Genomic DNA, 56,770 nt, shown 5'->3' on the forward strand with positions numbered 1-56,770 from the left:
CGCGCGAGCGTCAGCGCGTCCTGCGCGCCCGCGACGTCTCCTGGCTGGGGCGGCGTCCCGGGCTCGGCTGCGGGGTCCGTCGTCCCGTCCTGTGCGGCGGCCAGGTTCCTCTCGGCCCCCCGCACGGCGTTGTCCGCCTCGAGCTTCTCGACCTCGGTCGCGCCTCCCCTCGATGTCGAGAGGTCTGCGCGAGCTGAGGTGAGCGCGTCCTCGGCGTCCTTGACCCCCTGGGTCGCGGCCTCCACACCGTCCTTCGCCTCGTCGCCGCTCGACGGCGAGGGATACCCGACGTTCGCGTAGAGCTTGTCGACCGCGGCCGCCGTCGCGGCGTCGTAGACGTTGCTGTCGGCCTTGCCCGGGTCGATCCCGACCGCGGTGAGGGCCGCCTTGAGCTGGACGACGTCCGGGCCCGAGACCCCCACGCGCAGCGTCCGGTAGGCGGGGAGCTCGCCGGGCAGGACGATGACCGGGCGCCCCGAGACCTCCAGGGCGATCGACGTCTGGCCGAGTTCGGCACCGAGCGCCGGGACCTGCCCGGTCACGACCGCGGGGCCGCCGAGGTCCGCGGTCTCGACCTTCACCTGGACGGCGTCGTCGTACTTGACGTCCCCCCGCAGCGTCACGTCGTTCGCGATGACCTTCTTCTCGACCGGGACGGTGATGAGCCCGGCGTCGGGGGCCTGGGCATCTGCGGCAGCCTGCGCGGGGGAGACGATCAGGCGGCTCACGACGATGCCTGCCAGCAGGCTCAGGACGGCGATCCCAGCGACGAGCCAGATGAGGCGGTGGCCCCGCAGCCCGGTCCCCGGCGTTGCCGCGAGGGTCGCCTCACCGACCGCCTGCCCCTCGATCTCGGTCGCCTGCGCGCCGGTGCCGCGACCACGGGAGCGCGAGAGCTTCACTTGGCGAACTCCTCGTAGGCGGCGGTGATGCGGTCCAGCAGGTCCTTGTTCTCCTCGACGAACGTCTTCTCGAGCTCGAACTGGACGGTGCGCCGGACGTCCCCGTACCCGACCTCTTCCTGGCAGTCGTAGTCAGCCACCGCCGTGCTCCTCTCCTCGTCCTGCAGCGTGGCGAGCCGCTCTTCGGTCTCGGCCTGCTCCGCCTCGCTGGGCCCGTCGGGGGTCTGGTTGTCGTACAGCGAGTTGGACGCCTCCATGAAGTAGTCCGTGGCCGCCTGGGGGCTCGCGTGGTCGAACCCGGCGTCCGCCATGCAGTCGGACCACTTCGCGTTGGCCTCGGACAGCTTCGGGGACTTCTCGACGTCCTTGTAGAGCTTGGTGCTGGCTTCGTTGAACGCGGTCATGTCCTCGGACTCCCACAGCTCCTGCTCGCCGCCGCTCGCCTCGTTCTGAGCCGCTCCCCAGCAGCCCATCTGTGACGTCTCCAGGGGCGGCATCTCACCGTTCTCGTCCGGTTCCACGGCGAACATGTCGCCGTGCAGTGCGGTGTAGTAGGCATTCATCTCGGTCTCGGACATCGACGCGAGATACTCCTGGTTGGGGTCGACGTACGAGTCCATCTCGGCCTGCTCCTCCTCGGTCGGCTCCTGGTAGATGGTCATGCCGTAGCCGTACTCGGCGGCGTACTTCTCCGGGTCGTGCTCCTCGTCGAAGGTGACGACGTTGGCGCTCTGGTCGACCGGGATGTACTCGAAGCCCTGCTCGACCATGCATGCGGCGACGAGCTCCTCGGCCTTGCGGTTCTGCTCCTCGTACTTCTTCTGCTGGGCCTCGCTGTCGAGGTCGCCGCTGATGGACTCGTAGAACGCGGTCAGCGGACTGTCCTCGTCGGCTGCGGGCGCGTCAGCGCCTCCGCAGGCCGCGAGGAGAAGCACCCCGGTGAGGCCGAGTGCCGTGATCGCGGCGGGCCGTGTCGAGGGTCGACGCATGCTGCTTTCCTTCGTTCGGTGGGAAGTGGTGGGTTGACGTGCGGGGAGGGACGCCTCGTCGGACGAGCTCATGGTGTGTCCCAGCCGGAGACCTTCTCGAACTGGGCGACCGCCTGCTCGACGAGCTCCCGGTTCTCCACGAGGAAGTCCGCCTCGAGGTCGTGGCGGACCTGCTGCTGCTGCGCGTCGTAGTCGATCTCGGTGCGGCACGCGAAGTCTGCCGTCGCGGTCGCCAGCTCTCGCTGCTGCAGCGCGGCGTATGCGGGGTTCTCCAGCGTTGCGCTCTCGACGGTCGGGAAGTCCGTGCTGAGCTCCGTGACGATCGACTGCATGGCGTCGTCGGGGTGGCTGAAGCCGAAGATCCCGGCGTCGGACATGCAGTCGGCCCACTGCTCGTGGGTGGCCGCGAGCCGCGGGTCGTCGGCGACCCGGACGTCGATCTGCGCCATGGAGGCCTGCAGGGCCTCGAGCTCCGGGGTGAACAGGAACGAGGCGGGGTCGGGTCCGACCTCGTCCTCGGCGATCGCCCGGCACCCCCGGTCCTCGGGGTCGACGCTCTTCCGGACGTCCTCGGTGCCGGTCGCGGGGTCGCCGCCCCACAGGGCCGAGTCGTACGCCGCCTTCTCTGCGGAGGACATCGCATCGACGAGATCCTGCTGCGGGTCTCCCTGCTCCTCGAGCAACCGTTCGCCCTCAGTGATCTCCTCGGCTCGACCGGGGGAGTCAGTCACGCCATAGCCGTACTCGGCGACGTACTCGGGAGTGCCTTGCTGCGGGGCTCCGTCGACGTCGGCGACGGTGACGACCGGTAGGTCGGGTACGTAGTCGAACCCCTGGGCCTTCATGCAGTCCGCGATGGCGTCCTCGTGCCTCGTCACCCAGGCGATCTGGGAGTTCTCCTCGAGGAAGGTGTCGAACCTCGCGAACAGCGTGAGGTCGAGAGGCGATTTCTCGCTCTCCTGTGCCGTGCACGCGGCGAGCGACAGTCCGGCGAGGAGCGCGAGGACCAGGGCCCTCGCGGGGGCTCGACGGGCGCGCCCGGGCGCGGACGGCTGGGTGGATGACGGTACGTTCATGCGGTGTCCCCCCTAGGACATTCGTGTCGACACTGCGCGCGGCCTCGACCGCGGTGGTTCGTCGGGCTCCCGGGTGGGCGTGCGCAGCTCTGCGGCACGCCCACCCAGGAGCGTCGGGTCAGTAGCGGATGGCGTCGATCACCTTGACCCGGACCGCGACGAGCGCGGGGATCAGCCCGGCGAGCGCACCGACGCTCACCGCGGCGACCATGCCCGTGACGGCGGCCGAGACCGGGAAGCCGGGACGGTCCTGGACCGTCGAGCCCATGAGCGTGTCGAGCGGGACGTTGTGCAGGATCACGACCGCGAGCGAGACGCCCACGACCCCGGCCACGACCGTGGCGACGACGCTCTCCATGAGCACCGAGAAGAAGACCCGGCCGGACGAGGCGCCGAAGCTGCGTCGGATGCCGATCTCACGGATCCGGTACCGGACGGTCACGAGCGCGATGTTGACGAGCCCCAGCCCGCCGAGCAGCAGGGCGATCGCACTGACCCCGAGGATGACCCACTTGGTCGCGCCGTCGATCATGCTCATGTCGGGGCTGTCCATGCGGCTGACGTCGACCTGCGTCCCGGGGATCGCGCCCGTCAGGTCGCGGCGGACGGCCTCGGTGAGCACGTCGACCGTGTCCGGGGGGACCCAGAGCTCGAGCGACGGCACGCCGGAGCTCATGAGCGCCTCGGGGGAGGCCCACCGCAGGTGGGACTCCACGAGCATGTAGGCGGACGGGCCTTCGCCGGGCCAGCTGTCCGGGTAGGAGCCGACGACCGTCGCCAGGACCGGGTTCTCGCCCCCGATCACGATGGTCGGGTGGTCCTCGATGCGCTGGCCGAGGGTATCGAGGAACGACTGGTTGACCACGAGGGCGGGGGACAGGTTCTCCTCGTCGGCCTCGGTGAACCACCGGCCGCCGTCTACCACGAACCGGTGCATGGTCGCCCAGTCGGCGCTGACGGCGTTGGTCTGGGCCTGGAGGGTCCCGCCGGGGAAACGGAACGGGGTCTGGGTCCACATGACCATGGACGAGTACTCGACCTCGTACCGGGCCACGATGTCGTCGTACGCCGCGACGTACTCCTCGATCCCCGGCATCTCCTGTCCCGTCGGGTACGCACTGACGTTGAGCGTCGCGGGGCGCCCGCTCCATCGCTCGTTGGACTCGGCCGAGACCTGGCGCAGCATGTCGCCGGCCGCGGTGATGGTCGTGATGGCACAGACCGCCACGGCCACGCCGATCAGGGCCAGCAGCACGCGGAGCTTGTGGACCCGCAGCTCGTCCCAGGCTTCCGCCAGGGCTCCGAAGAATCCGGTCACGAGGCCACCACCGAGTCGCCGAAGAGGTCGTCGAGCGAGTCGCCCGCGCCGGAGGGCGTGCGGCCCCCGGCAACGTCGGCGAGGGGCGCGGCCGACGCCACCGTGCCCAGCGGGACGGCGACGTGCTCGGCCTGGTGGTCCTCGCCGTCGGGCACGTGCTCCATGGCCGTGCCCAGCCCGTCGAGCGAACCCGCGCTGCGGGCGCCGATCGCGATGGGCGCGAGGACGCCCTCCGCGAGGCGGAAGTGGCGCTTGGCGCGCGAGGCGACCGCGAGGTCGTGGGTGATGGCGATGAGAGCGGACCCGTTCTCCTGGGCGATCGTGTCGAGCAGGTCCATGACCTCGCCGCCCGTGTCGACGTCGAGCGCGCCCGTGGGCTCGTCGGCGAGGATCACGCGGGGGCCGCGGACGAGCGCGCGGGCGATGGCCACGCGCTGCTGCTCGCCGCCCGAGAGCTTCTCGGGCATGGTGTCGAGACGGTCGCCCAGGCCCACGCGCTCGAGCATCTCGGCGGCGAGCGTCTTGCGGTTCCAGAACTGCTTGCCCTGCGCGTAGAGCAGGGGCGCGGCGACGTTCTCCAGCGCGGTGCGCGCCTGGAGCAGGTTGAACTGCTGGAACACGAAACCGAAGTCCGCCCCGCGCCGGCGCGCGCGGACCCGGCCGGACAGGCGGCCGATCGGGACGCCGTCGAGCAGGAACTCGCCGGCCGTGGGCGTGTCCAGCAAGCCCAGGATGTTCAGGAGGGTCGACTTGCCGGTCCCCGAACGCCCGACGATCGAGACGTGCTCGCCCGCGTCGACCGTGAGGTCGATCCCGCGCAGGATCTCCAGGATCCGGTCGTCGGGCAGGCGGACCGACCGGGTCACGCCGTGCAGCTCGAGCAGGCTCATCCGGCCGAGCCCCCGTACATCATGCCCTCGTCGACCGGCGCGACGTCCTGGCCGGGCACGAACTCGAGGACCAGGTCGCCCTCGGCGAGCCCCTCGACGATCTGCACCTGCGTGCCGTCGGTGATGCCGAGCTTCACGGCCTTCTCGGTGTTCGTGCCGTCCTCGGCCACGACCCACACGTTGCCCGTCTCGACCGAGCCCTGGACCGCGGTGATGGGGACCAGCAGGGCGTCCTCGGCCGAGCCCGCGGTCACCTCGAGCTTGGCGGCCAGTCCCGCGAACACGACCGTGCCTGCCGGGACGGCGCACGTGATCGACGCCGAGGGCGTCGCGCCGGGCTCGGTGCCCGGCTCCTCGGTGCCCGCCGCCGGGGCGGCTGCCGCCGTGCCCATGCGCAGCGCGGTGCAGGTGAACGGGGCGGGGCCCCCCGTGACCGTGACCGTCGCCTCGGTGGGGATCGTCAGGAGACGGAACTGCTGCTCGGGGAGCATGGACGCGGTCACCGACAAGGTCCCGGGGGACACCGAGGCGAACGTCTCGCCGACGCTCACCTCCTGGTCCTTGATCGCGGTGAACGTCGCGACGGTCCCGGCCGAGCTGGCCTTCATGGTGGTCCGGGTGACCTTGGGCTTGCGCTCGGTCACCTTCTCCTCGCCCGTCTCCTTGTTCGTGGTGACGAGAGGGTCCTGAGGTGTCTCGAGCGTGACCTCGAGGAGCGGGGCACCGGCCTCGACGACGTCACCGACCTTGGCGTGCACGGCGGTGACCTTGCCGACCTGGGTCACCTTCTCCTGGCCGGCAGGGTCCGCGACGACCGAGCCCGTGAGGGTCACGGTGTTGGTGATGGGGCCCTTGGCGACCTCCACCTGCGGAAGGGTCACGACGGCCGACGGGAACTCGGCGTCGCCCGCCGCCTGGGGGGCCGACTTGAACGCGATCACCACCAGGGTCACCGCGATCACCGCCCAGATCACGAGACGAAGGGTAGGAAAGATGATCCGGCGTGTGACGCCCACGGCAGGTCTCCAGGTGAAATCCGATGAGCCGACAGCTCAAGGTCCAGGCATGCTCTGGGAAGACTAGGGGGTGGGCGAGCGCCCACGTATCCACCTCAGGTATGAGATGGATGCGCGAAAGATCACGATCAGGTCAGGTTCCTGCCGTGATGTCTGCCTGCGTCCCCCTGGACAACCCTCATTGGTCGCACTTCTGACAAACGATCTGCGCACCATACACCGGTCGAGACGAGGGGTGTCCAGACGTCCGGTCGCCGTTTCGCGGAGCGTGCCGCGAGGGCAGCCGTCCCGTGTCGCGGGACGGCCGTCCGGCAGCCGGAGCGCGCGGTCGGCCGGAGGTCCGACGACGACGGGCCCGGTCCGTGCGGACCGGGCCCGTGCGCGCAGGGTGTGCTCTCGGGTGCGCTGCGACCTAGACGGGCGAGAGCCCGAGGCGGCGGCCCGCGAGCCCCCGGCTGCGCGTCGCGAGGTGCGTCGCGACCTGGCGCAGCGCGACCGCGGCCGGCGACGAGGGGTTCGTCAGCACGACAGGCGTACCGGCGTCACCGGCCTCGCGCAGGGTCACGTCGAGCGGGACCTGCCCGAGGAGCTCGACGGGGCTGCCCGTCGCCTTCGACAGGTTCTCGGCGACCCTCGCCCCGCCGCCGGACCCGAACAGCTCGAGCCGGGACCCGTCCGGCTGCTCGAGCCACGACATGTTCTCGACGACGCCGAGCACGCCCTGCTGCGTCTGCGTCGCGATCGACCCCGCGCGCTCGGCGACCTCCGCGGCAGCGACCTGCGGCGTGGTGACCACCACGATCTCGCTCGACGGCAGGAGCTGGGCGACCGAGATCGCGATGTCGCCCGTGCCCGGCGGCAGGTCGAGCAGGAGCACGTCCAGGTCGCCCCAGTAGACGTCCGCGAGGAACTGCTGGAGCGCACGGTGCAGCATGGGACCGCGCCAGATCACGGGCTGACCCTGAGGCACGAACATGCCGATCGAGACGACCTTGACCCCGTGCGCGACGGGCGGCAGCAGCATGTTGTCCACGCGCGTCGGAGCCCGGTCCACGCCCAGCATGCGCGGGATCGAGAAACCGTAGATGTCGGCGTCGACCACGCCCACGTTGAGGCCGTCCGCGGCGAGCGCGACCGCGAGGTTGGCTGTCACCGACGACTTGCCCACGCCGCCCTTGCCCGAGGCGATCGCGTAGACCTTGGTCAACGAGTCCGGTTTGGCGAAGGGGATCTCGGGCTCGCCGACGCCCCCGCGCAGCATGGTGCGCAGCGCCGTCCGCTGCTCGGCGCTCATGACGCCCAGGTCGACGTCGACCTTCCCGACGCCCGCCACGGTCTGCGCGGCGGCCGTGACGTCCTTGACCAGGGTCGACTTCATGGGGCAGCCCGCGACCGTCAGGTCGATGCCGACCACGACGTGCGCACCCCCCGCGGTAGCCGCGTCGATGCTCACGTCGACCGAGCGCACCATCCCCAGCTCGGTCACGGGGCGCCGGATCTCCGGGTCCATGACCTGGGTCAGAGCCGTCCGGACGAGGTCCTCGAGTGCATCGGTCGTGGGTGTTGCGGAGCCGCCAGCCATGGCCCCATCCTAAGCGGGCGTCTAGCGTTCGAGGATGGACGCCCTCGCCTCGATCGCCCGTGACTCGGCACTCTTCCTCGACGCCGTCCGCGCGGCACGGCCGGACGCCCGCGTACCGGCCTGTCCCGAGTGGGGCGCGGCGGACCTGACGTACCACCTGGCCGAGGTGCAGGACTTCTGGAGCGCCGTCGTCGGGCCCGCGGAAGGGCGCGGGCTCGACGGCGACGACGTGCGCACGCTCCCGCGGCCCGACGACGACGCGGCCCTGCCGACGCTCGCCGCCGAGGCCACCGCCAGGCTGCTCGCCGCGCTCGCGGGCCGTGACCCCGCCGAGCCGTGCTGGTCGTGGCACGACGCGGGCCGCACCGTCGGGTGGGTCGCTCGCCGACAGGCGCACGAGGCGCTCGTCCACCGGGTGGACGCCGAGCAGACCGCCGGCCGGGACGTCACGAGCGCCGACCCCGAGGTGGCCGCGGACGGGGTCGACGAGATCCTGCGCGTGCTGGTCGACGGCATCCCCGAGTGGGCGACCTTCACCCCCGACGGGAGCACGGTCGCTGTCGCGGTCGACGGTCCCGGCGAGACGCCCCGCTCGTGGGAGCTCGCGTTCGGGCGCCTCACGGGCACCGGGCCCGAGTCGGGCACCGCGTACGACCTCGACTCGGCGCAGCTCGTGGACCTGCCGGGATCGACGACCACGCAGGTCTCGGGCGCCGCGTGGGACCTCGACCTGTGGCTCTGGGGACGCGGAGAGCGGGACGGTCTGGTCGTCCGCGGGGACGCGGCGCTCGCGGACCGCCTGCGCGCGGTCGCGGGGCAGGAGACGCAGTAGACGCCCGTCCGCTCGCGTCGGGGCGGACCTGACCTGCAGGCGGCGGGATCACCGCACGACCGGTCGCGTCAGCGCGGCTCGGGCGGGGCGTCCGCGCGACGGGCTCCCCCCGAGGTCCGGCGTGCGTCGCGCGTCCCGCTCCGCGGTGGCTGCGCGGTCCGGGGGAGCGGCGAGTCGAGCCCCGGGCGCTCCGCCCCGTCGGCGCGGGCGGCCTCCGCGCGCTCGGTCTCCTTCTCGTCGAGCTCCTCGAGCAGGTTGCGGATCTCGGAGCGGACGAAGTCGCGCGTCGCGACCTCGCTCAGCGCGATACGCAGGGCCGCCATCTCCCGTGCGAGGTACTCGGTGTCCGCGAGGTTGCGCTCGCCGCGCTGGCGGTCCTGCTCGGCGCTCACGCGGTCGCGGTCCGTCTGGCGGTTCTGCGCGAGCAGGATGAGCGGTGCCGAGTAGGACGCCTGGAGCGAGAGCATCAGGGTCAGCGCCGTGAAGCCCAGCGCGGCGGAGTCGAACCGCAGGGACTCGGGTCCCCACGTGTTGAACCCGAGCCACAGGAGGCAGAAGACCGTCATGTAGAGCAGGAACCGCGGGGTGCCCATGAAGCGGGCGATGCCCTCGGAGATCTTGCCGAACGCGTCCTGCTCGACCCGCACGCGGGGCAGCAGGGTGCGGCGCGCGGCCTTGGGGGTGTCGAGGCGCTCAGCCACGGTGACCTCCTCGGCGGACGGGGAACGCGGACGACGCGGGGGTCTGGGTGCCCAGGCTCGTCTCCTCGGACTCGTCGTCGGTCTCGCGCCAGTCGTCCGGGAGCATGTGGTCGAGCACGTCGTCGACGCTGATGGCGCCCAGCAGGCGCTTCTCGTCGTCGAGCACGGGCAGTGCCAGCAGGTCGTAGGCCGCGAGCAGACGCGTGACGCGCCCGAGCGGCGCGTCGGGGCGCACCCACTCGATGTCCGAGTCGAGCACCGACCCGACCGAGACGTGCGGTGGTTCTCGCAGGAGCTTCTGGAAGTGGACGATGCCGAGGAAGCGGCCCGTGGGGGTCTCGAGCGGCGGGCGCACGACGAACACCATCGCGGCGAGCGCCGGGGGCACGTCCTTGCGGCGGATCTGGGCGAGCGCCGTGGCGATCGTGGTCTCGGGGCCCAGGATCACGGGCTCGGTCGTCATGAGACCGCCCGCGGTGTCCTCGCCGTAGGCGAGCAGGCGGCGCACGTCGCGCGCCTCCTCGGGCTCCATGAGCTCGAGGAGCTCGGCGGCCTGCTCCTGCGGGAGCTCGTGGAGGAGGTCGGCGGCGTCGTCGGGCTGCATGGCCTCCAGGACGTCGGCGGCGCGGTCGGTGTCGAGGCCGGAGAGGATCGCGACCTGGTCGTCCTCGGGGAGCTCCTCCAGGACGTCGGCGAGACGCTCGTTGTCGAGGGCCGTGGCGACCTCGAGGCGGCGCGTGTCGCCCAGGTCGTGCAGGACGTCGGCGAGGTCGGCGGGCTTGAGGTCGTCGTAGGCCGCGAGCAGGCGGGCGGCACCCTGGGTCTCGGGCGTGCCGGCGAGCCCCGTGACGGCGCCGATCTCGACGACGAACGCGTCGCCCCGCCGCCGGATGCCGAGCGCGTTGGGGGTCGTGTGACGGCGCACGAAGAGCTGGTTGACGAGCCAGTCGCCCGTGCGCTGCTTCTCGATCGAGAGGTCCTCGACGGTCGCGGAACCCGACCCGTCGACGAACTGCACGGTGCGGTCGAGGAGCTCGCTGACCGCGAGGGTCTCCATGGCGCGCTGCTCGAAGCGGCGCATGTTGACGAGACCGGTGCTGATGACCTGCCCGGCGTCGATGCTCGTGACGCGGGTCAGGGGCAGGAACACGCGCCGTCGCCCGGGGACCTCGACCACGAGGCCCACCGCGCGGGGAGCCCCCTTGGGGCGGAGGAGGACGACGACGTCGCGCACGCGTCCGACCTGGTCACCGAGGGGATCGAACACCGCCGTACCGGCCAGGCGCGCGACGAAGACGCGGGTAGTTGCACTCACGTCGCAAGACTACGCACCGCCCGTCGGGGTGGCGCCCCGACGGGCCGGACGGCGCGGGCGGGCCGGGGAACCCGCGGACCGTGGCCAAGTCGTGACCTGATTTCTCGCGGAGACCACTGGACTAGACGAGTGCAACCTGCTTGAATCTGGAACCAACGAGGCGCAATCGATCATGATCTGTCATCCTTGGTGACGGAACGTGACGGAGCCCTCATCGCGGCAGAGCACCCTGCCGCGACACAGCTCGAGCAACACCTCAATGCAATGAAGCGGAGGAAGTACTCATGAAGAACCCGATCCGGCTCGTCAGCATGACGATCGTCGCGGGCCTCGCCCTCTCGGCGTGCGGCTTCGGCGGCGACAGCGGCAGCGACAGCACGGCGGCCGACGGCGCCACGACCCTGAACCTCCTGGTTCCCACCTACTCCGACCAGACGAAGTCGCTCTGGGAGGACGTGATCAAGGGCTTCGAGGCAGAGAACACGGACATCGACGTCAAGCTCGAGGTCCAGTCCTGGGACAACATCAACGACGTGGTCCGGACCAAGGTCCAGTCGAACCAGGCCCCCGACATCCTCAACATCGACGCCTTCGCCGGGTTCGTCGAGGACGACCTGCTCTACTCGGCCGACGAGGTCCTCTCGCCCGACACCGTCGCGGACTTCCAGGAGTCCTTCGTCGAGAACGCCTCGATCGACGGCACGCAGTACGGCCTGCCGCTCATCGCCTCGGCCCGCACCATGTTCTACAACAAGGACATCTTCGAGAAGGCGGGCGTCACGGCGCCTCCCACCACGTGGGACGAGCTCGAGGCCGCCGCGACCAAGATCTCGGCGCTGGGCGACGTGTACGGCTACGGCCTGCCGCTCGGCTCGGAAGAGGCCCAGGCCGAGGCCGGCATCTGGTTCTTCGGCGGCGGTGGCGGCTACGGCGACGCGTCGGAGATCACGGTCGACACCCCCGAGAACCTCGAGGCGACCCAGTTCTTCCAGAAGCTCGCCACGAGCGGCCTCACGCAGCCCGACGCCGGTGCGTCCGACCGCACGCCCCTCATCGACACGTTCATCCAGGGCAAGATCGGCATGATCGTCGGCCTGCCGCCCACGATCGGTCAGATCGCCGAGAAGAACCCCGACCTGAACTACGGCACCGCGCCGATCGCCACCAAGGACGGCTCGCCCGTGACGCTTGGCGTCGCCGACCACCTGATGGCCTTCAAGAACGACGGCAAGAAGCAGGACGCGATCAAGAAGTTCCTCGACTACTACTACACGCCCGACGTGTACGTGCCGTGGGTCGACGCCGAGGGCTTCATCCCCGTGACGAAGTCCGGCTCGGAGGAGCTCGCGACCAAGGAGTCCATCGCGCCGTTCCTCGCTCTCCTGCCCGACGCGCAGTTCTACCCGTCGACGAATCCGAAGTGGTCGGCCACCCAGGGCGCGATCCAGTCGCTCATCGGCCAGGTCGCGCAGGGCAAGGACGCAGCGGCGGTCCTCCAGGAGATCCAGGCCAAGGGCGACTCCTGACCCCGGACCGGTAACTGCCCGTCCAGCAGTCCCTGGTCCCCGCGGCACGGCCAGCGCGACCGGCCCGTGCCGCGGGGACCAGGGACCCGGCACCGAAGGACCTCGATGAGCTCGACCACCACCACCGCCCCGGCGCCCGCCGCCGGTTCACCCGAGCGGCCGCGCCGCTCGTTCCGGGAGCTGCTCTCCGCGCTTCCCTGGATCGGCCCCAGCCTCGCGCTGATCATCCTGATCGTCCTGTTCCCTGCGGGGTACATGGTCTTCAGCTCGACCCGTGACATCTCGCAGTCGGGCATCGACCGGGGGAGCGCCGGGTTCCAGAACTACCTGGACGTCTTCGCGATCCCCGCGCTGCCTCGCGTGCTCGCGAACACCGCGGTGTGGGTCGTCGCCGTCGTCGCCCTCACGGTCGTCCTGTCGCTCGCGCTGTCCAACTTCCTCAACAAGCAGTTCCCCGGCCGGCAGATCGTCCGTCTCGCGGTCATCGTGCCGTGGGCCGCGAGCGTCGTGATGACCACGACCGTCGTCTACTACGGGCTCCAGCCCAACTACGGCATCATCAACCAGTTCCTGGCGGACGTGGGCATCCTCGACAGCCCGGACTTCGGCTTCACCAAGAACGCGACGTCCGCGTTCGTCGTCGCGATCGTCGTCGCGGTGTTCGTCTCGCTGCCCTTCACCACGTACACGCTCCTCGCGGGGCTCCAGTCGATCCCGAGCGACGTGGTCGAGGCGGCACGCATGGACGGCGCCTCGCACCGGCAGGTCTACTTCTCGATCATCCTGCCGCAGCTCAAGCCCGCTCTCGCGGTCGCCGCGATCATCAACATCATCAACGTCTTCAACTCGCTGCCGATCCTGCGCCTCATGACGGGATCGATCCCGGGATACGACGCGGACACCACGACCACGCTCATCTTCAAGCTCATCCAGTCCGACCGCGCGGTCGACCAGGCGAGCGCGCTGTCGGTCGTGAACTTCGTGATCGTGATCGCGGTCATCGCGCTCTACATGCGCATCGTCAAGCCGATGAAGGGAGTGGACGAGTGAGCAACGGAGTCCTGACGCGCGAGCCGGACGCTCGCCCCGCGCAGCTCCTCAAGAAGCCGTCGAGGTATGCGACCGGGGGCCCCGGCTCGGGCGGGTCGATCCCCGGACGGGTCGTCGCGGGCATCCTCGTGACGCTGCTCTTCCTGCTGCCCTACGGCATCATGCTGTTCGGCTCGCTCAAGAGCCGGGCGGAGATCCTGCGGATCCCGCCGACGTACTTCCCCGAGCAGTGGCACCCCGACAACTACGTCACCATGTGGTCCACCCCGGAGACGCCGCTCCCGCAGAACCTCGTCTCCACGATCGTCATCTCGGTCGCGGCGACGGTCCTGGTCCTGATCGTGGCCCTGCCGGCCGCGTACTTCACGGCACGCTTCCGGTTCCCGGGGCGCATGGCCTTCCTGTTCCTCGTGCTGGTCACGCAGATGCTCCAGCCCGCAGTGCTCGTCGCGGGCCTCTTCCGGCAGTTCCTCGCGTTCGGGATCGTCGACACCTGGCTCGCGATGATCCTGGTCAACGCGGCCTTCAACCTGGCGTTCGCGGTGTGGATCATGCACAGCTTCTTCGCGAGCGTCCCGCAGGAGATCGACGAGGCCGCGCAGATCGACGGGGCGGGGCGGTGGGCGACGCTGTTCCGCATCAACCTGCCGTTGGTCTGGCCCGGTATCGTGACGGCGATCATCTTCACCTTCGTCGCTGCGTGGAACGAGTTCGCCGCCAGCCTCGTCATTCTCTCGACGGCCGGCAACCAGCCGCTGTCCGTGGCGCTGACGAAGTTCGTGGGTCAGTACGACTCGGCGTGGCAGTACGTGTTCGGCGTCTCGATCGTCGCCATCGTGCCTGTCATCATCCTCTTCGCGATCATCGAGAAGCGTCTCGTCGGAGGTCTGACCGCAGGGAGCATCAAGTGACACGCATCGAGGACGCGACCCACGAGCTCGGCGCCGCCGAGCCGTCGGGCGGACTCAGCAAGTCGGTCCGCTGGGAGCGCATGCTCGCGCTCCTGGCGGACCGCCGCCGGCTCTCCGTCACCGAGGTGGCAGAGCTGTTCGGCACCTCGGAGTCGACCGTGCGCCGGGACTTCGACCAGATGGCGGACCGGCAGCTCGCGCACCGCACCCACGGGGGGATCGTGGCGGCCTCGGTCGCCTACGGGCTTCCCGGCCGGTACGGCAAGCAGCTCGACGACCGTCAGCGCCTCGCGGAGGCGGCGGCCCACCTGGTCACGCAACGCCACGCTGACCAGGCCGTCATCGGGTTCAACGGCGGGCGCACCACGACCCTGGTCGCCAAGGCGCTCGGCGAGCTCTCCGACCAGGGGTCCGAGCACGCGGCCCGCAACGGCGAGCACGTCTACACGATCGTGACGAGCGCGCTCAACATCGCCGCCGAGCTGGTCCTGCGCCCGCAGCTGCGCACGGTCTGCCTGGGCGGCACGGCGCGCGCCCAGTCCTACGAGCTGACGGGCCCCTTGGCCGTGAGCATGGCGCGCACCCTGTGGCTCGACGTGCTCGTGCTCGGCATGGTCGGCATCGACGCCCAGGCGGGCCTCACGTGCGGCGACCCCGACGAGGCCGGGGTCACGTCCGCGCTCGTCGAGCACTCGCGCCACGTGATCGCCGTCGGGACCTCCGACAAGGTCGGCGAGCGCTCGTTCGCGCAGATCTGCGACATCTCCCGGATCACCACGCTCGTGACCGACTCGGGAGCGACCGAGGAACAGCTCGCCCCCCTGCGGGACGCAGGCGTCGAGGTCATCGTCGTCTAGGACGAGCCTCCGCCGCTCCCGCCACACACGTCCGCACCACGACGGACGCCGGACCGCGCCGACCGCGCGACCCGGTGGCCACACCAGAAGGGTTTGACATCACCATGAGCACCTCCCACGTCAGCGTCGAGATCGCGAGCCAGCCCCAGGTCTGGCGCGAGGCGGCCCGCCTCGCGGCCGAGAGCGCCGCTGTCCTCCCGCAGCCCGGCGAGCGCGTCGCGATCGTCGGCTGCGGCACGTCCTGGTTCATCGCCCAGGCCTACGCGGCCCGCCGCGAGGAGCTGGGTCAGGGGGTCACGGACGCGTTCGCCGGCAGCGAGTACCCGGTGGGCCGTGAGTACGACCGCGTGGTGGCGATCACCCGTTCCGGGACGACCACCGAGATCCTGCACCTCCTCGAGGTGCTCGACGGCAAGCAGCGGACCCTCGCGATCGTCGGTGACCCGACCTCGCCCGGTGCGGGCGCCGCGGACGACGTGGTCGTGATGCCCTTCGCCGACGAGCAGTCCGTGGTCCAGACCCGGTTCGCGACGGCCGCGCTCACGCTCCTGCGTGCCGGACTCGGCGACGACATCGAGGCGCTCGCGACCGCAGCCGAGGAGGTCGTGGGCTGGGAGGTCCCCGAGGCAGTCCTGGCTCGCACCCAGTTCACGTTCCTGGGGCGCGGCATGGCCGTGGGGCTCGCGAACGAGGCGGGGCTCAAGATGCGCGAGGCGTCGCTCGCCTGGGCCGAGGCGTATCCGGCCATGGACTACCGCCACGGTCCCATCAGCATCTCCGACGAGACGAGCGCCGTGATCCTGCTCGGCGCCGAGGTCCCGGGCCTGGTCGACGACATCGAGCGCACGGGGGCCCTCGTGGTGCGCTTCGACGAGGACGCGCAGCTCACGCTCGTGCGCTGCCAGCTCCTGTCTGTCGCGAACGCCGAGCGCAAGGGCCTGGACCCCGACGCCCCGCGTCACCTGACGCGCTCGATCATCCTGGAGGACTCCGCATCATGATGGTCGGGGAAGAGCAGCTCGCCTTCCCCGTCGTCCCGGACCTCTCGCCGTCGTCCCGTGGAGGGGCGGCGGCGGGAGCGACGGGGGCAGGCCTGCGCCCGGCGGTGATCGCGCTCGACGTCGGCGGGACCGACATCAAGTCCGTGCTCGTCGCGCGCGGCACCGACCCGGACGGGCTCGACGAGATCCTCGTCGAGCGGGTCACCCCCACCCGGGCGGCCGAGGGCCCCGAGGCCTCGCTCGCCGCGGTCCTGGCGGCCGTCGAGGCCTTGCGCGCCGAGGTCCCTGCGGGCTACCAGGTCCGGGGCGTGGGGCTCGCGGTGCCGGGCACGGTCGACGAGGGGGCGGGCCTCGTGGTGAGCGCCGAGAACCTCGACTGGGTCGACCTGCCGCTGCGGCAGGTCGTCACGGACGCGACGGGCCTGCCCGTCGGGTTCGGCCACGACGTGCGCGCGGGCGGGCTCGCGGAGGCCCGCCTGGGCGCGGGTCGCGGGGCGCCCGACCACGCCTACGTGTCGATCGGCACGGGCATCGCCGCGGCGGTCGTGCTGCGCGGCGAGGTGTACGTGGGGCGCGGGTATGCGGGCGAGATCGGGCACGGTGGCGCGCACGGCGGGGCGCCGTGCCCGTGCGGCGGCACCGGGTGCGCGGAGACGTTCGCGTCGGCCGCGGGCATGGCGCGCAGCTATCGCGAGCTCACGGGCGCGACGACCGACGAGGTGCCCGGCTCCGCCGAGGTCCTGGCGCGCGCCCACGCGGGCGACGCCGTGGCCCGCGAGGTCTGGGACCGCGCGGTCGACCGCCTCGGCGAGCTCGTCGCCGAGATGGTCCGTGTCCTGGCGCTGCCCGTCGTGGTGATCGGTGGAGGGCTCGTGCGCGCGGGCGACGACCTCATGGTCCCGCTCGACGCCGCGGTGCGCTCGTACCTCACGATCCACCCGGCGCCCCGGCTCGTCCCGGCCACGCTGGGACCGGCGGCCGGCACGTACGGTGCGACGGTCCTCGCGTGGGACGCCGTGAGCGCGGCCGCGCTGGAGTCGCTGTGACGGGCCCCGGGCAGGTCCGCGTCCTGTGCCTCACGCCCAACCCGGCGTGGGACGTCACGTACGGGGTCGACCGCCTGGACCCGGGCGAGGCGCTGCGCGTCCGGTCGGTCGCCGCCCGCGCGGGCGGCAAGGGGGTCAACGTCGCGCGCGTCGTGCGCGCGCTGGGCGGGGACTCGGTCGCGGTCGCCCCCGTGGGTGGCCTCCTCGCACCGGCGTTCGCGGCGGACCTCGAGGCCGCGGGCCAGCCCGCGTCTCTCGTGCCGGTCGCGGGCGCGCTGCGGCAGGCGGTCGCGGTCGTCCCCGAGCACGCGGGGCCCGACGACGGAGGTCACCCCACGGTCCTCAACGAGCCGGGGGCCGTGCTCAGCGAGGAGGAGTGGGGGCTGCTCGTCCGCACCGCGGTCGGCCTCACGGCGGACCGCCCGGTCGTGACGATCTCCGGCTCGCTCCCACCGGGCACGACGCAGGCCCGGTTCACCGACCTGGTGCGCTCGCTGCGCGAGGCCGGCTGCCCGGTCCACGCCGACGTCTCGGGGCCGGGCCTGCTCTGGGCCGCCGAGGCGGGCGCCGACCTGATCAAGCCCAACCGGGCCGAGCTCGCCGAGGCGACCGGGACGCACGACCTGACCCAGGGCGTGGCCGCGCTGCAGGCGCTGGGCGCGCGGGACGTCGTCGTGACCGACGGCGAGAAGGGGCTCGCGGCGTTCGCGCCGGGCTCCACGGCCCCTGCGGCGCGGGCCCGGCTCGACGCCCCCGTGCACGGCAACCCGACGGGCGCCGGTGACGCGGCCATGGCGGCGCTCGCGGTGAGCGTCGGCCGGCCCTGGGCCGAGCGCCTGGCCCTGACCGTCGCCACGTCGGCCGCAGCGGTGCTGCAGCCGGTCGCGGGCGAGGTCGACCCCGAGGACGTGCGGCTGCTCGCCGCCCGCGTCCTGACCGAGAACGTGAACGACACCCCGAGAACCACGGAGGACTGAATGCCGCTCGTCACCGCCAGCCAGCTGATCGACCGAGCCCGCGCCGAGCGCCGGGGGGTCGGCGCCTTCAACGTGATCCAGGTCGAGCACGCCGAGGCCTTCGTGGCCGCGGCCGCACGCGCCGGCACGGGCGTCGTCCTGCAGATCAGCCAGAACGCCGCGAAGTACCACGGCGGGCTCGAGCCGATCGCGCTCGCGACGCTCGCGATCGCCCGTGCGTCGAGCGCACCCGTCGTGGTGCACCTGGACCACGCCGAGGACCGCGCCCTCGTGAGCGAGGCCATCGAGCTGGGCATGGGCTCGGTCATGTACGACGGTTCGGCCCTCGACTACGAGGCGAACGTCGAGGCGACCGCCGACGTCGTGCGCGAGGCCCACGCCCGCGGGGTCTTCGTCGAGGCCGAGCTCGGCAAGGTCGGGGGCAAGGACGGGGTGCACGCCCCGGGCGTGCGCACCGACCCGACCGAGGCCGTCGCGTTCGTCGCCGCGACCGGCGTCGACGCGCTCGCGGTCGCGGTCGGCTCGTCGCACGCCATGACCGATCGCACGGCCTCGCTCGACTTCGAACGGATCGCCGAGCTGCGGGCGGTCGTGCCGGTGCCCCTCGTGCTGCACGGGTCCTCGGGCGTCGCCGACGCCGACCTCACGCGTGCCGTCGAGGAGGGGATGACCAAGATCAACATCTCGACCCACCTCAACAACACCCTGACGCGGGCGCTGCGCACCTATCTCGAGCAGAACCCGACCGTCGTCGACCCGCGCAAGTACCTCGGTGCGGGCCGCGACGCGATGCGCGACGAGGTCGTGCGGCTGCTGGGTGTCCTGAACGCGGCCTGACGGGGTTCTCCCGGGAGGCCGAGGGGCGTCGTCGGGGGAGAGGGTGCCGGCCCTCTCCCCCGACGTCCGCCCTCTGCCCCGGTGATACCCCCTGAGTGAACGCCCTCGCCTCCTGCCGACTTGTACGGGAGACTGGGCAGATGAGCATGACTCGTCCCAATTCCGCGCCCAAGGTCCCGACGCCGCCGAGCGGGGAGCAGATCGCGTCCTACGCGACCTACCTCGAGGCGCAGAAGGCCGTCGACTACCTCTCCGACAACAAGTTCGCCGTCGAGTACGTGACCATCGTCGGCACCGACCTGCGCATGGTCGAGCGCGTCATGGGCCGCCTCACGTACGGTCGGGTGGCGCTCGCGGGCCTCGCGTCCGGTGCGTGGTTCGGCCTGTTCGTGGGCCTGCTGCTCTACATGTTCAACAGCGGCGGCGGCCTGATGCTCGCGGCGATCGGACTGGGTGCGGGCTTCGGCCTGCTGTTCTCGGTGCTGTCGTACTCGCTCACGGGCGGCAAGCGTGACTTCACCTCGTCGAGCCAGATCGTCGCCTCGTCGTACTCGCTGCTGTGCCTCGCGGAGCGCGCGGGCGACGCACGCCGCCTCCTGTCCCAGATGCCCGACGGCGCCGCGGCCATCGCGCGCCAGGTCCCGCCGGTCGCGGGTCCGCCCGCGCAGCCGGGCCAGTGGGGCCAGGCTCCCGGCCAGCAGCCGGGGCAGACGTGGGGGACACAGCAGCCGACGGCCCCGCACACTCCGGCTCCCGTCGCGACGCCGGTCCAGCCGGCCGACGCGCCGGCCCAGCCGGCACCTCCGGTCAGGACGCCCGACCCGCGCTGGACCACGCCCTCGGGCGCGCCGCGCTACGGGGCCATGCGCAGCGACCTCACGCCGCCCGCTCCTGCCGACGGCGCGCCCGCCGAGGGGCACCCCGCCCCGGCGACCGAAGCCCAGGCTGCCGCCGACGGCGCGACCGACGAGACGTCGTCGGGCACGCGGTAGGTCCCCGGGCTCGCCCGGAGGCGTGGCTATCCGATCCAGGCGGGCGAGACCGGCTCGCCGGGGCCGTCCGGTGAGGTCGGGGTAGCCAGCCCGCCGGCGAGGCCGGTGACGACGAACTCGGCGCCCGACCCGGTGCCGACCTGACGGGGCACGTCGGCGCGCAGGACCACGGTGTCGCCGACCGACAGGTCGACGGTCTCGTCGTCGACGACGACCGTCGCCGTACCGTCGAGCAGGTGCCACGCCTGCTCGACGTCGAACGTGTGGCGGGGCCCGCGCTGGCCGGCGCGCATGGAGACGCGCCACAGGCTCACCGTCGTGGTGCCACCCTGCGTGGGGGAGGCCAGCGTCGTCATCGAGGCGTTGGGCGTCTCGGTGACGCGGGTGTCCGTGCGGGCGATCTTGATGTCAGGCATGTCGACTCCCTAGATGGACAACGTTGTTGTCCTTCAAAGGAACCATGCCCGTGCGATATCGTCAACCATGTTGTCTAGATGGAGGTGTGTCGGTGAGCGAACCCGGATGGCGCGTCGTCCTGCTCCTCGCCGGTGCGTTCCGCGGCAGCATCGATGCGCTCCACAGCGAGCTCGCCGAGCAGGGGCATCCCGAGGCGCGGCCGCTGCACGGGTTCGCGCTCCAGGCGATCGGGCCCGACGGCTGCACGATCAACGAGCTGGGCCAGCGCCTCGGCGTCTCGAAGCAGGCGGCGGCCAAGACCGCGGTGGGCCTCGAGAAGGTCGGCTACGTCGTCCGGGACTCCGTGCCGGGGGACCGCCGAGCGGTGCTGCTCCGCCGGACGTCCCGCGCCGAGGAGTTCCTGGCGGCCAGCGCGGCAGGCTTCGAACGCGTCATGGACGGGTGGCGGCGCACGCTCGGTGACGCCCGCTTCGACGCGCTGGTCGAGGCCCTCGCCGACGTGGCCGACGAACGACCTGTCGGGGACCTGCCCGGCTGGCTCTCGCAGCGCTCCTCGACCCCGGACGAGCGGCCGAGGGCCTGACGGACAGCACCGACGGGCCAGCTGTCAGAAGGTGGCCGGGGCATACCCCGGCCACCTTCTGACAACTCAGCGGGGCTCAGTCGCGGGCTGCCCGCTCGGCCGCGGCCTTCGCGGCGTCCCGCTCGCGCTTGCGTGCCTCCTTGAGGCGCTTCTCGGCCTCGCGCACGGCCTTCTCGGCCTCGCGACGAGCCTTGGACGCCTCCTTGACCCTGGCGTCGCGCGCATAGAGCTCGGCGGCCTCGCGCTCCTCGTGCGGGGGGAGCGGGGACTCGGCGCGCTCGGCGGGCGTCCGCTCGACGTAGACCCCGATCCCGTCGAGGACCCGCTCGAGGCCGAACACGACGTCGTCGACCCCGTCGTCCTCGCTCAGGTAGGCGCCCGAGGCGACCACGGGGTGCAGGTACGGGAAGCGCTCGGGCGTCACCAGCTCGGAGAAGACCTCGGCGTACGCGGCCCCGCTCACGTCGCGCCCTCCCGGGTCCTGCCGGGCCCCGCGCAGCTCGCGCTGGATCCGGGCGGCGCTCTGCGCGTAGCTCGTGACGAGCATGATCATCGCGAGCTTGTCGGCGTCGGACAGCGAGGTGTCGTGCATCGCGCGCAGGCCCAGGTCGACGAACCGGAGGTTGTTGGGCGTGAGCGGGACCCCCTGGACCGCGACGTCGAGGAACCACGGGTGGGCCTCGTAGACCGCGAGCGACGCGAGCGCGAACTCGCGCAGCCCGCGCCGCCACGTGGGCCCGTCGCCTGCGGGGATCCGCCCCTCCAGGACCGCGGTGAGCTCGGGGTGCGCGCCCGAGGGAAGGTCGATGTCCATCGCCTGCTCCTGCATGAGGAGCAGCAGGTCGTCCTTGCTCGTGACATAGCGGTACAGCGACATGGTCGTGTACCCCAGGGCCGCCGCGAGCTTGCTCATCGAGAGCGCCCCGAGCCCCTCGGCGTCGGCGATCTCGATGGCCTGCTCGACGATCCGCTCGATGCTCAGCTCGCGACGAGGGCCGCGCTGCGGGTTCTCGGCCACGCCCCACGCCAGGGCGATGGCGTGGGGCAGGCCGGGATCGGTGGTGTCCGTCATGGGTACATCATCGCTGCTCCGGTCGTGATCGCCGCCCGGGCGGAGACGGGCGGAAACGCGTCGGCCGCACGGGTCGAGCGCCCTCAGTGCGCCGTCCGGCGCCGGTAGAGGATCGACGCCGCGGCGCACGAGACCGCGAACATGCCCACGAGCCACGCGAGCGCCGGCCCGAGCTGCCCCGCGGTCGATGTCCCCGAGAGCAGCGCGCGCAACGTCTCGATGATGGGTGTGAACGGCTGGTGCATCGCGAAGCCGTGCAGCCACGTCGGCATGGTCTCGACCGGCACGAACCCGCTCGACAGGTACGGCACGAACAGGAAGAACATGTTGAAGCTCGCCGCGGCGTCGACGCTCAGGACCAGGCCGGCGAGGCAGCTCAGCCACGTGAACGCGAGGACCATGAGGGCGAGGTAGCCCGCGACGCCCACCCAGCCGCCCAGGTCGGCCCCGGGACTGAAACCGAGCGCGACGGCCACGAGCAGGACGAGCGTGGCCGACACGAGGTTGCGGACCGTGCTGGCCAGGACGTGCGCCCACAGGACCGAGGGGCCGAAGATCGGCAGGGTCTTGAAGCGGTTGATCGTGCCGCTCGTCATGTCCTGGGCCACCGAGAGCGCGGCCGTCGCCGAGCCGAAGCCCAGGCACAGGACCAGGATCCCGGGCACGACGTAGTCGACGTAGCTCCCGTCGTCCTCGATCGCCCCGCCGAACACGATGACGAACACGAGCATGATGAGGACGGGCAGCATGAGGGCCGTGACCAGCCCGTCGACGCTGCGCAGCGTGCGCCGCAGCTCGCGGCCCGTCATGGCCGAGACGTCGCGCAGCGCGGTCGCGGGGGACTGGCCGACGCGGGCCGGGGCCGTGTGAGAGGGGCGTCCCGGTGCGGGGCGCCGCGTGGTGGTCGGTGCCGTGGTGCTCATCGCAGGCCTGCCTTCGTCGTCGCGGGGGAGACCGCGGGGTGGGTGGGGGCGGCCGGGGTGGTCGAGGTGCCCTGTGCCGGGATCGTGGCCCGCGCGGCGCGTGATCCCGTGAGGGCGAGGAACACGTCGTCGAGCGAGGGCTTGACCACGGACACGCCCGTCACGGGGATGCCGCGCTCGTCGGCCCGCGCCAGGACGTCGCGGACCGTGCGGAGCGGGTCCGTCGTCGGGACCAGCGCCGCGAGGTCCTTCTCGTCGACCTCGGAGATCTCGAGGCCGATCTGCTGGACGGACGCGAGCGCGTGGGAGTCCTCGACGTCGACCCGTACGTGCTGGCCGGGGACGAGGGCCTTGAGCTCGCTCGCGGTCCCGCGGGCGACGATCCGTCCGCCGTCGAGCACCGCGATGGTGTCGGCGAGCCGGTCCGCCTCCTCGAGGTACTGGGTCGTGAGCAGGACCGTGATGCCGTCGGCCGCGAGCTCGCGGACCACGTCCCAGAGCTCGGAACGAGACTGCGGGTCCAGACCGGTGGTCGGCTCGTCGAGGATCAGGACCTGGGGGCTCGCGACCAGGCTGATCGCGAGGTCGAGACGCCGGCGCATGCCGCCCGAGTACGTCTCGACGCGGCGCCGGGCGGCGTCCGTGAGGTCGAAGCGGTCGAGGAGCTCGGCCGTGCGGGCCCTGACGGCTGCTCGCGGCAGGTGCGCGAGCGTGGCCATCATCGCGAGGTTCTCCTCGCCCGTCTGGAACTCGTCGACCGAGGCGTACTGGCCCGTGAGCGCGATGACCTCGCGGACCCGCGCGGCCTGGCGGACGACGTCGTGCCCCGCGATGGTCGCGGTCCCGGCGTCGGGGCGGACGAGGGTCGTGAGGATGTTGACGGCGGTCGTCTTGCCCGCGCCGTTGGGTCCGAGGAGGGCGAAGATCTCGCCTCGTCGGACGGACAGGTCCACGCCCTGCAGGACGGCGTGGGATCCGTAGGACCTCGTGAGTCCCCGGACGTCGATCATCGGGTCGGGCATCGCTACCTCCGTGTGCATCGCAGACTGTTGTGTACCTCCTACACTGTGTAGACCATACGCACTGTGTGTGACGTACACAAGAGGTGGATTTCTGGTGACCCGCGCACGGACGGCCGGGTACCGTGACGGCATGCAGCCCGCCACTCATCAGGCCGAGTTCCGAGACGCCCGCCTCGTCGAGGTCTACGACGCCCAGAACACCTGGGGTCCGGACGACGACTACTTCCTCGCCCGCGCGGCCGAGGGCCCGGGCGGGCGGGTGCTCGACCTCGGGTGCGGCACGGGTCGGCTGACCGTGGCGCTCGCGGACGCCGGGCACGAGGTGACGGGCATCGACCCCGCGGGCGCCTCTCTCGACGCGGCCCGGCGACGTCCCGGTGGTGAGGCCGTGACCTGGGTCCACGGGACGTCCGCCGACGCGCCCGCGGACGCGTTCGACGTCGCCCTCATGACGAGCCACGTGGCCCAGTTCTTCGTCGCCGACGACGAGTGGGCGGTCGTCCTTGCCGACCTCCGGAAGGCCCTCGTGCCGGGCGGTCTCCTCGTCTTCGACACCCGCGACCCCCGTGCCCGTGGCTGGGAGGCGTGGCACGCCCCCGACGACCGTGACCCGGTGACGCTGAGCGACGGGCGCGTCGTGCAGACCTGGAGCGAGGTCACGGGCGAGCGTGACGGCGTCGTCGACTTCACGCTCGGCTACGAGATGCCCGAGGGGGACGAGCTCACGAGCACCGCGACACTGCGGTTCCGTGCCGAGGACGTGGTGCGCCGGAGCGTCGAGGCGGTGGGCTTCGCCGTCGAGCAGGTCGACGGCGGGTGGGGGCGCGAGGCCGTCGGAGAGGGGGCCGGCGAGCTGCTCGTCGTCGCGCGCGCCGTCTGAGCCGCGGGGCGTCGACGCCGTACCGGGGTCGGACGCGTGCGGCCCGCGACGCTGGGGCGTCAGAAGGGGGCCGGGGTGTACCCCGGCCCCCTTCCGACAGCCTGGCCGTGCTCAGTCGCGCAGCGAGGCCATCCATGCCTCGATGTCCTCGGGGCGGCGGGGGAGCGCCGCCGAGAGGTTCTCGTTGCCGTCCTGCGTGATCAGGACGTCGTCCTCGATGCGGATGCCGATCCCGCGGTACTCCTCGGGGACCGTCAGGTCGTCGCTCTTGAAGTACAGGCCCGGCTCGATCGTGAAGACCATGCCGGGCTCCAGGACGCCGTCGACGTACAGGTCGCGGCGTGCCTGCGCGCAGTCGTGCACGTCGAGGCCCAGGTGGTGGCTCGTGCCGTGCACCATCCAGCGGCGGTGGAACTGGCCCTCGGGGGCGAGGGACTCCTCGGCGGTCGCGGGCAGCAGGCCCCACTCGGCGAGGCGCTCGGCGATGACCTCCATCGCGGCCGCGTGGATGTCGCGGAAGCGGGCCCCGGGGACGGCGACCGCGAAGGCCGCGTCGGCGGCGTCGAGCACCGCGGTGTAGATGCGGCGCTGGACGTCGGTGTAGGTGCCGTCGACGGGCAGCGTGCGCGTGACGTCGGCCGTGTAGAGCGAGTCGACCTCGACGCCGGCGTCGAGCAGCACGAGCTCGCCCGTGCGGACCTGGCCGTCGTTGCGGATCCAGTGGAGCGTCGTGGCGTGCTCGCCCGCGGCGGCGATGGTCTCGTAGCCGACCGTGTTGCCCTCGAGGCGGGCGTGCGCGTCGAACGTCGTCTCGATGACGCGCTCGCCGCGGCGGTGCCCGGTCGCGCGCGGCAGGTTGCGCACGACCTCCGCGAAGCCCGCGATCGTCGCGTCGACGGCCTCGCGCATGTGCGCGACCTCGAGCGCGTCCTTGACCAGGCGCAGCTCGGAGGCGGCCTCGACGAGCGTGGCGTCCGCGGCGGCGTCGTCGGCCTGGCCGTTCTCGAGGCGGATGGCCTCGACGAGGGCCTCGATGGTCTCGTCCGCCCCGGTCACGACGAGCAGCACGACGTGCTCGCCGACGTCCTTGGCGAGCGCGTCGCGCAGCTCGTCGACGTGCGCGGCCTCGATCCCGGTGAGGGTCGTGACGTCCTCGAGGCTGGGGCGGGCCCCGACCCAGAACTCGCCGTAGCGCGAGTCGGCGTAGAACTCGTCGGTGTCGCGCGCCGCGAGGGGGCGCACGTAGAGGACGGCGTGGTGGTTCGAGCCGTCGTCGCCCGTGCCGGGCTCGACGGGGTGCAGGACCAGGACCGCGTCGGGCTCCTGGTCGGTGCCGAGTCCCGTGAGGTGCGCGAACGCCGAGTGCGGGCGGAACCGGTAGTCGGTGTCGTTCGAGCGGACCTTGAGCGGGCCGGCGGGGATCACGAGGCGCGCACCCGCGAAGCCTGCGGACAGCTCGGCGCGGCGGGCGGCGGTGTACGGGGCGGCGGCGCCGGCCTCGACGTCGCTGCTCGCGCGCGGCGCCCAGCCGCTCGTGATGAACGCCTTGAAGGCCTCGGAGTCGGGCCGGTGCGACCGGTTGTCGTTCCGGGCGGCGATCTCCTGCTCGGACTCCGCGGCCGGGGCGCTGACGGGGGTGGTGTCGTTGCTCATGGCCACCAGTCTCCCATCGGTCGCTGGGAGGGCGCGTGCGGCCCGACGGCGGAGCATCCCTCGGGCGCAGAGGTGCCGTGGCGTGCGGAGCGCCCGGGCGGCGCTCGGGTGTGCTCCGGATGCTCTCGGGGAGCGCGTGCGGCCCGACGGCGGAGCATCCGTCGGGCGCAGAGGTGGCGTGACGCGTGGCGCACCCCGGACGGCGCTCGGGTGTGCTCCGGATGCTCTCGGGGAGCGCGTGCGGCCGTCGAGCAGCCCTGCCGCAGCAAAAGATGACTGCGCTGTCATTCTTAATTGACAGCGCAGTCATTCGCGGGAATGCTGGGCCGCGGACGCTCGTCGTCCGGCACCGGTGCCAGCCGCTCTCGCGACCCCACGTCGTCGTCGGACGGGCGCCGGACCGCGCACCGGTGCGCGCCGGACGAGGCCTGAGCGTCGTGGGCATCGCTGCCCGCTCGGACGTCGAAGAGGACGAACACACATGAGACGATCACGACTCGCCACGCTCTCCGCGGGGCTCGCGCTGCTGATCGGGGCGGGTATCGCCTCCCCGGTCGCCGCAGTTCCGCAGGACCGGTCTGAACCGCGCCCGCCCGTGGACCACTCCCTCGAGGTGAACCCCTTCGTCGGGACGGAGAGCGAGGGCAACGCCTACCCCGGCGCCACGGTCCCGTTCGGCATGGTCCAGCTCAGCCCGGACAACTCCAACTCCTACGCCTCGACCTCCTACAGCAAGAACGCCGGGCGGGTCTGGGGCTTCAGCCACCGGCACGTCAACAGCGCAGGCTGCCCCGCGGCGGGCGAGCTGCTCGTGACCCCGGACACCACCGCGGCCCCGCGCACGGCCCGGACCCCCATCGCGATCAAGGACCAGGCGAGCACCGAGAAGGCGGTCGCCGGCTTCTACGAGGTCACGCTCGCCAACGACGTGCACGCAGAGCTCACCGCGACCACCCGCGTGGGTGCGCACCGGTACACGTTCCCGGCCTCGAGCACGTCGCACCTGTCGTTCAACGTCGGGCAGACGCTGCGCGACGCGGGCGCCAGCTCGGTCACGTGGGTCGACGACCACACGCTCGAGGGCTGGGTCGACAACGGCGGCTTCTGCGGCGGCACGCCCGCCAAGCAGCGCTACTTCTTCAGCGCCACGTTCGACCGCCCCGTGTCCTCGTCGGGCACGTGGGGCACCACCGGCGCCTACACCGCGGGCTCGACCACGAGCCAGGTCACGACGGGCCGCAACGGCGCCGTCGCGGTGTTCGACACGACCACGGACCGCGACGTCGAGGTGAGCGTGGGCGTGTCCTTCGTGAGCGTCGACGGCGCTCGCGGCAACCGTGAGGCCGAGGCCGTGCGCGACGGCGTCCAGGTCGGGTTCGACGAGATCCGCGAGGAGGCGCGCGACGCCTGGAACACCGAGCTGGGCCGCGTCGACATCGAGGCCTCGCCCGAGAAGCGCACGATCTTCTACACCCAGCTCTACAAGACGCTGCTGTCCCCGACGATCGGCAACGACGTCGACGGCCGGTACCGCGGCATGGACCTCGAGGAGCACCAGGCCGACGGCTGGGACTACTACCAGAACTTCTCGCTCTGGGACACGTACCGCACCCAGGCGACGCTGCACGCCCTGCTGCTCCCCGAGCGCGCCGAGGACATCGTCCGCTCGATGTATCAGCACCGCGTCGAGGGCGGCTGGCTGCCCCGCTGGTCGCTGGGCGCGCTCGAGACCAACATCATGGCCGGCGACCCGGTCACGCCGTGGCTCGCGGAGAACTTTGCCATGGGCACCGTGCCCGACGACATCTCGGACGAGCTCTGGGGCTACCTCGTGGAGAACGCCACGACGGCCCCGCCTGCCGGCGTCGCGTCGGTGGGTCGCCAGAGCGCGGCCTTCTACAACGAGAACGGCCACATCCCGTTCTACCCCGAGAACGAGGGCGGCCTGGGCGGGCAGTACGAGGAGTACCGTCACGGCGGCTCGTCGACGCTCGAGTTCGCGCTGTCCGACGCGGGCCTGGGGGCGGCTGCTCAGCGCCTCGGCAAGACCGAGGACGCCGAGGCCTTCCTCGCCAAGGGCCGCAACTGGCAGACGCTGTGGAACCCGGACGTCCAGCTCTCGGGCGGTTTCCAGGGCATGGTCAACGCCAAGCGCCCCGACGGTACGTTCGTCACTCTCCCCGAGCTGACCGACGTCACGCGCACGGGCTTCCACGAGGGTGTCCCGTGGCAGTACCAGTGGATGGTCCCGCAGGACGTCACGGGTCTGGCCGAGGCGATGGGTGGTGAGGACGCGTTCGTCGAGCGTCTCGACTACTACTTCGACATGCCGGCGCTCGCCGCGAAGCCGGGCGTCTCGCCCTCGACGTGGGCGCGCGGTGGCAGCTCGTACTACCAGACGATCCGCTACAACCCGGGCAACGAGCCGACGATCACCAACGCGTGGCTCTACGGGTACGTCGGGCAGCCGTGGAAGACGAACGACGTGCTGGCCGCGAACCTCAACCGGTTCCCGAACACGCCGGGCGGGGGCGTCGGCAACGACGACCTGGGCACCCTGGCCGCCTGGTACGTCATGGCCGCGCTCGGGTTCGAGCCCGTCCTGCCGGGCTCGGGCATGCTCGCGCTCAACGCGCCCAAGGTCCAGTCCGCGACCGTCACGACCGACGCGGGCACGACGTTCGCCATCTCGGCCGAGGGGGCCAACGAGGACCTGCCGAGCTACGTCTCGGGCGTCACGCTCGACGGCGCCGAGCACACGGCCGCGTGGATGGACGCCTCGGCGATCCAGGACGGCGGCACGCTCGAGTTCGACCTGGCCGACTCGAGCGCGGGCCTCACGTGGGGCACGGCGCCCGCGGACCGCATCCCGAGCCTGTCGGCGCCGCTCCCGCCGCTGCCCGTCGAGGTCTCCGCGACGGCTCGCTGCGTGGGCAAGAACGTCCAGGTCTCGGTCAAGGCCACGAGCTCGGCCGACACCGCGGTCGACGTCGTCCTGGCGACGCCGTTCGGGACGAAGTCGTTCCACGGGCTGCAGCCCGGCAAGAGCGCCGCGCAGACGTTCAACGCGCGCTCGGGCTCGGTCGAGGCCGGGACGGCGAGCGTCACGGTGACGCTCCCGGGCGCCGAGCCGCGCACGGTGGAGGTCGCCTACCCGGCGACGTCCTGCGGCTGACGCCGGCCCGCACGTGCCGGTGCGGGAGGTGAGCAGGTAGCAGGAAGAAGGCCCCAGGTGCCCGACGGCGGTTCTCGCCTCGGGTGCCTGGGGCCTTGTCGGTCCTGGGTCGTTACGGCCCGGGGTCGCCGGGCGTGGCGCTCAGGACGGTCGTGTCACGCGGCCGCGCCGACCGGCTCGAGGCGTCGAGCGGGGGACCAGCGGCTCGTGAGGTCGCCCAGCGCCCGCGAGAGCGCGTCGTTGAACGCGTCGGGGGCGTCGAGGTTGACGTCGTGGCCCGCGCGCGGCACGACCACGAGGGCTGTGTCGGGGGCCGAGTCGAGGTAGCGCTTCTCGTCGAGGCGCAGGTGGTCGCGCTGGCCGTTGATGAGCCAGACCGGCACCTTGGCGGCGCGGAGGTCGGCGCGCGAGGAGCGGCCCGCGAGCTCGTGCAGCACGTCGGTCACGACCTGCCACGCGGGCCGGCCGGGGAGCCGCGGGTCGGCGAACGTGCCGGCCCCGGTGAGCTGGGCCGAGGCGCGTGCTCCACCCGGCAGCGACCTGCCGGCGCGCAGCACGTCCTGGACGCGGCCCAGCGCGCGACGGGTCGCGGTGCCCGCAGCGTCCACGAGGCTCGCGGCCTCGCGGAAGAGCGCGACGGGCTTGCCGCGCGGGTCGGCGCTGCACGCGCACGCCACGACGCCCGCGAGCCGGTCGGGGTGGCTCGCCGCGTACGCGAGCGACGTGTAGCCGCCGAGCGACATCCCGACCACGACGACGGGGACGTCGTCGGGGAAGGACGCGACGGCGTCGTCCAGGATCGCGAAGGCCCGTGCGAGCGTGAACCGCTCGTCGCTGCGCTCGCCGTGCCCCGGCAGGTCGACCGCGACCGCGAGGTGGCCCGCCTCGCGCACGTGGGCGAGCTGACGCCCCCAGATCGCGTTCGAGGTGCGCACGCCGTGCACGAACACGACGGCGGCAGGGGTCCCGGCCGAGGACGCCTGCGCGAGGCTCGGGAGGAGATCGATCGACGGGTCGGACGGGAAGACGGAGGCCTGGGGAGAGGGCTGGCTGTTTCGCATCGCTTCGGATGCTGCCAGCGTCACCTGGGAGCAGTGCGAAAGCCCCGGGAGCCTCGCGTGAACGTCCTGTGCGGGCCTTGGGACGAGGCCGTCAGCCGATCGCCTGCTCGAGGACGAGCGCGGTGCCTATCAGGATCATCGCGACGCCCGAGACCCGTGTCACGACCCGCGACGCCCCGGGACGGGAGCGCAGGACGTGCCGTGCCCCGAACGCCACGAGCAGGTAGACCACGGCGCAGCCGACCATGTGCACCGCGCCCAGCGCCGCGATCTGCGCGCCGACGGGCCAGCGCCCCGCCGGGTCGGTGAACTGCGGGAGCAGCGCCAGGAACAGCAGGAGGACCTTGGGGTTGAGCCCGCTCGTCCCGAGGCCCTTCGCGGCCTGGCGCACCCAGGACCCCGCGACGTGATCCCCCTCCGTGATGGGACCACCCGGGCGGGCGAGCATGGTCACGCCGAGCCAGGCGATGTACGCGGCGCCCAGCATCGTCAGGACCGTGAGCAGGGCCGGCGAACGGGACACCAGGACGCCGACCCCGGCCGCGACGACCAGCGCGGCCGCGAGGTGGCCGGCCAGCATCCCGCCCACCGCGGGCAGGACCGACCGGTGGCGCAGGCCGGCGGTGATCGCGTACGCCCAGTCGGCCCCGGGGGTGACGACGAAGACGAGCGACACCGCCCAGAACGCGGCGATCGTGGCGACGGGCATCATTCCTCCAAGGGCGTGGGCGCCGACGTCCGGCGCGGGAGCAACGTTAGGTCGGAACGAGGCAAAAGTGCTTCCAACTTCTTGCTCTGATTCGTGCTCGGATGGAAGGATCTCGTGCATGGACGACATCGACCGGCAGATCCTTGCCGAGCTGCAGCAGGACGGCCGGCTCACGCTCACCGAGCTCGCCGAACGGGTGCGCCTCAGCGTCTCGCCGTGCCACCGGCGGCTGCGGGCGCTCGAGCGGTCCGGGGTCATCAGCGGCTACCGCGCGCACCTCGACGCGGCCTCGGTCGGGCTGACCTTCGAGGCGCTCCTGTTCGTGACCATGCAGTCCGCGACGAGGGACACGCTCGAGGCGTTCGAGACCGCGGTCGTCGAGGTCCCGAACGTCCTGCAGGCCCAACGGCTCTTCGGCGACCCCGACTATCTCCTGCGCGTCGTCGCGAGCGACCTGCAGGGGTTCCAGGTGCTCTACGACGAGCGGCTCTCGACCCTGCCCGGCGTGATGCGCCTCAGCTCGACGCTCGTCATGAAGAGCGTCGTGGAGGACAGGGCCCTGCCTCTCTAGGCGGCCTCGCGGTGCCGTGCGGCACGCAGGCCGCAGCAGACCCGCCGGACCCGTCCGCCTCGGTGAGCGCCGCCGTCGGGCCCTCCCGGCGGGCCTCGACGTGCGCGCTCACTATCCTGAGGGGGTGCTCATCGACCTCCACACCCACTCCACGGCGTCCGACGGGACCGACGCCCCGGCGCAGGTCGTCGAGGACGCAGCCGCCGCAGGCCTCGACGTCGTGGCCCTCACCGACCACGACACGACGGCCGGCTGGGCCGACGCCGCGGACGCCGCCACCCGCAGCGGCATCGCCCTCGTGCGCGGTGCGGAGATCTCGGCCCGCTCGGGGCACGTTTCGGTCCACCTGCTGAGCTACCTGCACGACCCCACGCACCCCGACCTGCTGGCCGAGACCGAGCGCACGCGCGTCGACCGCGTCTCGCGGGCCCGGCGCATGGTCGAGCGGATCGGCGAGGACTACCCGCTGACGTGGGAAGATGTCCTGTCGCAGACCGAGGAGGGGACCACGATCGGGCGCCCGCACATCGCGGACGCCCTGGTGGCCACCGGCCACGTCAGCGACCGTTCGGCGGCATTCGCCACGATCCTGCACCCCGGCACGGGCTACTACGTGCCGCACTACGCCCCTGACGTCCTGGACGCCGTGCGCGCGGTGCGCGCAGCGGGCGGGGTGCCCGTCTTCGCCCACCCGGGCGCCGACGGGCGAGGGCGCGTGGTGCCGGACGCGGTCATCGAGCAGATGGCCGACGCAGGACTGCTGGGGCTCGAGGTGCACCACCGCGACCACAGCGCACAGCAGGTTGCCCGTCTCGAGGACATCGCCCACACCCTGGGCCTCTTCGTGACGGGTTCGAGCGACTACCACGGAGCCGGCAAACCGAACCGGCTCGGCGAGAACACGACAGCACCACGAGTGCTGGAGACGATCGAGGAGCTAGGCACGTTGGACGTGATCCGATGACGGCGCGGGCGGTGATGTCGTGAACGACATCATGGACCTCCGCCTCTTCACCGAGGTGTTCATCACGCTGTTCGTGATCATGGACCCTCCCGGGACGGTACCGATCTTCCTGGGCCTGACGAGCGCCATGGGCGCCAAGCAGCGCAACCAGGCCGCCAGGACGGCGATCCTCGTCGCGTTCGGCGTGATCGTGTCGTTCGCGGTGTTCGGCCAGCAGATCCTCAACTACATGGGCATCTCCCTCCCGGCGCTCAAGGCGTCCGGCGGGCTCCTGCTGCTGCTGGTCGCCATGGAGCTGCTGACGGGGAAGATGGAGGAGCCGACGCCGTCGGGCAACAAGGGCGTCAACGTCGCCCTGGTCCCGCTCGGCACGCCGCTCCTCGCGGGCCCCGGTGCGATCGTCGCGACCATGGTGTTCGTCCAGCGAGCCGACGGGTCCGCCGCGGACTGGGTCGCGATCGCGGCGGGCGTCGTCGCGGTCCACCTCACGCTCTTCCTGGCGATGCGCTTCGCGAACGTCATCCACCGGGTCCTGGGCGACTCGGGCACGATCCTCGTGACCCGCATCGCAGGGCTGCTGCTCGCGGCCATCGCGGTGCAGCTCGTCGCGGACGCCGTCACGGCGTTCGTCCAGGCGGCCAGCTGACGCCCGGCCGACCCTAGCGCCCCGACGCCCGCGAGACCTCCTGGTCTCGCGGGCGTTCTCATGCCCGACGACGTCGCGCACCGCCGCGCGGCCGCTGCGGGCCGCGTCGGGGAGGCGGGGCATCTGGGGTATTGCCCTCTCCCACGTCGCGAGCGCGCTGGAGTGCGCTCGCTGGGCGGAGGGGGCAGGAACGTGGACGACGACGAGCACGCGCGCTGGGGCCTCGGCTGGCAGCCGACGCGCTCGACCTTTGCGCGGAACTGCTCGATCGCGCCCGATCCACGCCTCTCTCGCCTGAGGCCGAGCAGGCTCCCAGCGACGGGACTGGGGAGCCCCCGGAGGGTGGCGGAGGGTGATCTATGACCTGGGGGACCTGGTCGGCGAGGTGATCGGGAACGAGTTTGGGCGAAGGCCTGAGGAGGCGACTGCGCGAGAGGCGGGCGCGCCGCCTGCGCGCTCAAGGCAGGGCGCAGGCGTCGGTGAGGGTCGGCGCCGGGACTGTTGAGGGTCTTCGTGCGCGATGGCGCACGGCCGACTGGGAGGTCCGGCCGGGGGCGCTGGTCTGCCGCAAGGCCCTGCTCCGGATCGACGCGACGCGAGCGCAGGGCGTTGGAGCAATCGCGCTCGCGGCCTCGGCGAGCGCGGTGGTGGCGACGGGGGTCCACCGCCGGTGGAGCGTGAGGCGATCGTCGAGGTCGTCCATGAGCAGGGCACGCAGGCGACCGCGAGGAGGCAGTCCCTCGGGAGGCGCTGGTCGTGAGAGTCTCCTTGCGGCCCAGGACGAGAGGAAGACCACATGATGGAGATCGACCCAGAGGTCGACGCGGCGTACATCACGCTGCAGCCCATCGGCGACGGCGACGCGGTGCAGCAGATCGTCGTGGACGACGCGCGGCTGCACGGCGAGGTCGTGCTTGACCTCGACGCGAACGGACGACTGCTGGGGATCGAGCTGATCGGCTACCGCGGCATGCTGGACGGCGGTGACGGTGACGGTGAGGACGGCGACCAGGGCGGTGACCGCTGACCCCGGGCCGTCCGCTGAACAAGCCGCGTCGGTCGCTTCGGCGGCGCCCGCTGAGGCGCCCGTTCCTCGCGCCGGATGTCACCGTTCTCTGGTGAACGCGCGCCCGACCGTTCGCGCTCCTCTCCTCCCTCGCCCCGCTGGTCACCAGATGACCAGGGCCTCCTTGGCGCAGGCGAAGCGTCGGCTGGAAGCGTCGGTCGTCGACGAGGCGCCTGACGGAACCGTGGCGTGGTTGGAGGCCGGCGAGGAGGAGTGGGTCGTCGGCAGGAGCAGCTACGGTGACCGCGAACACGGCTTCAACGGCCTGCGAGGGGAGCGCTCATGACCGGCTCGTCCTTCTGGGCGGCGATCGACGCTCTCGGCGGTGACCTCTCGGAGACCGAGCAGGCATTCGTTGATGAGGTCCAACGGATGTCCCCTGCGGAGATCACCGCCTTCGTCGAAGAGTTCCGCAGGGTCGAAGCGTCGCTCGCCGCCGTCGAGGTCTGGGACCCGGTCCTCGGTGTCGCCCTCGACGGGGACGCCCGGGAGCTGGCCGTCGTCCGGTTGATCGCCGGCGGGCCCGACATCGTGGCGGGCGCCGTGGCATCGGGGCGGGCGGTGGTCGAGCTGGGACCGGAGGGTGACGGCGCCGAGGATGTCCTCGACATCATCTCGATGGCGTACGAGCAGGCGACCGGCCTCGCGTTCGCCCCGCCGGAGGGCGAGCCCCGCCCGGGAGAGGTCGGCGCCCAGATGATCGAGCCTCGCTGGTGGGTCCTTCGCTCGCGAGCGCACCGGGGTGCGGCGGCAGCCTGCCGGGAGATCGAGCAGAGCCAGGACCTCAGGGAGCACCTGCTCAGTCACGAGTGTCCGAACGAGCTCTTCATGGTCGTCGAGGCGACGACCAGTGATCGCAACGCGCACGTCGTGCTGCAGGGCAGCCGGATCCTGGCGTTCTTCGACGCACCACTCTCGCGCGGCTCGGCAGCCGACGGGCGCCGAGAGGTCGCCCGCTGCTACGACGTGCTCCGGGATCGGTACGGCTTGCCAGACGTCCTGGGGTCACTCCCGCCCGATTCGTTACCGCATCGAGACGGCTGACCCGCGTCGTCGAGCCCAGGGACGCCCCTAGGGTGGACGGCAAGGGGAAGGCGCGGCCTTCTTCGGTCATGAGTTACGAAGGAGTGCTGATGAACTCGGTAGGTCGCCGTCGACCCGCCGCTCTCACCACGGGGGGCGTCGCCACGGTCCTCGCCGCGACGCTGCTCACGGGCTGCACGGCCGAGGAGAGCACGGTCCCGTCGATCGGCCTGGGGCTCGTCCCCGTGCCGGCGGACGTGAGCGTCGACGAGGGCGAGGAGTTCACGCTCACGGCCGACTCGACGATCGCCCTGGTCACCCCCGAGGACCTGGCGCCCGAGGTCTACCAGGTGGGCGAAGAGCTCGCCGAGCGCCTCGGGACCGCGACCGGTTTCGACCTGCCGCTCGGCCCGGCGGTCGACGGTGCCGTGGGCGAGATCCGCCTCGAGCTCGTGCTGGACACCGAGGTCGTCTGGGAGCGGGACGGCCTGCTCGACGACACGGGCGTCGACGCCTACGAGCTCACGGTCGACGACGAGCAGATCGTCCTGACCGCCGCGACGCCCCCCGGTCTGTTCCGGGGCGCGCAGACGCTCCGACAGCTCTTCCCCGCGCAGATCGATGCGACGACGGTCCAGAAGGAGCCGGCGGGCGGGTGGACGGCACCTGCCGTGACCATCACCGACGAGCCCCGGTTCGCCTACCGCGGCGCGATGCTCGACGTCGCGCGCCGCTTCTACCCGGTCGAGTCCGTCAAGCGGTTCATCGACCACGCGTCGACGTACAAGCTCAACGCGCTCCACCTGCACCTGACGGACGACCAGGGGTGGCGCATCGCGGTCGACGCCCTGCCCGAACTCACCGAGGTCGGCTCCACCACGCAGGAGGGGTGGGAGCCCGGGACGGGGGACGGTGAGCGCTGGTACTACACCGCGGACGAGTACGCGGAGATCGTCGCGTACGCGCGCGACAAGTACATGACGGTCGTCCCGGAGATCGACGGGCCGGGGCACACCCTCGCGGCGCAGGCGTCGCTCGGCTCGCTCACCTGCGACGGCGTCCCGACCCCGCTGTACTGGGGCCCCGAGGTCAACAACCCGATCGTCTGCGCGAGCGACGAGAACATGGGTGACGTCCGGGCCTACCTCCAGACGGTCCTCGCCTCGGTCGCGGGGCAGAACCCCGGCCCGTACCTGCACCTGGGCGGCGACGAGGCGCCCAGCCCGCCCGGCTGGTACCAGAGCTACGCCGAGGCCGCGAACGAGATCGCGACCAGCCACGGCAAGACCGTGATCGGCTGGCACCAGTGGGGGGCGTCCGAGGCGCTCCCGCCCGGCGCGCTGATCCAGTACTGGGGCGTGGGGGAGCGGCTGCGCCCGGTCATCGGCGGGGAGGCGACGAACGCCGACCTGGTCGACGTCCAGGCCGCGCTCGACAAGGGCGCCCGGCTCATCATGTCGCCCGCCGACCGCACGTACCTCGACATGAAGTACGACGAGGACACCCCGTACGGCCTCGAGTGGGCCTCGCGCATCACGCTCGAGGAGGCGTACGACTGGGACCCCGCGACCGAGCTCACCTCACCTGACGGCCAGAGCGCCATGGCGGACGAGTCCGACGTGGCGGGCGTCGAGGTGCTGCTGTGGTCCGACCGCTCCTACCCCGACAGCCTCGCGGGCCTGCCGACGAGCACCGACGTGTTCGTGCCCGTCGACCAGTACGCCGACTTCATGCTCTTCCCGCGACTGCCGGCGACGGCCGAGGTCGCGTGGTCGGAGCAGGCCGACCGTAGCTATCCGGACTTCCGTGACCGGCTCGTCCAGGTGTCCCCGCGCTGGACCGCGGCGGGCATCGGGTGGAACCAGGTCGCCGACGTGGACTGGGCCCCTTGAAGGAGTGAGGGGCCGCACCCGCCTCGGCTGACGGCGTCCCGCCAGGACCTACCAGGCCCCAGGGTCGGGCTCGGCCGCGGCGAACGTGACCCGTCCGTCGTCGGACACGACGAGGCCCGGGTTGTGGGCGACCTCCCAGCGGAACCCGTCCGGGTCCGCGAAGTACCCCGAGTAGCCGCCCCAGGCGCGCACCTGCGCGTGCACGACGACTGAGCCTCCTGCGGCGAGCGCGCTCGCCAGGACGTCGTCCACCTCGGCGGGCGAGCCGACGTTGTGCGAGAGCGCGACGGGCGTCACGGGCTCGGGACCGTGGTGCCCCTCGTGGATGCCGGGACCGGCCTCTTCGAGGAGGTCGGCCCGGCGCCACAGCGACAGCAGCAGGCCGTGACCGACCTGGAGGAAGACGACCTCGCCCAGCACCTCGTTGACGGGTGCCCAGCCCAGCCCGTCGACGTAGAAGGCGCGTGCCCGGGCGACGTCGCGCACCCCCAGGGTGATCAGGCTGACGCGAGGTTCCATGGATCCACGCTAGCCCCGACCCGCCGGGCACGCCGCCGCTGCGCCCGCGCGCATGACGGTTCCCGGGACGACGGCGGGCCGCCGCTCCGAGGAGCGACGGCCCGCCGTCGGTGTCGTGCGTCGAGGGTCACTCGGCCGGAGCCGGCGCCCCCGTGGTGCCGGCGCCCGAGCCGCCGCCGTGCGTGCGGCGACGGTTGCGCTGGCGGCGCGGACGCGACGGAGCGCCGTCCGCGGACGCCCCGGCGGCCGGAGCCTCGGCGCGCGGAGCCTGCTCCGCACCCGTGGAGACGGCCGATGCCGAGGAACGCTGCGCGCCCTCGGAGCTGCGGCCACCCTCGCGTCCACCGGACCGGCCGGCGTCGCGCGAGCTGCTGCGACCGCTGTCGCGGCCACCCGACCGACCGGCGTCGCGCGAGCCCGAGCGGCCCGCGTCGCGGCCTGCGTCGCGACCGCCGCGCGCGGACGACGGCGAGCCGCCGCGCTTGCCGGTCTCGCCCAGGTCCTCGAGCTTCTCGGCGTCCAGGCCCGCGCGGGTCTGCGCGGACTTGGGCAGTCGGCCCTTGGTGCCCTCGGGGATGTTGAGGTCCGAGTACAGGTGCGGGGAGGTCGAGTACGTCTCGACGGGCTCCGGGATGTTCAGGTCCAGGGCCTTGTTGATGAGCGACCAGCGGGGCACGTCGTCCCAGTCGACGAACGTGACGGCCGTGCCCTTGTTGCCCGCGCGGCCGGTACGGCCCGTGCGGTGCAGGTAGGTCTTCTCGTCCTCGGGGCACTGGTAGTTCACGACGTGCGTGACGTCGTCGACGTCGATGCCACGAGCCGCGACGTCGGTCGCGACGAGCACGTCGATCTTGCCCGAGCGGAAGGCGCGCAGCGCCTGCTCGCGGGCGCCCTGGCCCAGGTCGCCGTGGATCGCACCCGAGGCGAAGCCGCGGTCGGCGAGCTCGTCGGCGACCTTGGCGGCCGTGCGCTTGGTGCGCGCGAACACGATCGTCAGGCCGCGGCCCTCGGACTGGAGGATGCGCGCGAGGACCTCGACCTTGTCGAGCGCGTGCGCGCGGTAGACGACCTGCTTGATGTTCTTGACGGTCTGGCCGCCGTCGTCCGGGTCGTTGGCCCGGATGTGCGTCGGCTGCGTCATGTAGCGGCGGGCCATCGAGACGACCGCGCCCGGCATGGTCGCCGAGAACAGCATGGTGTGGCGGGCCGCGGGCGTGCGCGAGAGGAGCTTCTCGACGTCGGGCAGGAAGCCCAGGTCGAGCATCTCGTCGGCCTCGTCGAGCACGACGCAGCGAGCGCGCGTGAGGTTGAGGTGCCCCTGGTTCATGAGGTCGATCATGCGACCGGGGGTGCCGACGACGACCTCGACGCCCGCGTTGAGCGTCGCGATCTGCGGCTCGTACGCACGGCCGCCGTAGAGCTGGATGATGCGGACGCTGCGCTTGGCCGAGGCGGCCTCGAGGTCGCCGGCGACCTGGACCGCGAGCTCACGGGTCGGCACGATGACGAGGGCCTGCGGCTTGCCCGGTGCGGGGAGCTGGTCGAAGCCCTCCTCGCCCGGGGCGATGACGCGGTGCAGCAGCGGCACGCCGAAGCCCAGCGTCTTGCCGGTACCGGTCTTGGCCTGGCCGATGATGTCGTGCCCCGACATCGCGACGGGCAGGGTCATGGCCTGGATGGGGAACGGGTGGGTGATACCGGCGTCGGCCAGCGCCTCGACGATCTCCGGGCGGACACCGAAGTCCGCGAAGGAGACGTCCTTGGCCTGGACGCTCGACGAGAGCGTGCCCTGTGCGTCGTCGACAGGGGCCTCGGCAGGGGTGAGGTCGAGCTCGGTGGGCTCGACAGGTGTTTCGGTGGTGGTCACTGGTGCCTCGTGGTTCTGATGTCTGGCGCGAGGCCCCGCACGTGCGTGATCGACCCGACGGTTGGCGGGTCCACGATGCTCCGGGAAGATCCCAGGCAGGTACGGTCTCTCGCGCCTAGTGGCCGGCAGCCGATCGTGGGTATTCGCCGCGAAGACGTCGTCGGGGGTCGTCGGCCGTGAGGCGCGAACCCCGGTTCCGCCCGCGCGCACCGACCGAGGTCGGCGTCGTGCAGTGTCGTTCGCAAGTCTTTCGGCACGGGGTGGGGCTCACGAGCACCCACCGGGGACCGGGGATTCGGACGACCGGGCAACCGATGTACCCCCCCATACTATCGGACGGCACCCGTCAAGCCGATCATTGCCCGTCATGTCGCGTCCCACGACGGGGGACGCTCGGCGCGACTCGACTATCCTGACCCGATGAGCGAGCCGCAGCACCACGACCCGTCCGTCGCTACCGAGAAGCTCGCCACGGACCGTGACGCGGTCGGTCTGCTGGGCCTCATCGCCTACACCGAGCTCGCGACCTTCGGCCGTCTCGCGGCCGACGCGGCGCACGCTCCGACCCTCGCGCAGCGCCACCAGCTCTCGCGCCACGCGGGCAAGATGCTCGCGCGCCACGAGCGCGTCCTCGAGCGCATCGCCGACCTGGGCGCCGACCCCGAGGCCGAGATGGGCGCGTTCGACGGCATCTTCGACGACTTCGAGGCGCGGACGCCGTCGAGCACCTGGTGGGAGGGCGTGCTCAAGGGGTACGTCGGTCACGGTGTCGCCGACGACTTCTGCCGCCTCGCCGCGGACGGGCTCGACGACGAGTCGCGCGACCTGGTCCTCGAGATCCTCTCGGACGGCGTCGACTCCGAGCGTTCGGCCACCGTCATCGCGGACGCCGCGGCGGCAGACCCCGTGCTCGCGTCGCGGCTCGCCCTGTGGGGACGGCGGCTCGTGGGCGAGGCGCTCGGGCTGGTGCAGACGCTGCTCTCCGAGCGTGAGGGGCTGAGCAGGCTCCTCGCGGACGGCGCGGGGCACCGCACCGAGGCGGGGACCCCGGGAGCCGCGGACGCGACGGGGACGGCCGCTGACCGCCAGGCGTGGGTCTTCTCGCAGCTCACGGCGGAGCACACGCGCAGGATGGGGCGGTTGGGCCTCGCGGCCTGAGCGGTCCGGGACAGCCTCGCGGCCTGAGCGGTCCGGGACAGCCTCGCGGCCTGAGCGGGTGGTGCACGGCCTCGCGGCCTGAGCACCTCAGGACGTCGCGACGTACGACGAGGGCGGTGCCTCGGCCGACCGGCCGGGGCACCGCCCTCGTTCTGCGTGAGCTCTCAGAGGGAGCCGAAGCCCACCCGACGCTGCTCCTCGGTACCGATCTCCACGTAGCCGATCGACGACGTCGGGACGATGACGCGGCGACCGCGCGAGTCGAGCAGCTCGAGTGCCGGACCGCCCGCCAGGGCGGCCGAGACGGCGGCGGCGACGGCCTCCGTGGTCTCCTCCGTCTCGATCACGAGCTCGCGGGCCAAGTTCTGCACACCGATGGTGACTTCCACGTGATTCTCCTTCGCGAGCGTCGCCCGCGGGTGATCCCGCCGGCCACTGGTCGACAACTCCTCCGATACTAACGAGATTCCCGAGGGCCTCGGGTGCTCCCGCGCTGGTGAGGGCGCGCGCGGGCCCTGCTGAGGGCCTACCGCGGCCCCGATCCTCAGGCGTCGCGGCGGAGCATCCCGTGGACGCCTCGCCAGGCGAGCGCGGGCAGCAGGCGGGTGAGCTCGGCGGTCGTCACGTCGCTCTCGGCGCGGACGGCCTCGGTCGCCGCGGTCCGGGCGATCGCGGTGCAGGTCCGGGCGACCACGAGCGCCTCTTGCCCGGTGAGCGACGTGAGCCGGCCGAGCACCTCGGCGAACTCGCGCGCGTTGACCTCGTCGGGTTCGAGCACGCGGGCCCGGACACCGGGGTCGCGCATGACGTCGGACTCGAACAGGAGCCCGGCCGACGGCCCGGCCGACCGCGCGTAGTCGACGTAGGCCCGCACGATCCCCTCGATCACGGCGAGCCCGTCGACCGCGAGGGCGTCGAGGTCCTCGGACGACGTGCCGGGGGCCGCGGAGCGGAAGGGCGCCAGGACGGCGCGCACCGAGCGGACCAGCGCAGCACCCTGCTCGTCGACCAGGGCCATGTAGAGGTCGAGCTTGGACGGGAAGTGCCGGTAGAGCACGGGCTTGCTGACCCCGGCGCCGTCCGCGATGTCGTCCATGGTGATGTGGTGGTAGCCGTGGTCGGAGAACAGACGCTCGGCGACGGCGAGCAGCTGCGCGCGCCGTTCGTCCCGCGGCATGCGCACGGCGATGGACCGTGTGGTTCTCGACTTCTCTGCGACCCCCGACATGCGGCGATAGTACGGGCCGCGGCGTCGGGCCGTGACGGGCGGTGCGATCATGGACACGTGATGCCCCCGGAAGCCCCCCACGACGGATCGAGGGGACGCCCGGAGGGGTCCCCGCAGTGGCATGAAGGTGCAGGCCAGGCCCCGTTCTCGCGCCCGACGGCGCCGCGCACCTCGCGCAGGTCGCGCGCCCGGGCGCGTCTGGGACGGGTCCGCAGGCGCGGGATGCGTCGCGGTCCTGCTCTCGTCCTCGCGTCGGTCGGGCTGCTGGCCGGGCTCGGGGCCGGGGGGCTCGGTGCGGGGTCGCTCCTGCCGGGAGCACCCGGTGCCACCGACGTCGCGGTGGCGGACGGTGCGTCGGAAGCCCCGGTGAGCGGCGCCGTCGGGCAGGCGGTCGACGAGGCCCCCGCGGCTCCCGAGAACCGGGGCGAGGACGTCGCGAGCCGGTCCGTCCGCGACCCCCAGCTGGGGCTCGACGGGCCCGGGTCGCTCCCGCTCGTGCTCGAACGGGAGGTCGAGGCGGGGTCGGGCCTGGTCGGGACCGAGGTGGTGCCGGACCTCGGCGGCGCGCTCGTGGTCGTGCCCGCGGAGGTCGCCGCGCCGGGGGCCGGGACGGTCAAGACCGTGCGGATCGAGGTCGAGGCGGGGCTGCCCGTGGACGGCGAGACGTTCGCCGCGGCCGTCATGGCGACCCTCAACGACCCACGGGGCTGGGGGCCGGTCGACGGTGTGACGTTCGCCCGGACGGGGGGCGACGCGAGCATCCGCGTGGTCCTGGCGAGCCCGGTGACGACCGACCGGATGTGCGCCCCGCTCAAGACCGGCGGGACGTACTCGTGCGGTGTGACGGGTGCGGCGATCCTCAACTTCTCGCGCTGGGTCGAGGGAGCCTCGGACTTCGACGGCGACATGGGGCTCTACCGGCACTATCTGGTGAACCACGAGGTCGGGCACGTGCTGGGCCACCGGCACGTGAGCTGCCCCGCGCCCGGGACGCTCGCCCCCGTCATGGTGCAGCAGTCGATGTCGACCGAGGGCTGCCTGCCCAACGGGTGGCCGACGCTCGGGTAGCCGGGCGGGGTGTCGTCCGGGGCACCTTCCGGGCAGCGGCCGGGGCGCCGTCCGCGAGCCCGGGGCGGGCTCGGGGCGGGCTCGGGCGAGGCCCTCGCCGGGTGCGCCGGAGTGTGGGTGGCTCGTGATGAGATCTTCCCGTGCTGCACCACCCGGACCTCCGCCTCGTCCTGCCGGACACCGCCTCCACGGCGCCCGTCCGGCTCGACGCGACCCAGCGGGCCGCGCTCGACGCGGCGCGCACGGAACCGGCGACCCTGGTCGTCGGGGCTCCCGGGACGGGCAAGACGACCGTGGCCATCGAGGTCGCCGCGCAGGCGCTGAGCGAGGGCGTCGACCCGGCACGCGTCCTGGTGGTCGCGGCGTCCCGACGCTCGGCGGCAGAGGTGCGGGACAGGCTGTCGGCGCGCGCGGACCGGACGGTCAGCGCGCCCATGGTGCGCACGGCCGCGGCCGCGGCCTTCGCGGTCCTGCGTGCGCGCGCGGCAGCGATCGGCGAGCCGCCGCCCACGCTCATCTCCGGTCCCGAGCAGGACCTCCTCCTGGCCGAGCTCCTCGCGGGGCACCTCGACGGGGACGGCGTGCCGCTGCGGTTGCCGGACGGTCTGCCGGAGGAGGTGCTGGCCCTGCGCGGCCTGCGTCAGGAGCTGCGCGACCTGCTGATGCGCGCGGCCGAGCGCGGCCTGACCCCCGCTGACCTCGACGACCTGGGTGCGGCGCACGAGCGCCCCGAGTGGCGGACCGCCGCGCAGGTCTACCAGGAGTACCTCGACGTGACGGCGCTGCGCGTCGGTACCCCGGACCTGGGCGCGCGCTACGACCCGGCGGTCGTGGTCGACGAGGCCGCGGAGGCACTGCTCGCCTGGGAGGACGAGGTCACGGGCGCGCCGCGGCCCACGTGGGACGTGGTCGTCGTGGACGACTACCAGGAGGCCACGATCGCGACCGCGCGCTTCCTGCGCGTGGTGCACGACGCGGGTGCGCGTCTCGTGCTCCTGGCGGACCCGGACACCGCGGTCCAGACCTTCCGTGGCGCGAGCCCGGGGCTGGTCGGTCGCGCCGGCGCGCCCGTGCGTCGGCGGGCAGTGACGGGCGAGTTCGACGCGCGCGTCGAGGTCCTCGGGACGGCCTGGCGTCAGGAGGTCGCGCTACGCGACGTCACCCGGACCGTGACGACCCAGATCGGCACGGTCGCGGGGGCGGTCCACCGTGGGGCCGGGGCCTCGCCGGCTCCCGTCCCCGAGGGCGGGGCGCCCCGCGGGGCGTCGGTCGCGCTGCTCGGCAGCGGCGCGGAGGAGGCCGCGTACGTGGCCCGTGAGCTGCGCGCCGAGCACCTGCTGCACGGCACGCCCTGGGGGCGCATGGCCGTGGTGTGCCGCGCGGGGTCGCAGCTCGCGACCCTCCGGCGCGCGCTCATCGCGGCGTCGGTGCCCGTCGGCATCCTCGGCTCGGACGTCCCGCTGCGCGAGGAGCCCGCGGTCACTCCGCTGCTCGCGATCATGCGCGTCGCGGTGGGCCTGCCTCCGGCCGGGTACTCGCGGGGGCTGGACGGCGTGCGCGGCACGGCCGGGATCGACGACGCGGTGACCCGCGACGTGGGCGACCCTGCCGAGACCCTGATCGAACGGGAGCCGCCGGTTCCCAGCACGACCTTCGACGAGCTGGACCCCGTGACGGCGGCCGCGCTCGTGACCTCGCCCGTGGGCGGGCTGGACGTGGTCGCGCTGCGTCGCCTGCGCCGGGCGCTGCGGGCCGAGGAGCTCGGGTCGGGCGGCGGGCGCACGTCGGACGCCCTCCTGGTCGAGGTCCTGCTCGACGCGTCGCGCGCCGCGACGCTGCCCGCGAGCGTGCGTCGCGGTGCCGTGGCGGTCGCTCGGGTGATCGCCGCCGGACGGGAGGCCACGCTCGCCCCCGACGCGACCGCACAGACCGTGCTCTGGGCGATCTGGAGCGCGACCGGGCTCTCGGACCGTTGGCGCGACGCCGCGCTGGGCGGTGGAGCGGTCGGCGCGCGCGCCGACCGCGACCTCGACGCGGTCCTCGCGCTCTTCCGCGCCGCGGAGACGTTCGTCGACCGCATGCCGGGCGCTCCGCCGTCGGCGTTCGTGGAGTACCTCGAGTCCCAGGACCTCCCCGCGGACTCGCTCGCGGCCCGGGCCGCCGGGACTGACTCCGTCGCGGCGCTCACGCCCGCCGGGGCGGCGGGGCGCGAGTGGGACGTCGTGGTCGTGGCCGGCGTCCAGGACGGCGTGTGGCCGGACCTACGCCTGCGCGACTCCCTGCTCGGGTCGGAGGCGCTCGTCGAGCTCCTCGCGGGGCGCTCGCAGGACGCGCACGGCCTGGGACCCGACGCTCGGCGGGCCGTCCTGACCGACGAGCTGCGCTCGTTCGCGGTCGCGACCTCGCGTGCGTCACGTCGTCTGCTCGTCACGGCCGTGAGCGACGTCGACGAGGTGCCCTCACCGTTCGTCGACCTCGTGTGCCCGCCCGCGGGGCCCGACGACGCCGCCCAGGGGGCGGGTGGTGTGCCTCAGGACGGTGGCGACGGGGACGGGCCGGTGCTCCCCGAGGAGGAGCGGGACCCGCGCCGCGTCCAGGTCGGTCAGCCCCTCGATCTGCGCGGGCTCGTGGCCTCGGCGCGCAGCCTGCTCGTGGAGGAGATGGTGCGCGGGGACGGCTCGACGCGAGACGTGGGGGACCCAGGCGACCCCGTGCGACCCGAGGCCCTCGCCGAGCTGCTCGCCGACCTGGCGCTCGCGGGCGTGGGCGAGGCCCGGCCGGAGTCCTGGTACGGCGTGAACCCCGTCTCGAGCACCGACCCCTTGTGGGGCCCCGAGGACACGGTCATGATCTCGCCGTCCAAGGTCGAGTCGGTGAGCAGGTGCGCGCTGCGCTGGGCCGTGGAGAGCGCGGGAGGCACGGCCCCCGACGCGACGGCCCAGTCGCTCGGCAACCTGGTCCACTCGATCGCGCAGGAGGCGCCGCGCGGCACGCACTCCGAGCTCGCGGCCGAGCTGGACCGCCGCTGGCCCGAGCTCGCGCTCACGCCGGGCTGGCCCACGACCCAGACGCGCCACAAGGCCGAGGACATGGTCGGTCGGCTCGCGGGGTACCTGCAGGCCTCGGGCGAGCCCTTGCTCGTCGAGGCGCCGTTCGAGCTGGAGATCGGCCGTGCCGTGCTGCGCGGGGTCATCGACCGGGTGGAGGACGCCGGTGACGGCGCGGTGCGCGTCGCGGACCTCAAGACGGGCAAGACCAAACCGTCGGTCACGGAGGCCGTGACCAATCCCCAGCTCGGCACCTACCAGCTTGCCGTCGAGGGCGGTGCGCTCGACCTGCCCGAGGGCACGCGCAGCGCGGGCGCGCAGCTCGTGTTCGTCGGCGATGGCAAGGACGCCGGGCTGCGGACCCAGCCGGCGCTGGAGCCCGAGCCCGACGGGACGAGCTGGGCGCGCGAGCTCGTCGAGGACGTCGCGGACACCATGGCCGACTCGGTGTTCACGGCCCGGGAGAACAAGCTGTGCTCGGTGTGCCCCGTGCGCCGGTCCTGCCCCCTGATGACGGAAGGCCGCCAGGTGATCGCATGAGCGCCGAGTCGCTGTTCGACGAGCTCGACCTCGGGACGGTCGGAGTCCCGGCCGGGGCCGGCGGGGAGGGCGCGCGCGAGCTGCCCGAGCCACGCTTCTCGGCCGTGCGGATCGCAGAGATGCTGGGTCGTCCTCGGCCCACCGACGAGCAGGTCGCGGTGATCGAGGCGCCCCTCGCGCCGCTGCTCGTCGTCGCCGGGGCCGGGTCGGGCAAGACCGAGACCATGGCCGCGCGCGTGGTGTGGCTCATCGCGAACGAGTGGGTCGCCAAGGAGGCCGTGCTCGGGCTGACGTTCACGCGCAAGGCGGCGGGCGAGCTCGCCGAGCGCGTGCAGTCGCGCCTCCTGCAGCTCGATCGCGCCCTGGGCAACGACGGTGCGGCGCTGTCGATGCTGGACCGGCCCGCGATCTCGACCTACAACTCGTACGCCGCCTCGCTCGTGGGGGACCACGCGTTGCGGATCGGGATCGAGCCCGGCGCGCGGCTGCTCTCGGAGGCCAGCCAGTGGCAGCTCGCGGCCGAGGTCGTCGAGAGCTGGGCCGGCGACCTCCAGACCGAGGCGGCGTTCTCCACGGTCGTCGGCGCGGTGCTGTCGCTGTCCGGTGCGCTGAGCGAGCACCTGCTGAGCCCCGACGAGGCCCGCGCGGGCATCACGGGCATCGTCGACTCGATCCTCGCGACGCCTCTCGGCGGCAGGCGCACCGAGCACTACGCCGAGGTCAAGAGGCTCCTGGGCTCGCTCGGTGAGCGCCACCGGCTGCTCGACGTGGTCGAGGCCTACCAGGAGCGCAAGCGGACCTCGGACTCGCTCGACTTCGGGGACCAGGTCGCGATCGCGGCTCGGCTCGCCCGGACCGTGCCCACGGTGGGAGCAGGGGAGCGGGCGCGGTACGGGGTCGTGCTGCTCGACGAGTACCAGGACACGTCGTACGCACAGGTCGAGCTCCTGTGCGCGCTGTTCGGCGGACATCCGGTCACGGCCGTGGGCGACCCGAACCAGTCGATCTACGGCTGGCGCGGCGCGAGCGCGTCGGGCCTCGCGCGGTTCCCCGAGCGGTTCCGCGCGACGGGCCCCGGCAGCACGGGCGCCCCCGCCGACGTGCAGTACCTCAGCACGTCCTGGCGCAACGACCGGGCCGTGCTGGCGGCGGCCAACGTCACGGCCGCGCCGCTGCGCGAGGGGGCCACGCGTGTGCCCGTGCCGCAGCTCGACGAACGCCCGGGGGCCGGGGGCGGTGTGGTGACCGGCGTCTACGCCGCGACGCTCGAGGAGGAGGCCGCGGCGGTCGCGGACTTCGTCGCCGAACGCTGGCGCCCGCGCACTCGCCGTCAGGAACGCGTGACCGCGGCCGTGCTGTGCCGTGCGCGCTCGCAGTTCCTCGCGATGGAGGTCGCGCTGCGGGCCAAGGGCCTGCCGGTCGAGGTCGTCGGCCTGGGCGGCCTGCTCTCGACCCCCGAGGTCGTGGACCTCGTCGCCCTGCTCGAGGTCGCGCACGACCCGTCGCGCGGCGACTCGCTCATGCGCATCCTCACGGGGCCGCGCCTCAACCTGGGCGCGGCGGACCTGCACGCGCTGAGCAGCTGGGCGGCAGACCTGGCGCGCCGGGACGCGGCGCGCCGCCCGTCGACGGGCGCCTCGGGCGGTCCCGGCGGTCTGTCGGGCGCCCTCGCGTCCGACGGCGCCGCACCCGATGGTCCGTCCGGTGCGGCGGGGGAGGGCGAGCTGCCCGGCGTCGCCGAGGACGGGACGCTCACCGTGGTCGAGGGAGACGTGGTCGACCACCGGTCGATCGTCGACGCGCTCGACGACCTGCCCGCGCCCGGACGCGCTGCCCGGGACGGGCGCGAGCTCACCGAGGAGGGGCACGCGCGGCTGGCCGCGCTGTCCACGGTCCTGCGCGACCTGCGCGGGCAGACGTACCTGTCCTTGCCGGAGCTCGTCACGCAGGCCGAGCGGGCGCTCGGCCTCGACATCGAGGTGACCACCGCGGCGACGCTCGCGGCGGGCGGGTTCGGCGAGGAGGTCGGCGACCGGGGACGCGCGCACCTCGACGCGTTCCGTGACGTCGCCGCGACGTTCTCGCAGTCGGCGGACCTGCCGACGCTCGGCGCCTTCCTCGCGTGGCTCGGCACGGCCGGCTCCCAGGAGCGGGGTCTCGACCTGCCCGTGCGCGAGCCGGACCCCGACGCGGTGCAGATCATCACGGTGCACGCTTCGAAGGGCCTGGAGTGGGACGTCGTCGCGGTGCCGGGCATGGTCGACGGGATCTTCCCCAACACCGCGGTGGGGGACAAGGGGCCGACCGACAGCGGCTGGTTCACGGGGCTGGGCAACCTCCCGTACCCGTTGCGCGGTGACGCGGAGGACCTGCCCGTCTTCCACTTCGAGGTCGCGGAGGACGCCAAGGACCTCGACGGGCGCCGCAAGGAGTTCCTCGCGGCGAGCGGTGAGCACCAGGTCGACGAGGAGCGTCGGCTCGCGTACGTGGCGTTCACGCGCGCCCGCGCCGAGCTGCTGCTGGCCGGGTCGTGGTGGCGCGACGCGACCAAGCCCCGCACGCCCTCGCCGTTCCTCGTGGAGCTGGCCGAGGCCGGCATCATCAGCGACGCCGACTGGGCCGGCATGCCCGCGAAGGACGAGACCAACCCGCGCGACGAGCTGGTCCACGAGAAGGACTGGCCGCGCGGGGAGCCGGGAGCTGGCGCGAGGGAAACAGCCACGCCCAGTGAGACGGCCGCTCCACCGGCCGAGCCGCGCGCCCGAGCGGTCGTGCGGGCCGCCGCGGACCGGGTCCGGGGACGGATCGACGCACGCGCCTCGCTCGGGGCTGTCAACGGTGCTGACGCGGGCGTCGGCTCAGGTCCGGGCTCGTTGGCGGACGGGCATGCCCCCCTGCTCGACGCGTCGGGCACGGACCTGCACGAGCTCGCGCGCATCCTGCTCGAGGAGCGCGACCGCCGCGACGCCCGCAGCAGCGAGATCTCGTTCCCCGCGCACATCTCGGCATCGGGGCTCGTGCGTCTGGCCGCGGACCGGGGCGAGTACGCGCTGCACCTGCGGCGCCCGGTGCCCGCGCAACCCACGGTGCATGCGCGTCGCGGCACGCAGTTCCACCTGTGGGCCGAGCAGTACTTCACGTCGTCGTCGTTGCTCGACGTCGACGACCTGCCGGGGGCCGACGACGAGGACATCTCCCCGGACCTGGACCTCGAGGCGCTCCAGCAGACGTTCCTCGCCTCGGAGTGGGCGGGGCGCACGCCGATCGCCGTGGAGGTCGACGTCGAGACCCCCGTGGGCGGCATCATGTTCCGTTCGCGTATCGACGCCGTCTTTCCCGAGAGCCCCGAGCACGCTGGCGGGGCGAGGGACGCCGTCGTCGTCGTGGACTGGAAGACGGGCAAGGCCCCGCGCGACGCCGAGGCCCGGCGCACGCGCGAGGTCCAGCTCGCGGTGTACCGGCTCGCGTGGTCGCGCTGGTCCGGGCTGCCGGTCGAGAAGGTCAACGCCGCGTTCTACTACCTGGGATCGGACGAGACGGTGCGCCCCGAGCGGCTGCTCGACGCGGCCGAGCTGGAGGCGCTCGTGGCGGGGCACGGCGCCTGAGCGCACCGCCCTCCGGCTAGCCCTCGTCGTCCCCGCTCGTGACCTCGTCCAGGTCCAGGAGCATGTCCACGGCGTCGGCGACCACGTCGTCGAGCCCGTGCCGCACCCCGTGCAGCAGCCAGCGCGCCAGGGCCAGCTCGCCCGCGAGCAGCGCACGGTCCGTCAGGTGCGGGTCGGTGAGCTCGGTGCGGCGCAGCTGGTAGGCCTCCATGATCGAGTCGATCGCCTCGGGCGGGGCCGCCACGAGCAGCCACGCGAGGTCGTCGGCGGGGTCGGCCACGCGCGCCTCGGCCCAGTCGGTCACGGCGACGACGCGCCCGCGCGCGACGAGCACCTGGCCCGCGCCGAGGTCCCCGTGGACGACGACGGGCTGGTACTTCCACAGCGACACGTCCTCGAGCGCGGCCTCCCAGCGGCGCAGGAGCCGGGCGGGCACCCTGCCGGTCTTCGCGGCCTCGTCGACCTCGGCGAGGCGGCGGTCGCGGTACTCGGCGGCCGTGTAGACGGGCAGGCCCGCGTTCTCGACGACGGACTGCGGCAGCTCGTGCACCGCGGCAAGCACACGCCCCAGGTCCGCGGCGAGCCCCGGGCCCGGGCGCAGGGTGTCGAGGTCGAGCGGGACGCCGCCGTACCGGTGGTGCACCACGGCGCGTCCGCCCTCGGGCAGCAGGGCGTAGCCCAGCACGTCGGGGACGGTGAAGGACAGGACGCCCGTCGTCACGTAGTGGCGCAGCGAGTCCAGCAGGGCCGTCTCGGCCTCGAGGGCGGCGCCGGCCGCGAGCGTGCGAGGAGCGCGGACGACCCATTCCTGCCCGTCGCCGTCGGTGACGATCGCGACGTCGTCGTCCCCTGTCGCCTCGGACGGTCGCACGGACCGGACGTCGAGGCCGGGGACGGCTGCGGTCGCGAGCGCGGCGAGGGTGAGAGGTGAGCGTGGCACGCGTCCACGGTAGTCGGTGCGCAGCGACGGGCCGCCCTCGGCGGCAGGTGTGTCCGCGACGCGAGCCGCGCCGTGTGCGCTGCGAGCGCCGCGCGTCCCGCGTGACCTACGGTCGACAGGTGACCGACCAGACCTCGCCCGCAACCCCCGTCCCGAACCCGCAGCCCTCGGCGGGAGCTGTCGAGCGCCCCAGCGCGTTCGCCGCGCACCTGCCGCTCGCCCGCTCCGCGCTCGACCGTGCGGCGCACCGCCGCACCGAGGAGGGCCTGTTCGCGACGCTGCGTGCCGACCCCTCGACCCGTGTGGTCCTGCTGCACCGCGGACGGCTCGCGACCGGACCGGGCGGGCTCGCGCTCGCCACCCCTCAGGACGTCGCCGCCGTTCCCGAGCCCCACGCGGCCACGGGTGACCACAGCAACACGCCGCGCTGGGTCTTCCTGGGCGAGGACGCGCCGTCGGGCACGTCCTTCCTGGCCCTCCTCCTGCCCGACGACGCGGACGACCTCGACCTCGACATCGAGGGCGTGGACCCCTCGGGTCCGCTGTCCGTCCTGGTACGGGCGCACGAGTGGGCCGGGCTGCGCGAGCTGGCCTCGCGCCTCGGCCCGCGCGACACGGGGCTCGCGACCGAGGCCGTGGCTCTCGCGGCATGGCACGCGGCCAACGAGCGCTGCCCGCGCTGCGGCGAGCCGACCGTCCCCGTCGCGTCGGGCTGGGTGCGGCGCTGCGTGGCGCAGGACATCGAGCACTACCCGCGGACGGACCCGGCGGTCATCATGGCGGTCGTCGACCCGGGCGCGGGGCCCGGCCAGGACCGGCTCCTGCTGGGCCACGCCGCGCACTGGCCCGAGGGACGCTTCTCGACGCTCGCGGGCTACGTCGAGCCGGGCGAGGGGCTCGAGCAGGCCGTGCGGCGCGAGGTCGCGGAGGAGGTCGGCGTCCAGGTGGGCGAGGTCGTCTACCGGGCGAGCCAGCCGTGGCCGTTCCCGGCCTCGCTCATGCTGGGCTTCACGGCCACGGCGCTCACGACGGACATCCGGCCCGACGGCGAGGAGGTCACCGACGCGCGCTGGTTCACCCGGGCGCAGCTTGTCCGGGCCACGGAGAGCGGGGAGGTGAAGCTGCCGAGCCGTTCCTCGATCGCGCGGGCGCTCGTCGAGGAGTGGTTCGGGGGTCCGCTCGCGGGGGACTGACGTGCCACAGGGGCGTCCAGGGTGCTCGACGGGCCGATCCTCGATGCCCTGCCTACGGTGGACGCACCGGCTCGTCCACCCTGAGGAGTGAGCATGAACCCGTCGATCAGCGTTCTCTTCCGTGCGATCCCGTTGGCGATGGGGGCGGTGTGCCTCGCGTTCGGGCTCTACGTCCTGTCGGGCGGTGACGACGCGAACCACTTCGTCGCAGGTCACGTCAACGTGGCCCTGACCGCGATCTGCATCGCGCTGTTCACGACCGCCGCGACGATCATCCGCCAGCTCGTCCACCGGTACGGCAGGGTCTGGGAGATCGTCCTGCCCGTGCTCGGATACGCGGTGGCCATCGCGACCATGATCTGGGGCATCACGATCATCGGTCGGGGCGACGAGCCGCAGTTCATCGTGGCCGGGCACGTGATGCTCGGCATCGGTTTCATCGCGGGGTGCGTGAGCACCGTGGCCACGGCGTCGACCAAGTTCGTGCTCATCCAGAAGAGCGCGGCCCTTCCCGTCGGAGGCGGTGCACCGGACGGCGCCTACTCACGCGGGGCGGGAACCGTGCTGATCGCGATCCCCGCTCTGTTCGCGGTGGCCGGTCTCATCGTCGCGGTGACGCTCTACGCGCGCGGCGGCAATGCGGCCCTGGTCGCGGGCAACGTCATGGTCGGCCTGTCGCTCGTCTGTTCCGCGCTCGTCGCGCTCGTCGCGAGCATCGTGCGCCAGGTCCGCAACGAGTTCGGCGACGCCGAGCGCTACCGCTGGACGTGGTGGGTCGTCGCGATGGGAACCATCAACGTCGCCCTGGGCCTCGTGGTGCTCTTCAGTTCGGACGACCCGTCGCGCCTGGCCCCCGGCACCGTGCTGATCGGCCTGGGGCTCATCTGCTTCAGCATCCTGTCCAAGGTGCTTCTGCTCGCGCTCGTGTGGCGCCAGGTCTTCGCGCTCGCCAACCGGATCCCCATCATCCCCGTGGCCACGGCGCTCGCGTGCCTGTTCTTCGCGGCGTTCCTCTTCGAGGCGACCATGACCGAGCCGGGCTTCTTCGTCGGCGCGCACGTCCTGGTCGGGCTCGGTGCGGTCTGCTTCACGCTCTTCTCGATCGTGTCGATCCTCGAGGCGGGGACCTCGAAGTAGCCGGTCAGCCGGGCACGTGCGGGCTGCGCGTGCGCGCGACCGCGACCGCGGGCTGCGCGAGCACGATCCGAGCACGGCAGAAGGCCCCGGACTCCTGTCCAAGGCCTTCTGCGACGACGACGTGCCGCGTGGTGCGCGACAGCACCTCGTCCGGGAGCGGGGAGGTCAGGCCGCGAGGCGCTCCTTGACCTGGGCGAGCGACGGGTTGGTCGCCGCGGTGCCGTCCGGGAAGACGACGGTCGGCACGGTCTGGTTGCCACCGTTGACCTGCTCGACGTAGGCCGCGCTCTCGGGGTGCTCCTCGATGTTGACCTCGGTGTACCCGATGCCCGCGGAGTCGAGCTGGGTCTTCAGGCGACGGCAGTAGCCGCACCAGCTCGTCGAGTACATGACGATCGATCCGGCGTCGGGGGTGGTCGGGGCCGTGGCCATCGGTGCTCCTTCGTTCGCGGGGCCCGGGCGTGCGCGCGGGCCGGCAACCGCGCCGGGCACAGGACCCGGGTGCTGCCGTCGTGGGCAACGTCCGCGGGGGTGCGGTTGTTCCCTCTCGTGGGAAGGGAGTCCGTGGTGCGAGTGTCCGACGCGGGGAGCGCCGGTACGCAGCCGCGCCGGCGTCAGCGTCGCTCGGCGAGGTCGGTGACCTCCTCGAACGGGGCCTCCAGGCCGAGCGCGGCGTCTCCGCCTGTGGCCCCGGCCTCGATCACGACCGCGACGACGTCCGTGGTCGCCCAGGTCTGATGGACCTCGCCCCGCTCCCAGACGACCGCTTCGCCGCTCCGCAGGGCGAGCCTCACCTGCTCGGCGCCCGTGCCCGAGGACACGACAGCCTGGCCCGCGACGAGCGCGAAGACCTGCGGCGCCGTGGCGGGATGCTCACCCAACGTCCCACCCGCACCGAGGCGGGCGACGTTCACGTGCGTCCGCTCGGAGTGCTCGACGAACGGGAGGAGCGTCATGTCGACGCCCGAGCTGCCGAACCGGTCGATCGTGTGCTGGGGAAGGCGGAAGATGCGCATCGGTCGATTGTGGCAGCGCAGGCACGACCCACCCCGGTCGCTCGTTCCCTGCCACGCCCGACGACGACCCCACCCTGTGGAGAGTGGCGTCCGGTGTGGGCGGCGGCTGAGAGAATCGACGTGATGCCGAACGAGTCAGCGGACCAGATCCTCGAAGCCCTCGACCCCGACCAGCGTGATGTCGCCCTCGCGCTGCACGGGCCCGTCTGCGTGCTCGCGGGTGCGGGCACGGGAAAGACGCGAGCCATCACGCACCGCATCGCCTACGGCGTGCGGACGGGCGTGTACACGCCCACGAGCGTGCTCGCCGTGACGTTCACGGCGCGTGCCGCGGGCGAGATGCGCACGCGTCTGCGCGAGCTCGGTGCCACCGGCGTCCAGGCCCGGACGTTCCACGCTGCCGCGCTGCGCCAGCTCAGCTACTTCTGGCCCAAGGTCGTGGGCGGTGCCCCACCCCGCATCCTCGAGTACAAGGCGGCCGTGGTCGGCGAGTCCGCCCGCAGGCTGGGCCTCGGCGTGGACCGGATCGCGGTCCGCGACCTGTCGTCGGAGGTCGAGTGGGCCAAGGTCTCGCTCGTCACGGCGGACGACTACGTGAAGGCGTGCGCGGCGATCGACCGCCCGGCGCCCGCGGGGTACGACCACCAGACGGTGGCTCGCCTCATCGCCTCGTACGAGGAGGTCAAGACCGAGCGCTCGGTCATCGACTTCGAGGACGTCCTGCTCATGCTCGGAGACATGCTCTCGTCGCAGGGCGCCATGGCGGACGAGGTCCGGCGCCAGTACCGCCACTTCGTGGTCGACGAGTACCAGGACGTCTCCCCGCTCCAGCAGTTCGTCCTCGACCAGTGGCTCGGGGGACGCAAGGAGCTGTGCGTCGTGGGCGACCCGTCGCAGACCATCTACTCGTTCACGGGCGCCACGCCCCACCACCTCCTCACCTTCCCCACCAAGTACCCGGGTGCCCAGGTCGTCAAGCTCGTCCGGGACTACAGGTCCACGCCCCAGGTCGTGACGCTCGCGAACCAGCTCCTGGCGCGCGCGGGACGCCGCGGGGGAGCGCACCAGGCCCTCGAGCTCATCGCCCAGCGACCGTCGGGCCCACCCGTCGCGTACGTGGCCTACGACGACGACGAGGCCGAGGCCAAGGGCGTCGCCGCGCAGATCGGGCGTCTCCTGGCAGCGGGGACGCGCGCGAGCGAGATCGCTATCCTCTACCGCACCAACGCCCAGTCGGAAGGGTTCGAGCAGGCGCTCGCGGACGCGGGCATCGCGTACCTGGTCCGTGGGGGCGAGCGCTTCTTCCAGCGCAAGGAGGTGCGTGACGCGATCGTGCTGCTGCGCGGCGCCGCCCGTTCTGCGGACCCGGCGGTCCCCATGCCGGAGACGGTCCGTGACGTGCTCATGTCGGCCGGGTGGGCCTCCGAGCCGCCGTCCGCGCGAGGAGCTGCCCGCGAGCGCTGGGAGTCCATGCAGGCCCTGGTGGCCCTGGCCGACGACGTCGCGCGCGTCGCTCCCGAGGACGCGCCCCCCACGGTGGCGTCGTTCGTCGCGGAGCTCGACGAGCGCGCCTCGGCCCAGCACGCACCCACGGTCGAGGGCGTCACGCTCGCCTCGCTGCACGCGGCCAAGGGGCTCGAGTGGGACGCGGTGTTCCTCGCCGGCATGAGCGAGGGGCTCATGCCCATCTCGCTCGCGGAGACGGACGAGGCCGTGGCCGAGGAACGGCGCCTGCTCTACGTGGGCATCACACGTGCCCGCGAGCACCTGCAGGTCTCGTTCGGCCGCTCCCGCAACCCCGGTGGGCGGGCCACACGACGACGCACGCGGTTCCTCGACGGTCTGTGGCCCGACGACGAGCAGTCCCGCGCACCTCGACGGAGCCGCGCCAACCAGAACAAGGTGCAGCTCACGGGCGAGTACGACCGCGCGCTGTTCGAGCAGCTGCGCGAGTGGCGGCTGTCGGTCGCGCAGGAG

The 56,770-nt window shown here is 72.8% G+C and carries 50 protein-coding genes (2 of these 50 running past the window's edge); 27 read left to right on the forward strand and 23 right to left on the reverse strand.

Annotation, left to right across the window (positions count from 1 at the left end; genetic code table 11):
* The 7 genes from ACIPWA_RS02165 to ACIPWA_RS02195 form a co-directional block, all read right to left on the reverse strand.
* Positions 1-902, reverse strand: partial view of an efflux RND transporter periplasmic adaptor subunit gene (locus ACIPWA_RS02165; RefSeq protein WP_400287895.1) — the 5' portion only. Its footprint begins 748 nt before the window's first position; 902 of the gene's 1,650 nt are visible here — the first part of the coding sequence; its start codon is at positions 900-902; its stop codon lies off the left edge, out of view.
* Positions 899-1,891, reverse strand: a complete 993-nt coding sequence (locus ACIPWA_RS02170) for a hypothetical protein (protein ID WP_400287896.1) — start codon at positions 1,889-1,891, stop codon at positions 899-901. The genes ACIPWA_RS02165 and ACIPWA_RS02170 overlap by 4 nt, the downstream gene beginning before the upstream one ends.
* Positions 1,892-1,959: 68 nt before the next feature.
* Positions 1,960-2,967, reverse strand: a complete 1,008-nt coding sequence (locus tag ACIPWA_RS02175) for a hypothetical protein (protein WP_400287897.1) — start codon at positions 2,965-2,967, stop codon at positions 1,960-1,962.
* Between the two features lie 118 nt (positions 2,968-3,085).
* A complete protein-coding gene (locus ACIPWA_RS02180) occupies positions 3,086-4,285 on the reverse strand; it encodes an ABC transporter permease (RefSeq protein WP_400287898.1) in 1,200 nt (399 codons plus the stop codon).
* The gene (locus ACIPWA_RS02185) at positions 4,282-5,175 is read right to left on the reverse strand and encodes an ABC transporter ATP-binding protein (RefSeq protein ID WP_400287899.1); all 894 of its coding nucleotides are present in this window, start codon (positions 5,173-5,175) and stop codon (positions 4,282-4,284) included. Before ACIPWA_RS02185 ends, ACIPWA_RS02180 begins: the two co-directional genes overlap by 4 nt.
* Entirely contained in the window at positions 5,172-6,149 is a 978-nt protein-coding gene (locus ACIPWA_RS02190; protein ID WP_400287900.1) for an efflux RND transporter periplasmic adaptor subunit, read from the reverse strand. The genes ACIPWA_RS02185 and ACIPWA_RS02190 overlap by 4 nt, the downstream gene beginning before the upstream one ends.
* A 454-nt stretch (positions 6,150-6,603) precedes the next feature.
* Complete coding sequence (locus ACIPWA_RS02195; RefSeq protein WP_400287901.1) at positions 6,604-7,773, reverse strand: Mrp/NBP35 family ATP-binding protein; 1,170 nt, start codon at positions 7,771-7,773, stop codon at positions 6,604-6,606.
* A 34-nt stretch (positions 7,774-7,807) separates the two neighbouring features.
* On the opposite strand from ACIPWA_RS02195, the gene ACIPWA_RS02200 reads away from it, so the two are divergent.
* On the forward strand, positions 7,808-8,605 hold the full coding sequence (locus tag ACIPWA_RS02200; RefSeq protein WP_056762508.1) for a maleylpyruvate isomerase N-terminal domain-containing protein: 798 nt from the start codon (positions 7,808-7,810) through the stop codon (positions 8,603-8,605).
* A 68-nt stretch (positions 8,606-8,673) separates the two neighbouring features.
* On the opposite strand, the gene ACIPWA_RS02205 is transcribed toward ACIPWA_RS02200, so the two are convergent.
* The gene (locus ACIPWA_RS02205; protein ID WP_068625569.1) at positions 8,674-9,306 is read right to left on the reverse strand and encodes a DUF1003 domain-containing protein; all 633 of its coding nucleotides are present in this window, start codon (positions 9,304-9,306) and stop codon (positions 8,674-8,676) included.
* Positions 9,299-10,621, reverse strand: coding sequence for a magnesium transporter MgtE N-terminal domain-containing protein (locus ACIPWA_RS02210; protein ID WP_056647690.1), 1,323 nt, complete (start codon positions 10,619-10,621; stop codon positions 9,299-9,301). The genes ACIPWA_RS02205 and ACIPWA_RS02210 overlap by 8 nt, the downstream gene beginning before the upstream one ends.
* A gap of 284 nt (positions 10,622-10,905) precedes the next feature.
* Here ACIPWA_RS02210 and ACIPWA_RS02215 point away from each other — a divergent pair, with 284 nt between their 5' ends.
* The 9 genes from ACIPWA_RS02215 to ACIPWA_RS02255 all read left to right on the forward strand — a co-directional run bounded on the left by ACIPWA_RS02215 (position 10,906) and on the right by ACIPWA_RS02255 (position 19,818).
* Positions 10,906-12,147, forward strand: a complete 1,242-nt coding sequence (locus ACIPWA_RS02215) for an extracellular solute-binding protein (protein ID WP_056647694.1) — start codon at positions 10,906-10,908, stop codon at positions 12,145-12,147.
* A gap of 105 nt (positions 12,148-12,252) precedes the next feature.
* Positions 12,253-13,197, forward strand: a complete 945-nt coding sequence (locus ACIPWA_RS02220; protein ID WP_056647697.1) for a carbohydrate ABC transporter permease — start codon at positions 12,253-12,255, stop codon at positions 13,195-13,197.
* Positions 13,194-14,108 (forward strand): carbohydrate ABC transporter permease, encoded by a 915-nt coding sequence (locus tag ACIPWA_RS02225; RefSeq protein WP_400287902.1) that lies wholly within the window; start codon positions 13,194-13,196, stop codon positions 14,106-14,108. The genes ACIPWA_RS02220 and ACIPWA_RS02225 overlap by 4 nt, the downstream gene beginning before the upstream one ends.
* Positions 14,105-14,965 carry a DeoR/GlpR family DNA-binding transcription regulator gene (locus tag ACIPWA_RS02230; protein ID WP_231907682.1) on the forward strand — a complete coding sequence of 287 codons (861 nt, stop codon included), beginning with the start codon at positions 14,105-14,107 and terminating at the stop codon, positions 14,963-14,965. Before ACIPWA_RS02225 ends, ACIPWA_RS02230 begins: the two co-directional genes overlap by 4 nt.
* Before the next feature lie 104 nt (positions 14,966-15,069).
* Positions 15,070-15,966 (forward strand): SIS domain-containing protein, encoded by an 897-nt coding sequence (locus tag ACIPWA_RS02235; RefSeq protein ID WP_400287903.1) that lies wholly within the window; start codon positions 15,070-15,072, stop codon positions 15,964-15,966.
* Positions 15,963-17,012, forward strand: coding sequence for an ROK family protein (locus tag ACIPWA_RS02240; protein ID WP_400287904.1), 1,050 nt, complete (start codon positions 15,963-15,965; stop codon positions 17,010-17,012). Before ACIPWA_RS02235 ends, ACIPWA_RS02240 begins: the two co-directional genes overlap by 4 nt.
* The gene (locus ACIPWA_RS02245; protein WP_400287905.1) at positions 17,009-17,989 is read left to right on the forward strand and encodes a 1-phosphofructokinase family hexose kinase; all 981 of its coding nucleotides are present in this window, start codon (positions 17,009-17,011) and stop codon (positions 17,987-17,989) included. Before ACIPWA_RS02240 ends, ACIPWA_RS02245 begins: the two co-directional genes overlap by 4 nt.
* Positions 17,990-18,826 carry a class II fructose-bisphosphate aldolase gene (locus tag ACIPWA_RS02250; protein ID WP_056647705.1) on the forward strand — a complete coding sequence of 279 codons (837 nt, stop codon included), beginning with the start codon at positions 17,990-17,992 and terminating at the stop codon, positions 18,824-18,826.
* Positions 18,827-18,966: 140 nt separating this feature from the next.
* A complete protein-coding gene (locus tag ACIPWA_RS02255; protein WP_400287906.1) occupies positions 18,967-19,818 on the forward strand; it encodes a YflT domain-containing protein in 852 nt (283 codons plus the stop codon).
* A gap of 26 nt (positions 19,819-19,844) precedes the next feature.
* Here the strand turns inward: ACIPWA_RS02255 and ACIPWA_RS02260 are convergent, their stop codons facing one another.
* Complete coding sequence (locus tag ACIPWA_RS02260; RefSeq protein WP_400287907.1) at positions 19,845-20,234, reverse strand: cupin domain-containing protein; 390 nt, start codon at positions 20,232-20,234, stop codon at positions 19,845-19,847.
* Between the two features lie 92 nt (positions 20,235-20,326).
* Here ACIPWA_RS02260 and ACIPWA_RS02265 point away from each other — a divergent pair, with 92 nt between their 5' ends.
* Positions 20,327-20,818: a MarR family winged helix-turn-helix transcriptional regulator gene (locus tag ACIPWA_RS02265; RefSeq protein WP_197487017.1), complete on the forward strand. Its 492-nt coding sequence runs from the start codon at positions 20,327-20,329 to the stop codon at positions 20,816-20,818.
* 76 nt (positions 20,819-20,894) lie between these two features.
* On the opposite strand, the gene ACIPWA_RS02270 is transcribed toward ACIPWA_RS02265, so the two are convergent.
* From ACIPWA_RS02270 to ACIPWA_RS02280, 3 genes are all read right to left on the reverse strand, one after another.
* Positions 20,895-21,890, reverse strand: coding sequence for a TetR/AcrR family transcriptional regulator (locus tag ACIPWA_RS02270; RefSeq protein ID WP_400287908.1), 996 nt, complete (start codon positions 21,888-21,890; stop codon positions 20,895-20,897).
* A gap of 83 nt (positions 21,891-21,973) precedes the next feature.
* A complete protein-coding gene (locus ACIPWA_RS02275) occupies positions 21,974-22,813 on the reverse strand; it encodes an ABC transporter permease (protein WP_400287909.1) in 840 nt (279 codons plus the stop codon).
* Complete coding sequence (locus ACIPWA_RS02280) at positions 22,810-23,835, reverse strand: ATP-binding cassette domain-containing protein (protein ID WP_400287910.1); 1,026 nt, start codon at positions 23,833-23,835, stop codon at positions 22,810-22,812. Before ACIPWA_RS02280 ends, ACIPWA_RS02275 begins: the two co-directional genes overlap by 4 nt.
* Positions 23,836-23,965: 130 nt before the next feature.
* On the opposite strand from ACIPWA_RS02280, the gene ACIPWA_RS02285 reads away from it, so the two are divergent.
* Complete coding sequence (locus ACIPWA_RS02285; RefSeq protein ID WP_400287911.1) at positions 23,966-24,715, forward strand: class I SAM-dependent methyltransferase; 750 nt, start codon at positions 23,966-23,968, stop codon at positions 24,713-24,715.
* A 111-nt stretch (positions 24,716-24,826) separates the two neighbouring features.
* Here the strand turns inward: ACIPWA_RS02285 and ACIPWA_RS02290 are convergent, their stop codons facing one another.
* A complete protein-coding gene (locus ACIPWA_RS02290; RefSeq protein WP_400287912.1) occupies positions 24,827-26,368 on the reverse strand; it encodes an aminopeptidase P family protein in 1,542 nt (513 codons plus the stop codon).
* 481 nt (positions 26,369-26,849) lie between these two features.
* Between ACIPWA_RS02290 and ACIPWA_RS02295 the strand changes: the two genes are divergently transcribed.
* Entirely contained in the window at positions 26,850-29,543 is a 2,694-nt protein-coding gene (locus ACIPWA_RS02295) for a GH92 family glycosyl hydrolase (protein ID WP_400287913.1), read from the forward strand.
* A 155-nt stretch (positions 29,544-29,698) separates the two neighbouring features.
* Here the strand turns inward: ACIPWA_RS02295 and ACIPWA_RS02300 are convergent, their stop codons facing one another.
* A complete protein-coding gene (locus ACIPWA_RS02300) occupies positions 29,699-30,604 on the reverse strand; it encodes an alpha/beta fold hydrolase (protein WP_400287914.1) in 906 nt (301 codons plus the stop codon).
* A gap of 91 nt (positions 30,605-30,695) precedes the next feature.
* On the reverse strand, positions 30,696-31,316 hold the full coding sequence (locus tag ACIPWA_RS02305; RefSeq protein WP_400287915.1) for a LysE family translocator: 621 nt from the start codon (positions 31,314-31,316) through the stop codon (positions 30,696-30,698).
* A 115-nt stretch (positions 31,317-31,431) separates the two neighbouring features.
* Between ACIPWA_RS02305 and ACIPWA_RS02310 the strand changes: the two genes are divergently transcribed.
* The 7 genes from ACIPWA_RS02310 (at position 31,432) to ACIPWA_RS02340 (ending at position 37,475) form a co-directional block, all read left to right on the forward strand.
* A complete protein-coding gene (locus tag ACIPWA_RS02310) occupies positions 31,432-31,884 on the forward strand; it encodes an Lrp/AsnC family transcriptional regulator (RefSeq protein WP_191795714.1) in 453 nt (150 codons plus the stop codon).
* A gap of 124 nt (positions 31,885-32,008) precedes the next feature.
* The gene (locus ACIPWA_RS02315) at positions 32,009-32,848 is read left to right on the forward strand and encodes a PHP domain-containing protein (RefSeq protein WP_191802817.1); all 840 of its coding nucleotides are present in this window, start codon (positions 32,009-32,011) and stop codon (positions 32,846-32,848) included.
* Between the two features lie 19 nt (positions 32,849-32,867).
* Positions 32,868-33,494: a MarC family protein gene (locus tag ACIPWA_RS02320; RefSeq protein ID WP_354511011.1), complete on the forward strand. Its 627-nt coding sequence runs from the start codon at positions 32,868-32,870 to the stop codon at positions 33,492-33,494.
* A gap of 796 nt (positions 33,495-34,290) precedes the next feature.
* On the forward strand, positions 34,291-34,521 hold the full coding sequence (locus tag ACIPWA_RS02325; RefSeq protein WP_400287916.1) for a DUF2283 domain-containing protein: 231 nt from the start codon (positions 34,291-34,293) through the stop codon (positions 34,519-34,521).
* A gap of 148 nt (positions 34,522-34,669) precedes the next feature.
* Positions 34,670-34,846: a hypothetical protein gene (locus ACIPWA_RS02330; protein ID WP_400287917.1), complete on the forward strand. Its 177-nt coding sequence runs from the start codon at positions 34,670-34,672 to the stop codon at positions 34,844-34,846.
* Positions 34,843-35,604, forward strand: coding sequence for a hypothetical protein (locus tag ACIPWA_RS02335; protein WP_400287918.1), 762 nt, complete (start codon positions 34,843-34,845; stop codon positions 35,602-35,604). The genes ACIPWA_RS02330 and ACIPWA_RS02335 overlap by 4 nt, the downstream gene beginning before the upstream one ends.
* Positions 35,605-35,693: 89 nt before the next feature.
* Positions 35,694-37,475, forward strand: a complete 1,782-nt coding sequence (locus tag ACIPWA_RS02340) for a beta-N-acetylhexosaminidase (protein ID WP_400287919.1) — start codon at positions 35,694-35,696, stop codon at positions 37,473-37,475.
* A 48-nt stretch (positions 37,476-37,523) separates the two neighbouring features.
* Here the strand turns inward: ACIPWA_RS02340 and ACIPWA_RS02345 are convergent, their stop codons facing one another.
* Complete coding sequence (locus ACIPWA_RS02345; RefSeq protein WP_400287920.1) at positions 37,524-37,994, reverse strand: VOC family protein; 471 nt, start codon at positions 37,992-37,994, stop codon at positions 37,524-37,526.
* Positions 37,995-38,121: 127 nt separating this feature from the next.
* On the reverse strand, positions 38,122-39,861 hold the full coding sequence (locus ACIPWA_RS02350) for a DEAD/DEAH box helicase (protein WP_400287921.1): 1,740 nt from the start codon (positions 39,859-39,861) through the stop codon (positions 38,122-38,124).
* Between the two features lie 420 nt (positions 39,862-40,281).
* On the opposite strand from ACIPWA_RS02350, the gene ACIPWA_RS02355 reads away from it, so the two are divergent.
* Positions 40,282-41,019 carry a ferritin-like fold-containing protein gene (locus ACIPWA_RS02355; RefSeq protein WP_068707813.1) on the forward strand — a complete coding sequence of 246 codons (738 nt, stop codon included), beginning with the start codon at positions 40,282-40,284 and terminating at the stop codon, positions 41,017-41,019.
* A 164-nt stretch (positions 41,020-41,183) separates the two neighbouring features.
* Here the strand turns inward: ACIPWA_RS02355 and ACIPWA_RS02360 are convergent, their stop codons facing one another.
* Positions 41,184-41,408, reverse strand: a complete 225-nt coding sequence (locus ACIPWA_RS02360; protein ID WP_056647744.1) for a DUF3107 domain-containing protein — start codon at positions 41,406-41,408, stop codon at positions 41,184-41,186.
* 155 nt (positions 41,409-41,563) lie between these two features.
* The gene (locus tag ACIPWA_RS02365) at positions 41,564-42,247 is read right to left on the reverse strand and encodes a TetR/AcrR family transcriptional regulator (protein ID WP_400287922.1); all 684 of its coding nucleotides are present in this window, start codon (positions 42,245-42,247) and stop codon (positions 41,564-41,566) included.
* Between the two features lie 222 nt (positions 42,248-42,469).
* Here ACIPWA_RS02365 and ACIPWA_RS02370 point away from each other — a divergent pair, with 222 nt between their 5' ends.
* The 3 genes from ACIPWA_RS02370 to ACIPWA_RS02380 all read left to right on the forward strand — a co-directional run bounded on the left by ACIPWA_RS02370 (position 42,470) and on the right by ACIPWA_RS02380 (position 50,507).
* Complete coding sequence (locus ACIPWA_RS02370) at positions 42,470-43,315, forward strand: DUF3152 domain-containing protein (RefSeq protein ID WP_400287923.1); 846 nt, start codon at positions 42,470-42,472, stop codon at positions 43,313-43,315.
* 140 nt (positions 43,316-43,455) lie between these two features.
* Positions 43,456-46,902, forward strand: a complete 3,447-nt coding sequence (locus ACIPWA_RS02375; protein WP_400287924.1) for an ATP-dependent helicase — start codon at positions 43,456-43,458, stop codon at positions 46,900-46,902.
* Entirely contained in the window at positions 46,899-50,507 is a 3,609-nt protein-coding gene (locus tag ACIPWA_RS02380) for a UvrD-helicase domain-containing protein (protein ID WP_400287925.1), read from the forward strand. The genes ACIPWA_RS02375 and ACIPWA_RS02380 overlap by 4 nt, the downstream gene beginning before the upstream one ends.
* A gap of 16 nt (positions 50,508-50,523) precedes the next feature.
* Here ACIPWA_RS02380 and ACIPWA_RS02385 read toward each other — a convergent pair whose 3' ends face one another.
* A complete protein-coding gene (locus ACIPWA_RS02385) occupies positions 50,524-51,447 on the reverse strand; it encodes a phosphotransferase (RefSeq protein WP_400287926.1) in 924 nt (307 codons plus the stop codon).
* A 119-nt stretch (positions 51,448-51,566) separates the two neighbouring features.
* Between ACIPWA_RS02385 and nudC the strand changes: the two genes are divergently transcribed.
* A complete protein-coding gene (gene nudC / locus ACIPWA_RS02390) occupies positions 51,567-52,640 on the forward strand; it encodes an NAD(+) diphosphatase (RefSeq protein WP_400287927.1) in 1,074 nt (357 codons plus the stop codon).
* Positions 52,641-52,733: 93 nt separating this feature from the next.
* The gene (locus tag ACIPWA_RS02395) at positions 52,734-53,777 is read left to right on the forward strand and encodes a DUF2776 family protein (protein ID WP_400287928.1); all 1,044 of its coding nucleotides are present in this window, start codon (positions 52,734-52,736) and stop codon (positions 53,775-53,777) included.
* Between the two features lie 165 nt (positions 53,778-53,942).
* Here ACIPWA_RS02395 and ACIPWA_RS02400 read toward each other — a convergent pair whose 3' ends face one another.
* Positions 53,943-54,209, reverse strand: coding sequence for a mycoredoxin (locus tag ACIPWA_RS02400; RefSeq protein ID WP_068625587.1), 267 nt, complete (start codon positions 54,207-54,209; stop codon positions 53,943-53,945).
* Positions 54,210-54,391: 182 nt separating this feature from the next.
* Positions 54,392-54,793 (reverse strand): hypothetical protein, encoded by a 402-nt coding sequence (locus ACIPWA_RS02405; protein WP_400287929.1) that lies wholly within the window; start codon positions 54,791-54,793, stop codon positions 54,392-54,394.
* Between the two features lie 123 nt (positions 54,794-54,916).
* Here ACIPWA_RS02405 and ACIPWA_RS02410 point away from each other — a divergent pair, with 123 nt between their 5' ends.
* A protein-coding gene (locus tag ACIPWA_RS02410; protein ID WP_400287930.1) for an ATP-dependent DNA helicase UvrD2 crosses the window boundary here: on the forward strand, positions 54,917-56,770 show its 5' portion. 168 nt of this gene lie beyond the right edge of the window; 1,854 of the gene's 2,022 nt are visible here — the first part of the coding sequence; it begins with the start codon at positions 54,917-54,919; its stop codon lies off the right edge, out of view.

This window comes from Oerskovia enterophila (genome assembly GCF_044748475.1).
Taxonomy (GTDB): domain Bacteria; phylum Actinomycetota; class Actinomycetes; order Actinomycetales; family Cellulomonadaceae; genus Oerskovia; species Oerskovia enterophila.

Coding starts and splice junctions, on each gene's coding strand:
- ACIPWA_RS02355 (WP_068707813.1), top strand. CDS start 40,282: ATGAGCGAGCCGCAGCACCACGACCCGTCCGTCGCTACCGAGAAGCTC.
- ACIPWA_RS02170 (WP_400287896.1), bottom strand. CDS start 1,891: ATGCGTCGACCCTCGACACGGCCCGCCGCGATCACGGCACTCGGCCTC.
- ACIPWA_RS02275 (WP_400287909.1), bottom strand. CDS start 22,813: ATGAGCACCACGGCACCGACCACCACGCGGCGCCCCGCACCGGGACGC.
- ACIPWA_RS02195 (WP_400287901.1), bottom strand. CDS start 7,773: ATGGCTGGCGGCTCCGCAACACCCACGACCGATGCACTCGAGGACCTC.
- ACIPWA_RS02220 (WP_056647697.1), top strand. CDS start 12,253: ATGAGCTCGACCACCACCACCGCCCCGGCGCCCGCCGCCGGTTCACCC.
- ACIPWA_RS02280 (WP_400287910.1), bottom strand. CDS start 23,835: ATGCCCGACCCGATGATCGACGTCCGGGGACTCACGAGGTCCTACGGA.
- ACIPWA_RS02215 (WP_056647694.1), top strand. CDS start 10,906: ATGAAGAACCCGATCCGGCTCGTCAGCATGACGATCGTCGCGGGCCTC.
- ACIPWA_RS02305 (WP_400287915.1), bottom strand. CDS start 31,316: ATGATGCCCGTCGCCACGATCGCCGCGTTCTGGGCGGTGTCGCTCGTC.
- ACIPWA_RS02185 (WP_400287899.1), bottom strand. CDS start 5,175: ATGAGCCTGCTCGAGCTGCACGGCGTGACCCGGTCGGTCCGCCTGCCC.
- ACIPWA_RS02365 (WP_400287922.1), bottom strand. CDS start 42,247: ATGTCGGGGGTCGCAGAGAAGTCGAGAACCACACGGTCCATCGCCGTG.
- ACIPWA_RS02255 (WP_400287906.1), top strand. CDS start 18,967: ATGAGCATGACTCGTCCCAATTCCGCGCCCAAGGTCCCGACGCCGCCG.
- ACIPWA_RS02240 (WP_400287904.1), top strand. CDS start 15,963: ATGATGGTCGGGGAAGAGCAGCTCGCCTTCCCCGTCGTCCCGGACCTC.
- ACIPWA_RS02295 (WP_400287913.1), top strand. CDS start 26,850: ATGAGACGATCACGACTCGCCACGCTCTCCGCGGGGCTCGCGCTGCTG.
- ACIPWA_RS02300 (WP_400287914.1), bottom strand. CDS start 30,604: ATGCGAAACAGCCAGCCCTCTCCCCAGGCCTCCGTCTTCCCGTCCGAC.
- ACIPWA_RS02290 (WP_400287912.1), bottom strand. CDS start 26,368: ATGAGCAACGACACCACCCCCGTCAGCGCCCCGGCCGCGGAGTCCGAG.
- ACIPWA_RS02330 (WP_400287917.1), top strand. CDS start 34,670: ATGACCAGGGCCTCCTTGGCGCAGGCGAAGCGTCGGCTGGAAGCGTCG.
- ACIPWA_RS02285 (WP_400287911.1), top strand. CDS start 23,966: ATGCAGCCCGCCACTCATCAGGCCGAGTTCCGAGACGCCCGCCTCGTC.
- ACIPWA_RS02395 (WP_400287928.1), top strand. CDS start 52,734: ATGAACCCGTCGATCAGCGTTCTCTTCCGTGCGATCCCGTTGGCGATG.
- ACIPWA_RS02380 (WP_400287925.1), top strand. CDS start 46,899: ATGAGCGCCGAGTCGCTGTTCGACGAGCTCGACCTCGGGACGGTCGGA.
- ACIPWA_RS02270 (WP_400287908.1), bottom strand. CDS start 21,890: ATGACGGACACCACCGATCCCGGCCTGCCCCACGCCATCGCCCTGGCG.
- ACIPWA_RS02370 (WP_400287923.1), top strand. CDS start 42,470: ATGCGTCGCGGTCCTGCTCTCGTCCTCGCGTCGGTCGGGCTGCTGGCC.
- ACIPWA_RS02235 (WP_400287903.1), top strand. CDS start 15,070: ATGAGCACCTCCCACGTCAGCGTCGAGATCGCGAGCCAGCCCCAGGTC.
- ACIPWA_RS02340 (WP_400287919.1), top strand. CDS start 35,694: ATGAACTCGGTAGGTCGCCGTCGACCCGCCGCTCTCACCACGGGGGGC.
- ACIPWA_RS02250 (WP_056647705.1), top strand. CDS start 17,990: ATGCCGCTCGTCACCGCCAGCCAGCTGATCGACCGAGCCCGCGCCGAG.
- ACIPWA_RS02405 (WP_400287929.1), bottom strand. CDS start 54,793: ATGCGCATCTTCCGCCTTCCCCAGCACACGATCGACCGGTTCGGCAGC.
- ACIPWA_RS02200 (WP_056762508.1), top strand. CDS start 7,808: ATGGACGCCCTCGCCTCGATCGCCCGTGACTCGGCACTCTTCCTCGAC.
- ACIPWA_RS02310 (WP_191795714.1), top strand. CDS start 31,432: ATGGACGACATCGACCGGCAGATCCTTGCCGAGCTGCAGCAGGACGGC.
- ACIPWA_RS02325 (WP_400287916.1), top strand. CDS start 34,291: ATGATGGAGATCGACCCAGAGGTCGACGCGGCGTACATCACGCTGCAG.
- ACIPWA_RS02175 (WP_400287897.1), bottom strand. CDS start 2,967: ATGAACGTACCGTCATCCACCCAGCCGTCCGCGCCCGGGCGCGCCCGT.
- ACIPWA_RS02345 (WP_400287920.1), bottom strand. CDS start 37,994: ATGGAACCTCGCGTCAGCCTGATCACCCTGGGGGTGCGCGACGTCGCC.
- ACIPWA_RS02335 (WP_400287918.1), top strand. CDS start 34,843: ATGACCGGCTCGTCCTTCTGGGCGGCGATCGACGCTCTCGGCGGTGAC.
- ACIPWA_RS02400 (WP_068625587.1), bottom strand. CDS start 54,209: ATGGCCACGGCCCCGACCACCCCCGACGCCGGATCGATCGTCATGTAC.
- ACIPWA_RS02260 (WP_400287907.1), bottom strand. CDS start 20,234: ATGCCTGACATCAAGATCGCCCGCACGGACACCCGCGTCACCGAGACG.